The sequence below is a fragment of the Aggregatibacter valvarum genome (assembly GCF_980468985.1).
In genome coordinates, this window is sequence record NZ_OZ413141.1 from 461371 (window position 1) to 519041 (window position 57671).

Consider the following 57671-nt stretch of genomic DNA (forward strand, 5'->3'; position numbering starts at 1 on the left):
CATCTTCGCAAGAAAATTCCACATCGTCAGTGTAGTTACGCGCGCGTTTCACTGCCGCCACCGCCATTTCAACCACATCGTCAAAGGTGCGTTTTAATTTGGCTTCAACGTGTAATGCGGAGCTGGCAATGAAGGTGTGAATACGGAAAGCTTCCGCCACTTTTAAGGCTTCATACGCCGCGTCAATGTCTTTTTCTACCGCACGGGAAAGTGCTGCGACACGACTATTTTTGATATGGCGTGCGATAGTTTGTACGGATTCAAAATCCCCTTGCGAAGAAACCGGGAAACCGACCTCCATCACATCCACACCTAAACGTTCAAGCGCCAAAGCAATCTGTAATTTCTCTTTAACGGTTAAGCTTGCTTTTAACGCTTGTTCCCCATCACGCAAGGTGGTATCAAAAATAATAACGCGATCTGTCATAACATTTTCCTTCTTTCAATCACTCAAAGTGCGGTCATTTTTTACGGCATTTTTTAAAACGAAAAAACCCGCAAAGTAGAGTGCGGGTTTAAATTTTGAGGGTTTTACATTTGACTGTTTTTCATCCACAACTTAGCCGCACAAAGCATGTGAGAGCAGCAGGTTGAGGGAGAAAGAAACAGTGTGAAACATGAAAAATCCTAGTGTATAAAAATCTGTAAACGTGCGTCACATATTACGGATTTAAGCTAGTCTGTCAAATGATAAATCAGCATATTCTCTCTGTTTTTGCCGATTTTATGAAATTTAGTTAGAGATAAACTTTGTATTAAGCATATAACTTAGAAAAATATTCTAATTTTGCTGTTTGAAGCCAGTTTTTATTCTGATAGAAGTTTATTTACTGAAAAAATCGACTTTTTTTAGTTTAAATCTAAAAAAAGTGCGGTGTGTTTTTTCAATGTTTTTAAAGACATCGAAAAATCACCGCACTTTAGAGGCGAACCTTGTAGCCACTAATGGGGATTAAATGCCCAACTTCCATCCGTGTGCAATTCTAATTGCTGCTGATGTAATGGCACGAGGGTAGAACGATGTCCCACACTGATAATGGTGGTATTTGGCAATTCTTCACGAATTAAGCGATACATGGCGTGTTCCATGCCTTCGTCTAAGCTGGCGCTGGCTTCATCAAGGAAAGCAACTTTCGGTTTGTGTAATAACAAACGGGCAAATGCCAAGCGTTGTTGTTCACCAAGAGAGAGAATGCGGCTCCAGTCTTGTTCCTGTTCTAAACGATCCTGTAAATGGGCTAATTGAACCTGTTCCAATACCCGCGTGATCTTAGCCAAATCCACGTTTTCAGTGGTATCCGGATAATAGAGCGCGGTGAGCAAATTGCCTTGTGGCAAATAAGGGCGTTGCGACAAGAACAGGGTATTGTGTTGCGGGCAGAATATTTTGCCTTCTGCATAAGACCATAAACCGGCAATGGTGCGTAATAAGGTAGTTTTCCCGACACCGGATTGACCTTGAATTAATAATGAATTCCCTTGTGTTAAGGTGAGATTTAAATCTTTAATTAAGATTTTGCCCATAGGCGATTTCACGCTAAGGTGTTGGAAAATCACATCCGTAGGGTGATCAGTAATATCGGTTTTACTTTGTTTTTGCGCGGCTTCGACGCTGTAGTGAAAGCCGGTTAAACGGTCTAACGTGGCTTTGTATTCGGCAAAACTATCGTAGGTGTTACGGAAGAAAGAAAGATTGGAATGCAACTTGCCAAAGACTTGCAAGGTTTGCATCAGATCGCCCAATTTAATTTGTTTTTCAAAATAGCGGCCCACTTGAATGAGTAGAGGGAATACCACGGAAATTTGACTGACCACCAAGTTGAATCCGGAGAATTTTAGGGCTCGGAAGACGATATCCCACATGTTATCGATAACGGCGCGGAATTGTTTGTATAACCGACTTTTTTCCACTTTTTCACCGGCGTAGAATGCAATGCTTTCCGCATATTCTTTAACACGGATTAAGGAATAACGGTAATTCGCGTTTAATTTTTCGTTCGCGAAGTTAAGGCGAATTAACGGTTTACCAAGCCAGAAAGCAATCAGCGTGGTGAAAATCACATAAGCGAATACTAAATAGACCATAGCGCGCGGAATTTCTATACCTAGCAAGGTCATTGGTCCGGCTAAGCCCCACAATAAAATCGTGTAAGAAATCATGGAGGTCACGGCATCAATCACACCAGTGCTGAGGGAAAGTGTGGTTTTTACATAAGATTGTATGTCTTGTTGAATCCGTTGATCCGGGTTATCGAGATTGTTGCCGATGTATTGGCTTTTATAATAAGCCCGCTTATCCATCCATTTTTCTAAGAGTTCTGTATTTAGCCATTCAATCCAGTTAATGGAAAAGCGCTGGTTTAAATAATAGCTGATAAGTGCGGCTGCCACAGAAAAGCCGGCAATAAAACAGAACAAAATCATCTGCTCCCAAAAGACGGTTTGGTTAAATTCCTGCAATGCGGTGTACATATTGTTATACCACGTGGAATGCACCAAGCTCAGACGTACACTAAAGAGGGTGAGGGTCACGATCAAGACGAAGAATAATAATGGTTTAATGCTGCGTTTTGGCGAAAGATAACCGCCGGCAAACATCCAAAATTGTTTGCCCCAATGGGTCAGGCGAACTAATAGAAAAATGCCGAGACTGAAGAAAATAACCGTGAGCGCCAGTGTGCGGGCGATCCAAAGTGAAGAGGTAATGATCTCTTGAGTATAATCCATAACGTATTCCCATAGACAAAAGTGCGGTAAGTTTACACGGTGTTTTGATCAAATCAAGAAGATGATGAAGATATGAACAACACCGCAAGCGTATTCTTTCAATGCGAAGATTTTTGTGTGATTAGGCTAAAATTTTCTGTTATCAACGCTCATTTTTTGGTAAATTTAGCCCAATTTTTTTAACGCTCAAAAGAGCCATGATTAATACAAATTAGTGGAACACATATGTTATTTAAAAAAATTCGCGGTTTATTTTCTAACGATCTTTCTATTGACCTCGGTACAGCAAATACGTTGATTTACGTCAAAGGGCAAGGCATCGTGTTGGATGAACCTTCTGTGGTGGCGATTCGCCGAGATCGCAGTGGCTCGCTGAAAAGTATTGCGGCAGTGGGTCGTGAGGCTAAACAAATGTTAGGCCGTACCCCAAAAAGCATTGAAGCGATTCGTCCGATGAAAGACGGTGTCATTGCCGATTTCTTCGTGACCGAAAAAATGTTGCAATATTTCATTAAACAGGTGCATAGCGGCAATTTCATGCGTCCAAGCCCGCGTGTGTTAATTTGCGTGCCGGCAGGCGCAACGCAAGTAGAACGTCGTGCCATCAGAGAATCCGCTATTGGTGCCGGTGCACGCGAGGTCTATTTAATCGAAGAACCGATGGCTGCGGCTATCGGGGCAAAATTGCCGGTTTCCACCGCTATCGGTTCCATGGTGATTGATATCGGCGGCGGTACGACCGAAGTTGCGGTGATTTCCTTGAACGGTATCGTGTATTCTTCTTCCGTGCGTATTGGTGGTGACCGCTTTGATGAAGCGATTGTGACCTATGTGCGCAAAAATTTTGGTTCGATTATCGGGGAGCCGACCGCAGAACGCATTAAACAGGAAATCGGTACTGCCTACATTCAAGACGGCGACGAAATTAAAGAAATGGAAGTGCACGGCTCCAACATTGCGGAAGGTGCGCCACGCTCCTTTACGTTAACGTCAAAAGACGTTTTAGAAGCTATTCAACAACCGTTAAGTGGCATTGTGGCGGCAGTACGAACTGCCTTGGAAGAATGTCAACCGGAACACGCTGCGGACATTTTTGAACGTGGCATGGTCTTAACCGGTGGTGGTGCGTTATTACGTAACATTGATGTGTTACTTTCCAAAGAATCCGGTGTGCCGACCATTGTTGCTGATGAGCCACTTACATGTGTTGCACGCGGTGGTGGTGAGGCATTGGATATGATTGATATGCACGGCGGCGACATTTTTAGTGAAGAAATCTAATCATGTTTAAAAAGTGCGGTGAATCATTTTGATGTTTTTACCCAGACAATGTTAATCACCGGGTAAATCGTTTCATACGATAAAACATAATTATCTCTTAATGCCGGCCTGTTGCTTAACTGACCGGCATTGCCGTTGATATTGACCGCACTTTTGTTTTGAGGAATGCTCTTATCATGAAGCCTATTTTTGGAAAAACCCCGCCTTTAGGACTCAAGCTTTTTCTCGCTGTCATTGCCTCATTAGGGTTAATTGCCTCAGACAGACAAACGACAACGATGATTCAAGCCCGTTCATTGTTAGAAACGGCTGTTGGCGGATTGTATTATTTAGCCAATACGCCACGCACGGTGTTGGATGGGGTTTCCGATAATTTGGTCGATACCAATAAATTGCAAATCGAAAATAAAGCATTAAAAGATCAATTACGAGAAAAAAACGCGGATCTTTTATTGCTGGATCAATTAAAAGTCGAAAACCAACGTTTGCGACTGCTCCTAAATTCGCCACTACGGATTGATGAATATAAGAAAATTGCTGAAGTTCTGACGGCGGAAACCGATATTTATCGCCAACAAGTGGTGATTAATCAAGGTGAAAAAGATGGCGCTTATATTGGTCAGCCGGTGATTGATGAAAAAGGCGTGGTCGGGCAAATTATTGCGGTGGGCGAGCATACCAGCCGAGTGTTATTAATTACGGATATCGCCCATTCTATTCCAGTTCAAGTGTTGCGCAATGACGTGCGCATGATTGCCAGTGGCACCGGGCATAATGACGAATTGGTTTTAGATAACGTTCCACGATCAGTGGATATTGAAAAAGGCGATTTACTGGTGACCTCCGGGCTGGGAGGGCGTTTTTTAGAGGGCTATCCGGTTGCGATTGTCGAATCGGTATCGCGTGATGGGCAAAATTATTTTGCCACCGTTACAGCAAAACCCTTAGCCTTTATTGATAAATTACGCTACGTCTTATTGCTGTGGCCGACAAATGAAGATACGCGAAAAGCCAATCCTATTACACCGGCAGATGTGCGTAAAGCGGTTGAGCAACGATTAGCGACACAAGGCAATGAAGCACAAAAAGTGAAAAAAGCCCTTGTTCCTGATGTTCCACCGGCAGAACAGACACCTTCAGAAGCGACATCGGATTTGCCGACAGAGGCACCCCATGAAAATCCTGTAGAAGCCGTGCCAGTAGAGGATAAACCGCCAAGGGAGGAGGATTAATGCAAAGTCGTGTTATTTTTAAATACATTGCGTTAACCGCAATATTTCTACTTGCCTTGGTGATGGAAATAATGCCGTGGCCTAATGGTTTTCAAAGTGTTAAACCGGCGTGGGTCGTGTTGATTTTCATGTATTGGGGATTGTCGATTCCCAACCGTGTAAGTATTGGTTGGGCATTTATGATTGGTATTCTGTGGGATGTGGTATTAGGCACGATCTTGGGCGCGCACGCACTAGTGTTGTCTATCTTTGCCTACTTAATTACCAAAAATCACCTTGTCTTTCGTAATCTTTCACTTTGGATGCAAAGCTTGCTGGTGATTTTCTTTGTCTTTGCGATCCGTTTTAGCATCTTCTTAATTGAATTTTTAGTTCATCGCGCCACCTTCGATTGGCGAGAGATTTTTGGTGCCATGATTAGCGGTCTTTTATGGCCGTGGTTATTTTTACTCCTTAGAAGCCTCCGCCGTCGTCTAGGATTAAGTTAACCTACCTTGACGCTTAACAAGGCAATGTACATCCATCATGATAAACATCATAACGAAAAGGGAGCTTAATCGCTCCCTTTTGTTGTGATTCATAAATCAACTTTCTTTAAACGCATTTATTTTTTGTAAATGATGCGAAATCTGCTTGAATTTGTGCGTTTCTACAGCATCCCAAATCACCTCATAATAAGGCGATAATACCTCTGCGCTACGTTGGGAATCTAAAACACCGTCTTCCACCGACAAGAACACCAAACAGCGACCTTTATTTTTCAAACGGAAATCTTCCACGCACTTGGTGGCAATGTCTTCATATTCTTCCGGGCGATCGATCTTGACTCCCATATTTTCCTGCGGAAATAAATTCGGGTTGAAAATCGCCTGCTTAATGCCACACAAAAAACCAATGCGTTCCGCCCAATACCCGCCAAGCCCGACACCACAAATTAAGGGATTTCTGTCTTTCGATTCGGAGACCAATTTATGCACTTCGTTTAAAAGAAATTGCATATCATGGCGCGGATGCAATGTGCTGTAGTTAATAAAGCGAACGTCATCATCGATGAATTTTAGTTGCAACACTTTTTCGTGATTGCCCGGACTACTGGAATCAAAACCGTGTAAATAAATAATCATTTCATTACTCCAACCTGATGACGATGCTTTTGTTCTAAATGTAAGATCATTTGCAAGGCAATATCAATGCCACTGGTTTTCTCGATCATCTCAAGCCCCGGGCTGGCATTGACTTCCAACACCAACGGACCGTTGGCGGAACGGATTAAATCCACGCCAGCCACATCTAAGCCTAGCACTTTCGTTGCGTTTAAGGCAATGTGTTTTTCCTGTTCGGTTAAGATGACTTTTTCTGCGCTGGCACCACGATGGCAATTTGCGCGAAATTCGCCACCTTGCCCAATGCGTTGCATCGCCGCGACAATGCGTTCTCCTACCACAAAACAGCGTAAATCGGCGCCTTGCGCTTCTGCAATAAATTCCTGGGCTAACGTCGGCACGTTCGCCTGCTTTAATGTTTCTAACATACTGACCGCACTTTGTGGCTGCTCCGCTAACACCACGCCAATCCCTTGCGAACCACTCAAGGTTTTCAAAATAATCGGGGTGCCAATATGCCGTACGGCATCATTCGCCTTGGTTTCCAGCCCACCAAGCAACGAGGTTGGCACGGCAATGCCATTCACCAGTAATAACTGCAAGCTCAACCATTTATCACGCGCTTTCACAAAAGCATCGGCATGATTCAAACAAGGCACATTTAATGCCTGAAAATAATGCAATACGGCACAGCCCATTTGCATACTGGCGGTGCCAAAGCGGGGTAACACCGCGTCATATTGGGGTAACAGATAAGGCGCGCTTTCCACATCCGGCTGATAATAAAGCGCAAAGTGCGGTGGATTTTGTTGGAGTTTTATTAAACAACGATTCGGATCGAGAATATCCATGTGATGGCCGTTTGCTTCCGCCGCCTGTTTTAAACGCCGACAGCTATACAAACGTGGCTCACGGCACAACATTAATAGTTTCATAGGGAGTGTTTTTTTACCGTATTTAATTCTCACCGGCTTTTTCTCCGATGAGAATAAAAGCCTCAATCATATAGCAAATTAGATTCATTTACCTATTGCTAAAATTAACGGCATTCTACCTCAAACACTTGGCGAACTCTTTATTCTTTTGTATATCCGCTATAAAATTGATGCATTTATTGACAAGACAAAAGGAAACATCATGTTTGTAACTATTTATGGTCGCCTAAGCTGCCCGTACTGCGTGCGCGCCAAAGCGTTAGCCGAAAAGCTAAAAAACTCATTCGCGGATTTTGATTATCGTTATATTGATATTATTGAACAAGGCATGAGCAAAGAGGATATTGCCAAAATTATCGGTAAGCCGGTGCAAACCGTCCCGCAAATTTTAGTGGATGAAAAACCAATTGGAGGCTGCACTGACTTTCAAGCTTTCGTGCGTGAACGATTTGGCGTGGAATAAGTGATTTTATCCACATCGATCAAAAAACGGATTAGCCTAATAAGCTAATCCGTTTTTCTTTGGGTTGACTGCCATGCAAGATTAAAAGATTTCTTCCGCGGCAAAGAAATAAGCAATCTCACGCGCCGCACTTTCCGGGCTATCGGAACCATGCACGGAGTTTTCCCGTTGACTTAATGCAAAATCACGACGAATCGTGCCTTCTGCTGCCGTTTCAGGATTGGTTGTTCCCATTAAAGTGCGGTAGTCTTGCACCGCGTTTTCTTTTTCTAACACGCTCACGAATACCGGTGCCGAAGTCATGTATTCCACTAATGGCTCAAAAAAAGGTTTGCCTTGGTGTTCGGCGTAAAAGCCTTCTGCTTGTTCTCTGTTCAACTGAACTATTTTCGCGGCGGCAATATTGAATCCTTGTTGCTCAAAGCGCGCCAAAATCGCGCCGATTAAATGACGCTTTACGGCATCCGGTTTAATAATAGATAACGTTCGTTGTAAGCTCATTTCACATCCTCTTACTGTTGTTTTGCTTTAGCTAATAATAAATTGGCAAGGGTTTGCACACCGATACCGGTCGCACCGGTCGCCCATAAGTCGCTTGGGGTTTTGCGATACGTGGCGGAACAATCAATGTGTAACCAATGTTGTTGATAATTTTTGACGAAATAAGATAAAAATGCGGTTGCGGTGCTCGCACCTGCGCCCACCGGAACCGTGCCGGTATTGGCAATGTCAGCGAACGCCGTTTTAATTTGTCCGCGATGTAATTCCGCGAAAGGCAAGCGCCAAAATGGCTCGTGTTCTTGCTCGGCAGAACGGAATAAATCGGCGACCAACTGATCATCCATGGATAGCACGCTGTGATAATCATTGCCTACCGCCACTTTTGCCGCACCGGTTAAGGTCGCACAATCCACAATAAATTGAGGCTGTTGTGCATCCGCATCAATTAAACCATCCGCCAACACTAAGCGCCCTTCGGCATCCGTATTAAGAATTTCTACGCTGACACCGTTACGATATTGGATAATGTCACCCAATTTAAAGGCGCGGCTACTCACCAAGTTTTCTGCGCAGCAAAGGAATAATTTCACCCGTTGATTTAAACCACGCAAAATCGCCAAGCCTAACGCCCCCGTCAATAACGCGGCGCCGCCCATATCCGTACGCATGGTGCTCATACCATCACTCGGTTTAATGCTGTAGCCACCACTGTCAAACGTAATGCCTTTGCCCACCAAACAGGCCAACACCGGCGCGTCCGGATTGCCGGTTGGATTAAAATCCAACTGCAACATGGCCGGCAGATTTTGCGAGCCTTTCCCCACTTGCCATAAACCATGATAACCTCGTTCCAGCAAGGCTTCTCGAGAAACGATGGAAAAACTGACCGCACTTTGCTTCGCAGCTTGCTCTGCCATCTGCCCGATAAACTTTGCGGCGCGTTGAGCAAGCTCTTCCGGCGTTAAAATGGCTGCCGGCAAATTAATGATTTCTCGCACGAAATCGCCGCATTGAATGCGATAACTTAGCTCTCGTTGTTGCTCGGAAGATAGCGTCGGAAACTGCAGTTTAAACTGCTTTTTCGCATTGTAAAAACCTTGATAAAACGCCCAACAACTTTCCAACTGCCAGCCTTCCCCGCTTAACGCAACATCAGAAATCCCCTGATTTTGTAACTTCCGCGCGGCTTTTTGTATGGAAGTGCGGTCGGAAAAATCGGTTAAATGAAGAGTCGCTTTATCTTCATTAAAACTGATGAGTGCCTTTTCACCCCAAGCCGCCGAAGCCGCTTGGTTTGAAAGCAAAACCTGCATAGACATATTTTCTCCTTTCAATATTGAGAATATAACGGCTTGTAATATAGCAGTTTTTAGCGAGATTCGTTACGTTTTTATGCTAAGCCACGCGACTTAGGCAATTTTTACCTTTTTCAAACGTAACGCATTGCTTAACACGGAAATCGAACTCATCGCCATCGCCGCGCCGGCAACCACCGGGCTGAGCAAACCCAATGCAGCTAACGGAATGCCCAACACGTTATAAATAAACGCAAAAAATAAATTTTGTTTAATATTTTTCAAGGTTGCACGAGAAATCAACAAAGCATCCACCAACTGATTGACCGAATGCTGCATCAGGGTTGCCGACGCACTGTGCTGCGCCACATCCGCACCATCGTGCATAGCGAAGCTCACATTTGCCGCAGTCAGTGCCGGTGCGTCATTTACGCCATCCCCCACCATGGCGACCACGTTGCCATTTTCTTGGAGAAGTTTAACCGCACTTGCTTTATCCCGTGGTGACATATTGCCCTGTGCATGTTGAATGCCAAGCTGATCGGCAATGTATTGCACCACATTTGGATTATCGCCGCTCATGATATAGACGTCGATATTGTCTGCTTTTAAGCGTTCAATCGCCTTTTGACTATCCGCTTTTAAGGTATCTGCTAACGCAAAGGCAGCAATGGGCTGATCGTTTACGGCAACCGCCACAATGCTGGCGATCTGCCATATGGGATCAAGATCGGTCGGTAACGTCAAATTGCAATAGGCAGGTTTCCCCACTTTCACCGTGCCAATATGTTCAATCTCACCTTGAATGCCTTGCCCCACCTCTGCCTGAATATGTTGCACCGCAGGCAACACTACGCCTCTCATCTCTGCCGCTTGCACAAGGGCTTTTGCCAGCGGATGTGTCGCGCTTTGTTCAATGGAGGCGGTTAAGGCATAAATTTCATCTTCAGAATAGACCGCACTTTGCGCCTGCCAAAAAGCGACCACTTGCGGTTTACCTTCTGTAAGCGTGCCGGTTTTATCCAACACCACCGCATTCACATGGGCGGCTTCTTCCATGGCAGCGGCATCTTTAAACCAAATGCCCTGCTTCACGGCTTTACCCATGCCCACCATGATCGCTGCCGGCGTCGCCAAGCCCAACGCACAAGGGCAGGCAATCACCAACACCGCAACGCCATGAATCAATGCTGTCACTACATCTTGTTGAAGCCACCAAGTGAGTAAAAACGTCAGCAAGGCAATGCCGATCACCGTTGGCACAAACACCGCCGCCACTTTGTCGGCAAAACGGGCAATGGGCGCTTTGCTGCCTTGCGCTTCAGAAAGGGCGTTCATCATATCGCCAAGCAACGTTTGGCTGCCAAGCTGTTGCGAACGATAAACCAAACTGCCATCCGTCACCATCGCGCCGGCCAACACGTGGCTGCCCAATTTTTTCATTTCCGGCACGGATTCGCCGGTTAAATGGCTTTCATCACACCAACCCGAACCTTCTTCCACCACGCCATCGGCGGCAATGCGTTCGCCTTGGTTGGCGCGTAACCGTTCGCCCACTTGGATTTGATTTAACGGCACGGTTTGCCATTCGCCGTGGCGTTGCACGTGCACTTGTTTTGGTGTCAGCTGCAACAATAAACCTAGGCTATTTAGGCTGTGCTTTTTGGTACGATCTTCTAAGAATTTTCCCAAACTCACAAACCCTAACACCATGACGGAGGCTTCAAAATAAATATTTGCCGAGCCGTGTGCATGGCTCATATGCGGCAGATAAAACAGCATAAAGACGGAATAAAAATAAATGGTGAGCGTGCCAAGACTGACCAACACATCCATATTCGCCAAACCGCCTTTAATGCTACCCCAAGCGCTTTTATAGAAGGGAATCGCCAAGCCGAATTGCACAATCGTGGCTAACACCATTTGCCACATCGGCGGTAACATCCAATCATGTCGCCCCAGCATCATGCCGAGCATACCGATGAAAAACGGCACGTTAATCAGCCATAACAAGATCAAACGCCACGAGAGTTTACGTTCTTGCGGCAATGCTGCCTGTTCTTGCTTTAATTGGGCGGAGAAACCGGTTTTTTGAATAATTTGGATCAGTTGTTCAACGGAAGTTTGCTTTTCATCAAAAGTAACCTGTGCTTCCTCACTGGCGAAATTGACGCCGGCTTGTTGCACAAAATCCTTTTTATTCAACACCTTTTCAATCCGACTGGCGCACGACTGGCACGTCATACCACCAATTTGAATAGAGACTTTTTGCATAACATCCTCTTTTTTTATGTCCTTTCCCAGAAAAGTGCGGTGGGTTTTGGAAATATTTTTTATCATCGATATTAAAGACGGCTAGCGCAAGCGTCCACGCTTGTACTTGTGTTTGTGCTTATTAGTAATCATAGCGCATCTCAGAAAATGAACGCCGGATAAATGCAAAATCTACACTACTGCCGCGTCAAACCCGGCATCTTCTACCACTTCTACCAACGCGGCAGGTTGCACTTTATTTTCATCAAAACTCACGACCGCTTGCGCTTTTTCCAAACTGACGTCAGCTTGCACCACGCCATCTAATTCACTCAATACGCGAGTCACACTTTTCACACAACCACCACAGGTCATGCCATCAATTTTTAAGGTTACGTTTTGCATCATTTGCTCCTTTGTTAAGTTAAACCTTGCCGATTTTTGTCGTTAAGATTACTATAAACCTTAACGTTAGGTTAAGGTCAAACACTTTTTATGAATATCAGTCAAGCAGCCAAACTCACCGGCTTATCTGCTAAACAAATCCGCGATTATGAAAAACGCGGCTTACTCAAAGCCGGTACACGCACCCTTTCAGGTTATCGCTACTATGAAGAAAACGATCTCGCCCGTTTGCGTTTTATCCGCCACTCACGAGACGTGGGCTTTTCCCTGCAACAAATCGCCCAATTACTTGAATTACAAGACAACCCGCATCGCAACAGCCGTGAAGTAAAACAACTTACGGCACAAGATATCGAAACCCTCAACGCGCAAATTCAGGCACTACAAAAAATGGTGGCTGAACTCCAACGCTGGCATGACAACTGCCAAGGCAACGACTGCCCGGAATGTTCGATTTTAGCAGGACTCAGTGAATAGACATGTGAAAAAAGTGCGGTGAAAATTTAAAATATTTCGCATTAGAAATACACTTCAAGAAGCTCGCAGATTAATCTTCCTGATGATTTATTAAGGTTTCAATTTGCACGATTTCCGCCACATCCACCGTATCCGCTTTAATCCGCCATTTCACATTCAAGTCATACAACGAAATGCCGTAAAGGCGATCGGTGGCTTTGCCTTGTTGATACGCCGGGCGGGGATCTTGTTGGATCACCTCGGTAATAAAACGTTGTAAGTGATCTGCCCCCAAAAGTTGGACAGGTTAGTTAACTTAAATATTGAGCTCGGTATTGCACCGGGCTCAATCCTTTGAAAGCAAGTTTAATTCGTTTTTGGTTGTAATACACTAAATATTCTTCAATTTCAGCCTGTAATTCAGCAATTGAATGATAAGTTCGAGAGTAAAAGCACTCTGATTTTAATATTGCAAAAAAGCTTTCAATCACCGCATTATCGTAGCAATTTCCTCGGCGGCTCATACTTTGCACCGCTTTACCCTCCAACATCTTTACCCATTCCGCCGAGCCATATAATACGCCTTGGTCGCTATGAATAATCGGGCATTCTGTCGGTTTAAGCCTACTAAGCCCTTGTTCTAACATCTTTTTTACCAATGAAAACTTCTGGCGTGTTGCAAAGTTATAGGCAATAATTTCTCGGTTAGCCAAGTCCATCAACGGTGAAAAATAAAGCGTTTCTTGCCCAACCTGAAATTCCGTTACATCCGTTACCCATTTTTGATTGAGTGCCGTTGCTGTAAAGTCACGATTCAGCAAATTCGGGGCAATATGCGATGTTTTTCCTCGTTTTCCATGTCTTTTCTTACGTAAAATGGAATGAATACCTAACTCGTTCATCAGTTTTAACACCGTTTTATGATTCAAATGAAAACCCATTTGGCGTAATTTAAACGTCATGGGGCGATAACCATCTCGTTTTCTGTTCTTTTTGTACAGCGATAAGATAGTCTCTTTTACCTCGTGATAATTTCGCTTAATCTCTTTATAGTAAAAGCTTGAGCGAGGCATTTTAGCCACATGAAGTAAATCATTTAACGCGTGGTCCGGCTTCAATCTTTCAATGATTTTTCTTTTTTCTGTCGTTGTTTTTGACGGTCGAGCTTCTCCAACTCCTTTAGGTAAGCAATCTCCGCACGAGCCAAGGCGAGTTCTCGTTGTAACTTTTTAAACGCTTTAGGTGAAAAGTCTGTGGTTTCCGGGATTTCAATGTCTTTCTTTTTCATTTTTGACTTCACTATTTTCGGTGTTTGAAGGTTTGTATAAGGCGATTTTACGCCATCAATCCCTCTTTCCCGAAATGCTTTTAGCCAATAGATGACGGCAGAATGGGGAATGTTATGAAGTTTAGCCACCTCACGGATACCATAATCCTGTTCGGTGACGAGTTTGATAATTTCTAAACGAAATTGATAAGAGTAAGACATAATCTGCACCTCAAAATAGGTGTCCAGGTTTTGGGGTGCAGATCAAAGTGCGGTCGGTTTTTGCTGTGTTTTTTGACCGCACTTTCCGCTTCTGCAGTAAATTCCACGTGCAGCAACGGTTCCGGTTCGCTTTGGGCAAAACCGGAAATCGCGTCAGGTTCACTGTCGGCGTAGGCCAGATAAGGTTTGATGTCGAAAATAGGCGTGCCGTCCACTAAATCCACGGCGCCGAGATGTAACAACACCTTGCCGTTTTTACATTCTATGTGGCGCAATTCGACTTTGGATAAACCAATCGGATTCGGGCGATGTGTCGAGCGCGAGGCAAACACGCCAACCCGTTGATTGCCGCCTAAACGTGGCGGGCGCACGGTAGGATGCCACTTGCCTTGCGGAATTTGATCAAATTGAAAAATCAGCCAAAGGTGGCTGAATTGCTCTAAACCGCGGATGGCTTCCACTTGGTTATAGGGCGGCAACAATTCGACAATGCCTGTGCCATCCTGCACTAAATTAGGTTGACGCGGTACGGAAAATTTTTCTTTGTAAGGGGTGTGAATCACAGCCACAGGCTGCAAGATGAGAGAATCGGACATATTTTCCTTAAAACAGTTAAAATCTGCAAAATAACCTTGTAGAATGGCGCCTATTTTAGCTAAAAGTGCGGTAAAAAATCGCCTTATTTTTCGTTATTCGAGTAGCCATTATGACAAAAAATACAATAAAAATGTGGATTGAAACAGCGCGTCCAAAAACCCTGCCGTTAGCCTTGGCAACCATTTTAACCGGTTCCGCGCTTGCCTATTGGGCGGGCAGTTTCCATTGGGGAATCACGGTGTTATGTTTACTCACCACGTTATTTCTGCAAATTCTTTCCAACTTCGCCAATGATTACGGTGATCACCAAAAAGGCTCCGACACGGCAGAACGTATCGGGCCATTACGCGGCATTCAGCAAGGCGCCATTTCTGCAACACAACTGAAAAAAGGGCTTTATGTCATGATCGCCTTAAGTTTCCTTTGTGGCGTACTCTTAATCGGCATGGCTTATCAAAATGTAAGCGATTTAATCGCCTTTTCCCTTCTCGGCATACTTGCCATTGTAGCGGCTATCACCTACACCGTGGGCAGTAAGCCTTACGGCTATTTGGGCTTAGGCGATATTTCCGTGTTGATTTTCTTTGGGCTATTGGGCATCGGCGGCACCTATTATCTTCAAGTACATGATATCTCTACTGTCATTTTACTTCCTGCCATTGCCAGTGGTTTACTTGCGACAGCCGTATTAAATATCAATAACTTGCGTGATATTGAACAAGATCGCAAAGCAGGTAAAAACACCCTTGCCGTACGCTTAGGTCCACATAATGGGCGGGTTTATCATTGCTTGCTGCTTTCTATTGCCGCCTTGTTTTATCTTTTGTTTGCCCTCATGAATTTGCGTAATCCGTTGAGTTTCGTCTTTTTGCTCACTTATCCGCTCTTGTTCAAACATGCTTATTTTGTTTTCTCTCATAAAGAGCCGGTAGCCTTACGCCCGATGTTAGCGCAAATGTCGCTGATTGCGTTACTGATCAATGGGCTATTTAGTTTGGGCTTGCTTCTAGGCTGAAACGGACTATACTAGCTCGCAGTATTTATCTTAAAAATAGGGTCTTTTATGTACATTGATACTTCTGAACTTTGCGATATTTATCTCGATCAAGTCGATGTTGTCGAACCTGTTTTCTCAAGTTTCGGCGGATTAAGTTCTTTTTATGGCAAAGTCACCACCGTAAAATGCTTTGAAAATAACGGGTTAATTGCTGAAATTTTAGAAGAAAACGGTGAAGGACGCGTGTTAGTCGTTGATGGCGGCGGTGCAGTACGCCGTGCATTAATTGATGCGGAACTCGCACAATTAGCGGCAGATAATCATTGGGAAGGCATCATCGTTTATGGTGCGGTTCGTCAAATTCAACAACTGGAAAATATCGACATCGGCATTCATGCGTTAGCCCCAATTCCGGTGGGTGCGGATGAAAGCAATCATGGCGAAACCGATGTTCCGGTCAACTTTGGTGGGGTAACCTTCTTCCCGGAAGATTTTGTTTATGCCGATTTAACCGGCATTATTCTGTCGCAAGAGCCGTTAGATTTAGACGATCCGGAACAAGAATAGACGGAAGCATTAAATTCTCCTCAGTGCGGTTGAAATTTTTATTATTTCAACCGCACTTTTTTTTGCGCTACTTCACAAATCCACAAAAAAGGCGTTGCTTTTTATTTATACAATGATAGTTTTCTAACATATTGTTTACATTGTTAGGCAATATGTCGATCTTCTATTTTATTTAAAAGGATGAAACCATGAGCAGCACAACACTAAATAAAAATGGGATCAACAAGCGCGTGATTATCTTGATTTCTGCAGTTATTCTCTTTTTTGTCTTACTCAATACACTGCCTTTTGATAAAAATGCCAATGGTGGGTTGGCATTATTGGCTTTGGTTGCCATTTTGTGGTTAACGGAAGCCTTACACGTCACGATCACGGCGTTAATTGTTCCGCTACTTGCCATTTTCTTAGGATTAGTCAAAACCAGTACGGCACTGGCGACCTTTGCCGATCCGAATATTTTTCTATTCTTCGGAGGCTTTGCTTTAGCCACCGCACTTCATATTCAACAGTTAGATAAAATGATCGCCAACAAAATTATGGCGTTGGCAAAAGGCAATTTATTTGTTGCGGTCATGTATTTATTCTCCGTTACCGCCTTTTTGTCCATGTGGGTCAGTAACACAGCAACAGCGGCCATGATGTTACCCCTTGCCATGGGCGTACTCAGCCGTTTAGATCGTAATTCAGAACATAACACCTATGTGTTCGTGCTGTTAGGGATTGCCTATAGCGCCAGCATCGGCGGCATGGGAACCTTAGTGGGAAGCCCGCCAAACAACATCGTTGCAACGCAATTACACCTCACCTTCGCTGATTGGTTATGGTATGGCTTGCCGATTATGTTAATTCTTATGCCAATGATGATTGGCACGCTTTATATTGTCTTCAAACCAAAACTCAATATTCGTTTTGACCAACAATTTGAAGCCATTCCAATGAATAAACAACGTTGGGTTACCTTAGCGATTTTCGTCTTTATTGCATTGAGCTGGGTTTTCAGTAGCCAAATCAATCCGATTCTTGCAGGCGCATTAGGATTAGAGGGGAAAATTGCCAGCTTCGATAGTGTGATTGCTTTATCTGCCGCGGTTATCCTTTGTGTTGCCGGCGTAACAAACTGGAAGCAAATTCAAGACAACACCGATTGGGGCGTATTAATGCTCTTCGGTGGCGGCTTAACCTTAAGTGCTGTATTAAAAAATTCCGGTGCAAGCAAAATCTTGGCTGACGGCATCGTATTCCTGATTGAAGGTGGCCACTTCTATCTCATCGGTTTATTGGTTGCTGCGTTCATTATTTTCTTAACAGAATTCACCTCCAACACCGCCAGTGCAGCCTTGTTAGTGCCGATCTTCATTTCTATCGCACAATCTCTTGGTATGCCGGAAATTGGTTTAGCCTTAATCATCGGGTTAGGGGCTTCCTGTGCCTTCATGTTGCCGGTGGCAACACCGCCGAATGCCATTGTGTTCGGTACCGGTGAAGTGAAACAAAGTGAAATGGTCAGAGCCGGTATTCTTTTAAATATCGTGTGTATCTTTGTTATCGCGACCTTCGGTTACCTCTTCTGGTTGCAATAGTCAAAAGGACACTTTATCGCATACACGCGCCTATTTTGTCGGAAAAAACGACCGCACTTTATGTGCTTGGATGTTCCCCGTGTTCATTCAAGCGAAATTAGGGTAGAATTCGGCCTTTATTTTTCGTTTATCCTAGGATGTTGTGTATGCGATTGAATCAATCTTCTCTTTATAAACTTCTAGCGCTTTCCGTGGCGGTGATATTAGCCGGGTGTTCACCAACGGAACATCAAAATACTTCAAAACGCAGCGCTCAATCAACGAGCACGGATATTGATCCGCAAAAATTCGGCGCGATATACAAAGGACGCACCTATCAACAAGCAATCTTTAGCCCGGTATCTCGTGTGGAAAATCAAAGTGCGGTCATAAATCAAGGCGATTTTTTGACACAACTTTCTAATGTCAATACGTACTCCGGCAAACTGAGCCGCAATTTTGCGCCGACCTATGAAAAAATCACCGCGTGGGTATTAGCCGGTGCCAATGTGAGCAAACTTACTGATTTCGGCATTAATCCACAAGTGATGAAAGGCTTTGACGGCTATCAAAACGTGTTAATGACGGGCTATTATTCCCCGGTGATTCATGCTCGCCGCACACAGCAAGGTAAATATAACCAACCGATTTATGCGCTTCCGGCACAAAAACGTTTTTCCCGCGCTGAAATTTATGCCGGCGCATTGAAAGGCAAAGGATTAGAACTGGCGTATAGTGATTCCATGATCGATAACTTCTTGCTTGGCGTACAAGGCAGTGGTTATGTCGATTTTGGTGAAGGCAATTTGAATTATTTTGCGTATGCCGGTCAAAATGGTTACCCGTATGCAGCCGTGGGACGTTTGTTGGTGGAAGACGGCGAGATTCCGAAAGAAAAAATGTCTATTCAGGCGATTCGTGATTGGGCGAATGCAAATCCGTCACGGGTTCAAGGTTTGCTCGAACGTAATCCGTCTTATGTTTTCTTTAAAAATGATCCGCATGGCAAAGTGAAGGGCGCGGCAGGTGTGCCGTTAGTGCCAATGGCCTCGGTGGCTTCTGACCGTGGTGTGATTCCGTTAGGCAGTGTATTGCTCGTCGAAGTGCCACAAATTGACAATAGTGGGAACTGGACGGGAGAACATAAACTGCATTTGATGGTGGCATTAGATGTAGGCGGTGCGGTGAACGGACACCATTTCGATTTATATCGTGGTATCGGCGATCAGGCAGGGCATATTGCCGGCTTGTCAAAACATTATGGTCGCGTTTGGGTATTACGTTAATGGCGCGTGTGGATAATTACGAACAACGTTTCGGCGGTATCGGTCGTTTATATGGCACCGAGGCTTTAACCCGTTTACGCCAAGCGCATATTTGTGTTATTGGCATTGGCGGTGTGGGTTCTTGGGCGGTGGAAGCGCTCGCTCGCTCAGGCGTGGGTAAAATTACGATGATTGATATGGATGATATTTGTGTCACGAATATCAATCGCCAAATTCATGCCTTGACAGGCAATATCGGTCAGCTCAAAACAGAGGTCATGCAACAACGGGTGAAATTGATTAACCCCGAATGCGATGTCAATGTCATTGATGATTTTATTTCTGCGGAGAATTTATCCCAATACCTTCGTGCTGAGTATGATTATGTCATTGATGCCATTGATAATGTCAAAACAAAAGCAGCGTTAATTGCCTACTGTAAACGCCATAAAATCAACATTATCACCGTGGGGGGCGCCGGCGGGCAAACGGATCCAAGCCAAATTCAAATTGCCGATTTAAGTCGCACCATTCAAGACCCGCTGTTGGCAAAAGTGCGGTCAGTTTTACGCAAGGATTATCATTTCACGCAAAATCCAAAACGGAAGTTCGCCATTGAGGCGGTATTTTCGACTCAGCCACTGATATTCCCTCAAATGGGCGAAAGCTGTTCTATGTCAGCCACCATGAATTGCGCCAATGGTTTTGGTGCGGCAACGATGATTACGGCGACGTTTGGATTTTTTGCAGTTTCTCGTGTCATTGATAAGTTATTACAGAAAAAAGACTGACTTATTTTTTTTCATAAAAAAAGATAGTCATCTAAACAAAAAAAGAGTAACCTAGTCGCGTTTTGTTCAATTTATCTGTCCCATTATAAAAGGAAATACAATGACTCAATTTGTACAAGGTTTGAAAAAAACGGCAATTGCCGCAGCGATTCTTTCTTTCTCCGCCGTGGCTTCTGCAACCATCGTAACTTCTGTTAAACCCTTAGGTTTTATCGCCTCCTCGATTGCCGACGGCATTACCGACACGGAAGTCTTGGTGCCTGCCGGTGCGTCACCACATGATTACAGCTTAAAACCCTCCGATGTGCAAAAGCTCAAATCTGCCGAAATGGTCGTTTGGATCGGCGAAGATGTGGATGCCTTTTTAGATAAATCCATTGATGATCTTGACTATAAAAAAGTCTTAACCATCAAAGACATTGCTGCCATTGAACCGTTTTTATTAAAAGGCGAACATCATCACCATCATCATGGCGAAGGCGAAGCCCATGAGGATCATGCCCACGAAGGACATTACCACGATCACGAGAAACATGAGCATAAACACGAAGAACAGGAACACAAACATGAACATGCCGGACATGAACATCATCATGATCACGATCATGAAGACTTAGGCGTAAATTGGCACGTTTGGTACTCTCCGGACATCAGTAAATCCGTTGCGCAACGCATTGCGGCAAAACTGATCAAACAATATCCGGAGAAAAAAGAACAGATTGAAAAAAACGTGGCGGAGTTTAACCGCACTTTAGATGAGCAAAGCGCGAAAATCAAAACACAATTGGAAAGCGTAAAAGATAAAGGTTTCTATGTGTTCCACGATGCTTACGGTTATTTCAACCAAGCCTATGGTTTAAATCAAACCGGTTATTTCACCATTAATCCATTGGTGGCACCGGGTGCAAAAACCTTGGCAAAAATTAAAGAAGAAATTGCCGAACACAAAGTCAACTGCTTATTTGCCGAACCACAGTTCACGCCAAAAGTGATTGAAAGTTTAAGCAAAGGGACACAAGTAAATGTCGGCCGCCTTGATCCGATGGGCGATGCGGTTAAACTAGGTGTTAATTCTTATGCCGCGTTCCTTCAATTTACCGCAGACAGCTACACACAATGCTTAGCAAAATAATGCGTACTTTTCTTAACTAAACGGATGCCGCCCTCACATGGTAAACCAGATTGAGTGCGGCGTTTTTGTTTAGGCACGTTCTGAATAACGGCGTTTAGTCAGACTACCCTATTTTCAACTTGATAGAGTCGATAACTCACTTGCCCGCTGTCTTTTTGTTTTAATACATGCCAGTTTTCCGGTACGTTCGGATTTTTGCCTTTTTCCGTTTCCACATAAACCAAGGCTTGCGGACGCAGCCAGTTGTTTTGCGCTAATAAAGCTATGGCTTGCTCGGCTAAATTAAAATGAAAGGGCGGATCGAGAAAGACCAGATCAAAGTGCGGTTGATTTTGTGGCTGATTTAAAAAGTGCAGGCTATTTTGATTTACCACTTGCGCGCGATCGGCACATTTCAAGGTTTGAATATTCTTGCTTAACTGCTGCGCCACGGCTTTTTCCAATTCTAGAAACATCACCTTTGCCGCTTGGCGCGAAAGCGCTTCAAAGCCAAGAGAGCCGCTACCGGCAAAACAGTCTAAGCATTCACTGTCAACAATGTAGGGCATTAGCCAGTTAAATAGCGTTTCTTTTACACGATCTCCGGTAGGGCGCAAGCCTTGGGAGGGTAGCACAGGCAATTTTCGCCCGCGCCATAAACCGGCGATAATGCGCACTTCGCCTTTTGTGCTTTGTTGTGTTGTTGCTTTTTTCATATAAATCGGCAGGAAAATGATGTGTTTTTTTGCTAGAATGAGCGGCATTTTATCAAGTTTAAACAAGAGTGGGCAATTTATGTCAGATGAAAAGAAAAAAGGCGGATTTTGGTCTTGGTTCGGATTAGGCAAAAATAAACAGGAAGCATCAACGGAATCGAAAGAACCGGAATCAAAAGAACAGTTCCCTAATGAATCTGAAGTGCAAGAAACGGTGGAAAAAACAACCGCACTTTCTGCGAGCGAAGCAGAAGTACAAGTCGAAAGTGCGGTGGATATTGAAGATGAATCTGTCGTTGAAACGGAAGAACACGAAGAAGAAAACACATTGATGGCGCAAGCGTCCACGCTTGTGCCTGAACTTCATGAATCGCAATCTGAAAGTACTCAATCGGAAAATGATGGGGCACACGCTGTGAAGCGTGCGCCATCAGTTGAGGGAGAGACCGCTCAAGAGGAAAACTTAACGGCACAAGCGTGGACGCTTGCGCCATCAGATAAGTCAACTCAATCTATTGAAGAAACGCTGGAAAATTCAAGCGCACTTTCTGAGAACGAAGCAGAAGTACAAGTCGAAAGTGCGGTGGATATTGAAGATGAATCTGTCGTGGAAACGGAAGAACACGAAGAAGAAAGCGCGGTTGCCGACATGGTAGAAACACAGGAAAAACCAAGCGAAGGGGGCTTTTTTAGTCGATTACTCAAAGGTTTGGTGAAAACCAAACAAAATATTGGGGCAGGCTTCCGCAGTTTCTTTCTTGGTAAAAAAATCGATGATGAATTGTTTGAAGAATTGGAAGAACAACTGCTTATTGCCGACATCGGTGTGCCGACAACCACAAAAATTATCAACAACTTAACGCAACATGCGACCCGTCAGCAGTTACAAAACGCGGATACCTTATACCAACAACTTAAACTGGAAATGGGCGAGATCTTAAAACCGGTAGCGCAACCATTACGTATTGATAGCAGCAAAAAGCCTTATGTGATTTTAATGGTGGGCGTGAATGGTGTGGGGAAAACCACTACCATCGGCAAACTGGCGCGTAAATTCCAAATGGAAGGCAAATCTGTCATGTTGGCAGCGGGCGATACTTTCCGTGCGGCAGCCGTAGAGCAGTTGCAAGCGTGGGGCGAACGTAATCACATTCCGGTGGTGGCGCAAAGTACCGGTTCCGATTCGGCATCGGTAATTTTTGATGCGATGCAATCAGCGGCGGCGCGCAATATTGATGTGCTTATTGCCGATACCGCCGGTCGTTTACAAAATAAAAATAACTTGATGGACGAGCTGAAGAAAATCGTGCGCGTGATGAAAAAATACGATGAAAGTGCACCGCATGAAATTATGCTCACCCTGGATGCGGGCACCGGTCAAAATGCCATTAGCCAAGCCAAGTTATTTAACGAAGCCGTTGGGCTTACCGGCATCAGCTTAACTAAATTGGATGGCACAGCCAAAGGCGGCGTGATTTTTGCCATTGCCGACCAGTTTAATTTGCCGATCCGCTATATCGGCGTAGGTGAAAAAATTGAAGATTTACGCGAATTTAACGCAGAAGAATTTATTGACGCTTTATTTGCTCATGAAGAGGAATAAAGTGCGGTTCAAAAATGACGTGTTTTTTTTAGAGAAGAAAAATGATTCGATTTGCAAATGTGAGTAAAGCGTATTTGGGCGGGAAACCGGCGCTGCAAGGGTTAAGCTTTCATTTACCGGTTGGGAGTATGACCTACTTGGTGGGGCATTCCGGTGCGGGGAAAAGTACGCTGCTGAAATTAATTATGGGCATGGAGCGTGCCAATGGCGGGCAAATTTGGTTTAACGGGCACGACATTACCCGTTTATCTCGCCATGAAGTGCCGTTTTTACGCCGTCAAATCGGCATGGTGCATCAAGATTATCGCTTATTGTCGGATCGTTCCGTCTTGGATAACGTGGCACTGCCGTTAATTATTGCCGGACAACATCCGAAAGATGCCAATAGCCGTGCGTTGGCGGCATTGGATCGTGTGGGATTGCGTGATCGCGCGCATCATTCCACGGCGCATTTGTCGGGCGGTGAGCAACAACGGGTGGATATTGCCCGCGCTATCGTGCATAAACCGCAATTATTGTTAGCCGATGAACCGACCGGCAATTTAGACAGCGCACTGTCTTTTGAGATTTTCAATTTATTTGAAGAGTTTAATCGTCTTGGCATGACCGTCTTAATTGCCACGCACGACATTAGCATTGTTCAACAAAAACCGAAGCCTTGCCTTGTGCTTGAGCAAGGTTATTTGCGTTAGGAGGTAACATGAATTCTCGTCGTTTTAGTTTGCCTTTTGGCGCCCAAGCCCTGTATTCCCTGCGTGCCGTGTTTGCCGATTTATATCAACGTAAATTTGCCACGCTCATCACCGTGTTAGTGATCGCTGTATCATTAACGATTCCAACTGTAAGCTACCTGCTTTGGAAAAATATTCATGACGCCACCACGCAGTTTTATCCAGAAAGCGAACTGACCGTGTATTTACATAAAAACTTGTCGGAAGAGGATGCCAATTTGGTGGTGGAAAAAATCCGTCAGCAAGAGGGCGTAGAATCGCTCAATTACATTTCCCGCAAGGAAAGCTTAAGCGAATTTCGTCAATGGTCGGGTTTTAACGAAGAACTGGACGTGTTAGATGACAATCCATTGCCGGCGGTGGTGATGATTAAACCAACCAAAGCCTTTAACGAGTCGCAAAAGCGCAATGAATTACGGGAAAACTTGGATAAAATCAAAGGTGTTCAAGAGGTCCGTTTGGACAATGATTGGCTGGAAAAACTGACCGCACTAACGTGGTTAGTGGCGCATGTGGCGATTTTCTGTACCCTGTTAATGGCGGTTGCGGTTTTCTTGGTGATTGGCAACAGCATTCGTGCTGACGTTTACAGCAATCAAGCGAACATTGAAGTGATGAAATTGCTCGGTGCGACCGATCAATTTATCCTTCGTCCATTTCTTTATACCGGCATGATTTATGCGGTGTTAGGTGGCATTTTGGCGGCGATTTTTAGTAGCTTGGTGATTGGCTATTTCACCGGTGCGGTGAAATATGTGACGGACATTTTCGCCGTGAGTTTTCATTTAAACGGCCTCAGTTTTGCCGAATTTCTTTTCTTGCTGATTGTTTGCATGATGATGGGCTATATCGGCGCATGGTTATCGGCAACACGTTATATTCGTTTGTTAGATAAGAAAGGTTAGACGATAAAAGCACCAAAGAAAAAGACCTCACTTGATAAAAAGTGCGGTCTTTTTTATGGCTATTTTCTCTGCGTGTCTCGCCGAATTTCTAGGGGAGGATGTCGCATTAACAAATCACAAGATTGACGTTTTTATTTTTTAATAATTCATCGATGCCTGACGGCACATCTGCGTCGGTGAAAACGTATTCGACATCCGTAATTGAACCCAGTTTCACCATCGCGCGGCGACTAAATTTAGAATGATCGGTGACTAATAAGGTGTTGCGGGAATTATCAATAATGGCACGTTTCACTTGCACTTCGTGATAATCATAGTCCAATAAGGTGCCGTCTAAATCAATGGCGCTAATGCCTAACACGCCAAAATCTAAGCGAAATTGCGATAAAAATTCCACAGTGGATTCGCCGATAATGCCTCCATCTTGGCGTAGGGAGCCACTGGCGATGGTAATATCAAAGGAATCATTTTGCATCAGAATGTGTGCGGCATTAAGATTGTTGGTCACAATGCGTAATCGTTGATGCCCTAATAATGCAAAGGAAACGGCTTCGGAGGTGGTGCCGATGTCAATGAATAACGATGCACCGTTTGGGATGAGCTGTACAACCTGTCTTGCGATACGGTTTTTTTCTTGAGAAAAAAAGTGTTTGCGATCGTGATAATCGCTATTTTCCGCTGTAGAAGGCGAGGCTGCACCACCGTGGTGACGGCGGATAAAGTTGGTTTCCGCCAGTTCATTTAAATCTCGCCGAATGGTTTGCGGACTCACACCAAATAAAGCCACCAATTCCTCTGTGCTCAAATAGCCTTTTTGTTTGACCAGCTCAACAATTTTCTGATGACGAAGAGATTGTTTCATAATCACTTTTCCTTCTTTCGCAAGATTTTGCGTGCCAATGTAGCGTATTTAATGGGGGAAATCACGACTTAATGCGAATTTTTCGATCCATCCAAGCGAGTCCCATGCCCACCAACAATCCTGAAATATGTGCCGTATTGCCGATTTGAATGTCGATTAACGGGCCGGCAAAGCCGATTAAAATCCCGACGAGCAACATATTGAAAAAACCGTCCGGCAATGCAAAAGCAGTTTGTTTATGGATTTTATCCAACACAAACACATAGCCTAACACCGCATAGACAACACCCGATAAGCCGAAAAATGCCGGGCCGCTGACAAGATTTTGCGCTATGCCGCTTATCACGCCGGCAAAGAAGTAAATTTGCAGCAGTTTTAAAGAACCTAATTGACGCTCAATGGCACCACCAAAAATCCACCACCAAGTAAGATTAAACAAAATGTGCATATTGGATAAATGCACTAAGGTGTGCGTGAAATAACGCCAAATTTCACTTTCTTGCGTCGTCTCTTCGGGGAAATGCGTTGCCAACAAAATGGGTTCGGCAAAACCGAAAAGCATAAAAAGATAAATGACGACACAAAGTGCGGTGATGATCACGGTGATTTTTTGTTGTTGAAGATAAGAAAAAACGGAAGCCTTATTTAAGTGAGAGGAGGGGTGTGATGCCGCATGAACGTGAGTGTTGTCGCTGCTTTGTTGCCATGCACGGGCGTTTTGTTGCGCCAACCATGCCTGTAAGAAGTTTTCGCTTTCCGCAATGATGGCGTCAAAGTGCGGTGAATTTTGTGGGAGAAATATATCATAAACCACATTGCCTTGTGCATCTTGCGTTTCTTGAATGACGAGTTCAACGTGATATTTTTTTGCAATTTCATCACGGAAATGCTGTGCTAACGATGGGATTTCACTACCAAACAAATGTTGCATTTGCTATATTCCTGTTCCAAAATTTTACGTATGGAGAAAAAATGAGAAATCAAAATTTGCCATCAGGGTTCAGCCCCTTTACATGGGCAATTGCGGCCTTTTGTTTCCCGATATTCTTGTGGCCGTTAGCGATGCTAATTTCACCGCACTTATTGAATAATAAGCATCTCAGCGACAACCAAATCACCGCCATGTCCGTTTTTCTTTGGGTCTATCCTTTTCTCCTTGGCATCGTGGCGCGTGTTTTCTATAAACTCCATCAACGCCACCCGGCTTTTGCCCGCAGAGGTTTGGCGTTAAGTGCGGTCATTTTTTACGGCGTTTTCTATTACATCGCCTCTGTTGGGTTTAACGCATAACCAGCCTCTAACGGTAGGTTCGCCTTTTCCCACGCGGCGAAACCGCCCTGCAGACTATACACCTTTTCATAGCCGTTACGCAGCAAAAAGGCTGCCACGTTACGGCTACTAATACCATGATAGCAACTGAGAATGATCGGCTGATCGTAATCATACAACGCCTCAAAGTGTGGCCAAGTGGCTTCCGTTAAATTAAACGCGCCTTTGGGATGGGCATAACTAAAGGTTTGCGGATCACGCACATCGGCTAATACAGCCGCATCGTCATGTTGAAGCATTTCCCAAGCTTGTTGTGGCGTAATTTCAATACATTCAGTCATTCGTTTTACCGTTTTTTTTTTGATTTATTAATGTGATTTGTGGCTTGTACTATAAAGAATTTTATCCGTATATGCCATGGCAATCGCTGACGCCAAGAAACCTAAATGCAACAATAACTGCCACATCATCGTTTTTTCCGGCATATTCGTTGCGTTAACGAAGGTTTGTAACATATGAATAGATGAAATACTGATGATCGACATGGCTAATTTAACTTTCAACACGGAGGCATTGACATGGCTCAACCATTCCGGCTGATCCGGGTGCCCGCGTGTGCGGAGTTTGGAAACAAAGATTTCATAACCGCCGATAATCACCATGACTAATAAATTCGCAATCATCACCACATCAATCAGGTTTAACACCGCCAGCATGATGGTATTGGAATCCATTTCGTTCAGGTTGACAATTAACTCCCATAACGATTTCATGAATTTATACGCATAAATCCCCTGCACGATAATTAAGCCGAGGTAAATTGGCAGTTGTAACCAACGGCTGGCAAAAATACTTTTGCTGATTGCGGTTGGCTCATAATGCGATTTGGTTTGTTGTGTATCTGTTTGTTTTATCGTGGTTTGTTGCATGATTTTTCCCCTAAAATAGAAATAAATTCAAAAGGGCGCAAAATTAACCGTTTTTTGCTAAGTTTTCAATATTTTTTGCGTTTTAAAATAAAAAAAGAACCGCACTTTAAATTCAATTAACGTGCGGTTCTTTCGCGATTTTCTTTTAGCGAGAATAAATTAATTCTTCGCGTTTGCTGCGGCTTTTACGATTGCGGCAAAGGCAGGGGCTTTTAAGGACGCGCCACCCACTAATGCGCCGTCAATATCCGGTTGGGTAAACAATTCTGCCGCATTCGCATCGTTTACAGAACCGCCGTATTGAATGATCACTTGATCAGCAACCGCTTGGGATTTTTTCGCAATATGACCACGAATGAAGGCATGCACGGCTTGTGCTTGTGCCGGAGTCGCAGATTTTCCGGTACCGATTGCCCAAATTGGCTCATAGGCAATCACCGCACCATTGAAGGCTTCTACTCCCAAGAGATTGATGACGGCATCAATTTGACGCGCGCAGACTTCTTCGGTTTTACCCGCTTCGTTTTCCGCTTCGGATTCCCCGATACATAACACCGGCACTAAGCCTGCTTCTTTTAACGCACCGAATTTTTTCGCCACAAATTCATCACCTTCTTTGTGATAAGTACGGCGCTCGGAGTGACCGATAATGATGTATTTTGCACCGAAATCTTTTAACATTTCAGTGGAAATATCACCGGTGAAAGCGCCTTTTACATTCACATCCACGTTTTGTGCGCCTAATTGGATGATATTTTGACCACCGCAACTGCAGCCACAGTTAGATAATAATTTTTCTGCTTCCGCTAAATACATGACCGGTGGGGCAATTGCCACATCACAGCCGGTCACACCGTGTAATGCTTCTTTTAAGCCGGTGATCAATTCACGAGTGAAGGCTTTGCTACCGTTTAATTTCCAGTTACCCATAACGAGAGGACGACGAGCCATTTTGTTTCTCCTTAATCTGATTGAATAAAAACTGTGGCTACTATAGCAAAAAAATCCCTCTTTTTCGGTAAAAAAGAGCGTCGTTCTAAAAAATTTTCTTGGTAACAGATGATTCTTTTGCACTAAAAAGATACAATCTACTGTATAAATTTAACAAAAAATGACCGATTTTCTCATGATTAAAATTTTTAAAGCTGAACAATGGAACCTAGAAATTCTGCTGCCGTTATTTGAAGAATATCGTCTGGCTCATGGCATGGCAGAAAACCCTGAGCGCACATTGGCTTTCTTAACCAATCGCATTCGTTTTAGTGAAAGCATCTTTTTCTTGGCTTTAGATCAAAATGAGCATGCGGTCGGTTTTATCCAGTTATATCCCCGCCTATCTTCTTTGCAATTACAACGTTATTGGCAATTAACGGATATTTTTGTTCGTCAGAGTGAGAAAACGAATGAAATTTATACCGCACTTATCGCCAAAGCCAAAGAATTCGTCAGTTATACACAGTCCACAAGGCTTACCGTAGAACAGGATATTCAACAACATCATTTGCTGGAAGATGAAGGGTTTAGGGCGATTCCACACAAAATGGTGTTTGAGTTAGAGGTTGCGTTAGCATAAAGCATTTATTGATATTCAATGCCGTCACGCCATATTGAGATGATGCACGTTGTGCAATTTTAAGAAAATAATTCTCGTGCTACGTTTTGCAGACGTAGCACGATTTTTTTATCCATTATCGACGATTTAGCCACGCCATATATTCTGCCACACCTTCAGCCACGGTTTTAAACGGTTTGTCGTAGCCGGTAGCGCGGAGTTTGGTTAAATCCGCTTGGGTGTATTCTTGATAGCGAGATTTTAAATGTTCCGGGAATGGAATGGTTTCCACTTCGCCTTTGCCGTGGAATTTAATCACCGCTTTCGCTACTTCAGCAAAAGATTCTGCGTTGCCGGAGCCACAGTTGAAAATACCGGAAATGCCGTTTTGCCAGCACCAAATGTTCACTGCAGCAACATCGCCTACATACACGAAATCACGGCGGAAGTGTTCGCTACCGGCGAAGAGTTTCGGGTTTTCACCTTTGAGAATTTGATTATTTAAGTGGAACGCGACACTTGCCATGGAACCTTTGTGGCCTTCACGTGGGCCGTACACGTTGAAATAACGGAAGCCGCACACCGGTGATTGCGCTTCAGGTAAAATGGCGCGCACATATTGGTCGAATAAGAATTTGGAATAGCCGTACACGTTCAATGGGCCCTCAAATTCGCGTTCTTCGCGGAATTCGGTTTTGTCGCCGTAAGTGGCGGCACTGGAGGCATAGAAGAATGGAATTTGGCGATCTAAGCAATAATGCAACAACTCTTTGGAGTATTCGTAGTTGTTGTGCATGATGTATTTGCCGTCCCATTCGGTAGTGGCAGAACAGGCGCCTTCATGGAAAACGGCATCGATATCGCCTAAATCATCGCCGGCGATAATGGAGGCGATGAAGTCTTCTTTGTCGCAATAATCAGCGATGTCTAAATCCACCAAATTAATAAATTTTGTGCCGTCTTTTAAGTTATCTACCACTAAAATGTCTTTACGACCCATGTCATTTAATGCTTTGACGATATTGCTGCCGATAAAGCCTGCGCCGCCGGTTACGATAATCATAGTTGTATCCTTTTATGAAATAAAAATGGAACGAAACGCAAAGGAATCATTCCTCTCACTGAAATGAAAGTGCGGTAAAAATTTACCGTATTTTTTAACCGCACTTTTAAATTAAATATAGAAGCAATTTAGCCGATTTGCGATATCAATGGCAATACGCTGCTCACCATATCTTCGCGTGTTCATGCCTCATACGCTGATGTACATAAAACGGTAACCTATTGTAACGAAAAAGGGAAAGGCGCTCAATGTGCTGACAAAAGCCGCCGATAGCCTCCCCTCAGCATACGCAACAAAGTCTAAAACATGAGGTTTAACGTGCTAAGCCCAATAATATCTCACCACATGGAAGAAAATCGGCGCAGCAAAGCAAAGGGAATCCATACGATCTAGCATACCGCCGTGACCACTAATCATATTCCCCCAGTCTTTTACGCCCATACTGCGTTTCATGGCAGACATCACCAACCCACCTAAAAAGCCCATCAGGCAGATTAATAAGCTCATTAACACCGCTTGTACCGGGTTAAACGGGGTAAGCCAATAGAGCAATCCGCCCAGCACACTGGCGCTGATGACACCGCCCACAAAACCTTCTACGGTTTTGGAGGGTGAAAGTTTAGGCGCAATTTTGTGTTTGCCGAACAACTTGCCCCATACATATTGTAATACATCACTGGATTGCACCACTAAAATCAAGAAAATCATCAATAGCAGTTTTTTACCTTCAAAACCTTCAATGTCTAATGTCAGGATTGCCGGGATATGGGAAATGCAGAAGACGCTGATCATCAATGCCCATTGCACTTTGGTGGAACGATCTAAGAAATGCGCCGTGTCGCCCAACAAGGCGGAGAGGATTGGCAAAAACAGGAAGCCATACACCGGAATGAAGATGGTGAACATACTGAACCAGTCGATTGCCACTAAAAAATATTGAAGAGGCAGTATGACGTAGAAACAAGCGGCAAGTGCGAGATGATCGCCACGACGAATATAAAGCAACGATAAAAATTCACGCAATGCCATGAAAGAAATGACAAAAAATAACCCGATCACGCCATAAAAACCCAATGCCGCGGCGGCAAAGATGATCAGAATCATGACCCACCAGGCATTAATGCGTGCGTTAAGATTATCAATTACCGCATGAGGGGTGGAAAAGCCGACTTTGAATTTCAATCCATAACCGATTGATGACGCAATAATTAAGGTGATGATTAACCCACCAAACAGTTGCCATATTTCCATTATGCTTTCCCTTTTTCGGTTAAATTTAGGCTTAATAACGCCTGTTCGGCACGGTTCAAGAAATCGGTTTTGTCTTCCGCCTCACTGTAGAAGAGCGGCTCTCCCATGTATAAATCACACAACAGTGGAATTGGCACCACAAACCCCTTCGGCAAAACATTATGCATATTACTAATCCATACCGGCACAAGTTCTAATTGCGGGTTTTGCTTTGCGATGTAATACAAACCACTTTTGAAAGGTTGTAGCGCCACATCATCGTCCATTTTACGGGTGCCTTCAGGGAAAATAATCAGAGAATGATGTTGCAGGGCATCGCTAATTTGTTGGGTAATGGCTTGTGGATTGTCGCCTCCCCGCTCAATCAGCAACATATTGAACACGTTGTACGCCAAGAAACGACGAATCGGCCCTTTTGTCCAATAATCCGCGCCGGCAACCGGGCAGGTGTTTTTGCGCACTTGATAAGGCAAAGAGACCCACAACAAAATAAAATCACCGTGGCTGTTATGGTTGGCAAAATACAAACGATGTTTATCCGCCGATTGCTGTTCCACATTTTTTTGCGGGCGGACACCAGTGATGAAGGAGGTAAAACGGCACAAAAGAAAATCAATCAATTTGGCTAACATAATCACGCTCCTATTCGTTACCCACTTCGGCTAAACCGGACTTCACGCGTTTGACACAAGTGACAATTAACAGAATGATGTCAACCCAAAGCACCCAATAGAGAAAATCAAGTAACGTTGGGGCAAAAACATAAACTAAGCCCAACACGCCGAACAAAAACGCCCGATCGCTTTTGCCCAATGGACCGTCATAACGGCGGGTTTTGCCTTTAACTTGCCCGAGCACACCACAAAATTCCGTTAACGCCGATAACCAAATGATCAAGCCGATTTGCAAACCATCAAAAGGATAGACAAAAGCAAAAGGTAGGTATAACGCGGCATCGGATACTACATCGGTAATTTCATTTAGGTATCCGCCCAAACGAGATTTTTGGTTAAATTCACGCGCTAACATACCATCAATGGCATTAAGTGCCATACGCACGAACAACCAAATAGGAATCAAAATAAAAAGCCAGTTGTAGTCAGAAAGTGCGGTCAAAATTAGCCCTAAAACGATAGAAATGGCACACGCAGTTAAAGTCACCTGATTGGCGGTCACACCACGTTGTTCCAGCTTTATCACGAGTGGACGTAACAAATTTTGGAACTTAGGTTTCAGATCATAAATACTCATCACATTCTCCTTAAACCTTAAAAAGGAAAGAGTAAAGGAATAAGAAACACGCTCACTAACATTACTAAAAGAGTGAACGGCACGCCAATTTTGACAAAATCAGCAAATTTATAACCGCCGGGGCCAAAAACCATGGTATTCACCGGCGATGACACCGGCGTCATAAACGCGGCAGAAGCAGCGATAGCCACCACCATCGCAAATGGCATCGGGGATAAATTGAGTTGATGTGCCATGGTAATGGCGATTGGCGCAATCAAAATGGCAGTCGCTGTGTTAGAAATGAATAAACCGACAATGGCAGTGAGAATAAACAGGCTAATTAAAATCCAATGTTTGCCCATGCCACCTACGAAATTCAGCATTAACTCGACAATCACCGACACCCCGCCGGTTTTCTGTAAAGCCAACGAAAATGGCATCATGCCTACAATCAATACAAGACTTGACCAGTGAATCGAATCATAGGCACTTTTGCTATCCACACAACGGAAGTAACCTAGCATTAAACAGGCAATTAAAGCAGCAACAACGTTTGGCACAACGCGGGTCACCATTAACAGCACCATCACTAAAATACTCAACAAAGCATAAGGGGCTTGGCTTTGCGCCGGCACGGCACGGGTAATTTCACTTGGGTAATTCAACACAAAGAAATCTTTACTGTGACTACGCATTTGCTGGATGAGTTTCCAATCGCCAATCACCAGCAATAAATCCCCGGCTTTATATGGCGTTTCGACAAAATGTCCGCCAAGCACTTCTCCGTCACGCTTAATGCCCACCACGTTCAAACCGTATTTGGAACGGAAAGCAAGTTCTTCAGTCGATTTCCCGATACAGTCAGAATCCGGCACTAAAATCAATTCCGCCATACCAATCGAACTGGCTTGTTCCGAAAAAAACTGCGCACGAATTTCCGCCCGCTCTAAATGATATTCCTGACAAAAGGCTTTTAAATTAAATTCAGGATCACTGCTATCCATCAATAAAATGTCTTTCTCACGGACGTCTGAGGAACCAAGCGCCGCAATAAATATCGGGCGAAAACGCTTCCAACGCTCAATTGCTAACACATTCAAACCAAATTTAGAACGTAAATGTAATTCATCCAGATTTTTACCAATAAGCGGAGAGCCTTTTTTCACCACAAAACGCTGCGTGCGTTGTTGCAAACCATACTCATGAATCAAATCACTCATGGAACGTTTATCCATGCTATTAGTTTCATTTTCTTTATCGGACTTTAACCAACGACGGGCAACCAGCATATAGCCGATCCCCATAAACAAAATCACCAAGCCAATAGGCGTAAAATCGAAGAATTTCAAGCGCATATCGGTTTCGCGTACCAATTCGGCATTCACCACCAGGTTGGGCGCTGTCGCAATCAACGTCAACATGCCACTGATAAGCCCAGCAACGCTTAGTGGCATCATCAAACGTTTCGGCGAGATATTCATTTGGCGACAAATCATCAACACCACAGGAATGAAAATGGCCACGACACCGGTAGAACTCATAAAGGCCCCCAGCCCTGCCACGGCTAACATCATGAAAACTAAGACTCGGGCTTCACTGTTATGAGAAGCTTTTAACAGCCATTCACTCACTTGATATGCCACGCCGGTGCGTACCAAGCCTTCCCCAACAATGAACAATAAGGCAATCAGAATAATATTGGGGTCACTAAAACCGGCAAACACTTCTTGTACGGTTAAAATGCCACTGAGGCTGAACGCCAGCATCACCAAAATAGCGACGACGTCCATGCGAATGCGGTTACGAATGAAGAGAATCACGGAAGCAATGAGCAACAACAGCACCCACACCCAAGGTTCTGGACGGAAAGAATCAAATAAGCTGGTGAATTGGTTCATGGCGCCCTCCGTGCTAAAAATGTTCAAATGCAGGTTAAATTATAGCGATTCTAATAATTTTTTAACAGGCGCAAAACTACGGCGATACTGTGGTAAAAGGCCAAATTCGGAGATTTTTTCCAAATGCAATTTCGTTGGGTAGCCTTTGTGTTGCGCAAAGGCATATTGTGGATATTGTTGATCCAATTCCAACATTTCTTGGTCTCGTGCGACTTTTGCCAAAATAGACGCCGCGCTAATTTCCGCGACTAAAGCATCCCCTTTAACAACCGCTTGGGCCGGTATCGACAAATTCGGTGGAATCCGATTGCCATCCACCAACACAAAGTGCGGTTGAATTTTCAAATGTTTTATCGCCCGTTCCATAGCAAGCATGGAGGCATGCAAAATATTTAACTCGTCAATCTCATGTGGTTCCGCTCGCCCAAGCGCCCACGCCAAGGCTTTTTGCTTAATTTCTTCCGCTAACAATAAACGTTTTTTTTCCGACAGTTTTTTAGAATCGGCAAGCCCCTCAATAGGATTGTTCGGGTCCAAAATCACCGCTGCCGTCACCACCGCACCGACTAAAGGCCCGCGTCCCACTTCATCCACGCCGGCAATCAGTGCATAGCCCTGTGGGTACACAAACTTATCCATGGGATGGCTCCAATAAATCAATCACTGCTTGGGCGGCTTGTTGATCGGCATTGCATTGGATCATTTGGTGCAATTCGGCAAAACGTTGTAATAAAACATGGCGATTTTGCACCGCACTTTTGTCCTCACTTAAATAGTGGGACAATTTTTCTGCCAAATTCGCCGGATTACAGTCTTCTTGAATTAATTCCGGCACTAACATTTCATCTGCCAGCAAATTAGGTAAAGAAATATATTGGGTTTTCACCAACCGTTTTGCTAAGAAATAGGTGAAAGGCTTCATGCGATACCCGACTACCATCGGGGATTTACATAACATGGCTTCTAATGCGGCTGTGCCGGAAGCGAGCAAGGTTGCCTCGGCGGCGATCATGGCGGCACGCGCATTGCCATCCAATAAAATCATGTCCAATTCCGGCGCGACGCGTTGTTTGATTTGTTCAAATTGCTGACGACGTTTTTGATTAATTAACGGCACAAGAAATTTAACATCCGGATAGCGTTGATGTAGCAGTTGCGCAGTTTGTAAGAAAGGTTCACTCAGAAACTCCACCTCTGAACCACGACTGCCCACCAGCATCGCCACATAACGCTGCGCAGGATCTAAATTCAATAATTGGCAGGCGTCATCACGATTCGGTTTCAACGGAATGGCATCCGCCATAGTGTGACCAATAAAACGACAAGGCACATTGAAACGATCATAAAAGGCTTTTTCAAAAGGCAAAAAGGCAAGGACTAAATTGGTGGCCGCTGCGATTTTATACACGCGTTTTTGACGCCACGCCCACACGGACGGACTCACATAATGAATGGTCTTAATGCCCCGCTGTTTGAGTTTCAGTTCTACGTCCAAATTGAAATCTGGTGCATCAATGCCAATGAAAATATCCGGTTTTAAGGCCGATAATTGCTCAATGATACTGCGGCGAATTTTGAGTAAGCGTGGTAGATGTTTCAGCACTTCCACCAATCCCATCACGGATAGCTCTTCCATATCAAACAGCGTTTCAAATCCTTCGGCAATCATGCGTTCACCGCCAATACCGATAAATTTGGCGTTCGGGTAACGCGCTTTCAGGGCGTGAATTAAACCCGCACCGAGAATGTCACCGGAGACTTCGCCTGCGATGATTGCAATGGTTGGGGAATGATTGAGGAATATTGAATTTGGCATAGTCAAAACTCTGAAAAAAACGACCGCTCTTTTAGTCATAGAAAAGAGCGGTCGGCAATAGATGAATGATTTAAAGGATTAACGGATAATGCCGCGAGTGGAACGTTTAAAGAAATCCAAGAAGAAACTGATCGCCGATTCCGTTGCGGCAATTTGTTCAATTTCCGGCATCACTTCATCTAATGTTTTACCGCTGCGATAAATCATTTTGTAAACGTTACGAATCGCATGCATTGTCGGTTTATCAAAACCGCGACGTTTTAATCCTTCGATGTTGACACCAAACGGTTGAGCATGGTTGCCTTGCGCCATGACATAGGGCGGCACATCTTGGCTGACCATGGAACCGCCGCCCAACATCACATGAGCACCTACGACAACGAATTGGTGAATTGCAGACATTCCGCCGACAATCACAAAATCGTCCAATTCCACGTGTCCGGCAAGGGTGGCGTTATTGGCTAAAATACAACGGTTTTTAATCACGCAGTCATGAGCGATATGGACGTTAATCATGAATAAGTTGTCATCACCGATTTTCGTCACACCGCCACCTTGTACAGTACCACGGTGAATAGTCACACTTTCACGAATACGGTTACGATTACCGATCACAACACGTGTTGGCTCGCCTTGATATTTAAGATCTTGGTTCACCTCACCGATACTGGCAAATTGATAAATTTCATTATCTTCACCGATTCGTGTATGCCCATTAATCACAACATGGGAGTGGACGACAGTGCCTTTGCCGATTTCAACGTCTTTACCGATGATGGTAAACGGGCCGATAACCACGTTTTCACCAATTTTTGCACCTTCTTCAACAATGGCCTGCGGATGAACTTTGGCGGTTGGGTGAATCATATTTATCCCCTTGTCTGAATTATGCTACGCGACGAGCACACATTAGTTTCGCTTCACAGGCCACTTCGCCGTCAACGGTTGCTGTAGCGGTAAAGGCAGTAATACCACGGCGTTCTTTAATCACTTCAACATGTAATACCATTTGATCGCCCGGAACAATCGGACGCTTAAAGCGGGCTTCATCAACACCGGCGAAATAGAAGATTTCACCACCGGCCAACTCATGGGTTTTAAACGCTAAGATGCCCATAGCCTGCGCCATGGCTTCAAGAATTAACACGCCCGGTAAAATAGGATTTCCCGGGAAATGACCGGTAAAACAAGGCTCATTCACACTGATATTTTTAATCGCAGTCAACCATTTGCCTTCTTCAAAATTAAGCACTCGATCCACTAACAAAAAAGGATAGCGGTGTGGCAATAATTGCATGATTTCATGAGATTCGATAATTCTTGAAGTTTGTTCAGTCACGGGATTACCTTTTAATATTAAATAAGAGACAAAAAATACGCGTTAAATTATACGTGATTTAACGCATCAACACAAAATGAACGAAACGTCACTCATCTGATTTCAGTTTTTTCTCAAGGGCTTTAATGCGTTTATTTAAACCATCAATGCCAAGCGTCAATGCCGCTGTTTTGCGCCATTCTTTATTGGTTTGGAGCGGAATACCGGAAGAATACACGCCCGGTTCGGTAATCGGACGCATGACCATTCCCATGCCGGTAACCGTCACTTGATCACAGATTTCCATATGCCCGTTAATCACGCTCGCGCCGCCAATTAAACAATAACGTCCTACGGTTAAACTGCCTGCCATAATCACCCCACCGGCAACCGCGGTCCCCGTGCCGATATACACGTTATGGGCAATCTGACAAAGGTTATCGATAATCACGTTATCTTCAATTACGGTTGCATCTAATGCGCCACGGTCAATACAGGTACAAGCACCAATTTCCACGTGATTGCCGATAATCACTTGTCCGACTTGCGGGATTTTAATCCATTTACCGCGTTCATTGGCATAACCAAACCCATCACTACCAATGACTGCGCCGGATTGAATCAAGCAATGCTGGCCAATTTCCACCTCATGATATACGGATACATTCGCCCAAAGTTGGGTGTGTGCGCCAATTTTGGTGTTCTTACCAATAAAACAATTTGCGCCAATCACCACGTTATCACCTAGCACAACGCCGGATTCAATCACACTGTTTGCACCGATAGAGACATTTTCACCTAACAAAACGTCGTCAGAAATGACCGCACTTTTTGCAATTCCGCTTGCTGCTTTTGGGGTGGTATCCATATATTGTGCTAATTTTGCATAGGCAACATAAGGATCTTTCACGATAAGCAAATTACTTTCCGCTGAACAAAATTCCACATCTGCTTCGGACACCACCAAAATACCGGCTTGTGAATGTGCCAGTTTTTCACGGAATTTTGCATTAGAAATAAATGTTAGCTGATGTTCATTCGCTTTATCTAAAGGAGCGATATTACTTACAACAACATCGGCGTTACCACGAATGGTAGCGCCGATTTGTTGTGCTAATTCTGAAAGAGAATAGGATCTCATTATTTAGCCTTCGCAGCTGCTGCGGAAATCGCTTTTAGAACATCATCACTGATATTTTTACCGTCTGCCGCAAAGACAACAGAACGATCATCTAACACGATAGTGTAGTGTTTTTCTTTTGCCACGGCATTAGTTGCGGCTTGAATGCTTTCAACCAATTTAGAGGTTTCTTGGTTTTCGCGTTTTGCATAGTTATCTTGATAGATACGAACTTGTTGATCGTGTTCTGCCACTAACTTATTGATTGTCGCTTGTTCGGTGCTGGCGAATTTATTAATTTCATCTTCACGTTTTTTGATGTCGGCAGCACGCAATTTCGGTGCATCTTTTTGTAATGCCGCGACTTTTGCTTCCACTTTTTTCTGTACATCCGCAATTCTTGCATCGACCTTTTTCTTGTTTTCTGTCAATTTTTCCACAGTCGCTTTGAATTCTGTTTCTAATTTTGCTGCGATTGCTTTACGTTCAGGATGATTTTGGAAGAGATAATCTGCACTCACAAATGCAATATTTTCTTCTGTCATGGCTAAACGAGAAGTGAAAATTAAGATGGCTGAAATAAGAACAAGTTTGATGACTTTTTTCATGAGTAAAATTTCCTTTTTATAGATTAAAAAATTAATTTGTGCCAATGCAACATTGGCACAAACAAGTGATTAGAGTTTATTAATTAACTTAAGTTCATTAAATTAGAATGAACCACCGACATTAAATTGGAATTGTTCAATGTCATCATTTTCGTATTTCTTAATCGGTTTAGCATAAGAGAAGATCAGCGGACCGATTGGTGATTGCCATTGGAAGGCAATACCGGCAGAAGAACGAATACGTGACGGATCGCCATAGTCAGGTAGCTTGGTGCTTAAGTGAGCAAATTGATTTTTCTCAGCTTTCCAATGCGTATCCCATACACTTGCGGCATCAATAAATAATGATGTGCGCACGGAGTTTTGGCTTTTTTCCGAAACAAAAGGTGTTGGCATGATCAATTCTACACTGGCAGATGTCATTGCATTACCTCCAACGATATCGCCGTTAAGTAGGCTATAACACTCGGATTTGGTGGTTACGCTAGCTGGGTTACAAGCGCGTGGATTGATATAAATCGCTTGTGGACCTACCGCACCGTAAGCAAAACCACGTAAACTACCGATACCACCTGCCGTATAGGTTTGATAGAACGGTAAACGTTTACCGCTTAAGCCATTAGCATAGGATGCCCCTAAACGACCGGATAATACCCAAGTTTGATCGCGATTTAGCGGATAGAATCCTTGAACATCTGCATTGAGTTTATAGTATTTATTGTCAGCACCAGGAATGGTCACTCTTCCACCAAAGGTGGCTTTGACCCCTTCGGTCGGTAAGAAACCACGATTTAAGCTGTTGTAGTTCCAACCGAAAGAAAAATCATAGTCATGGGAGCGGAATGCCCAGTTATCATAATTCATTGAGGCTAGGTAGAGCGCGCGGCTATATTCCGGCGTAATGTTTTTCAATTTATTATAAACATAGCCTAAACCCACATAATAGGAGTTATTTTCATTCACTGGGAAACCTAAAGTAACATTGCCACCGTAAGTTGTTCTTGTATAAGCAGCGGAATTACTATTTTTTGAGTTGTCATAGTTTTCAAAGAAGATATTTCCACCCAAGCTCACACCGTCTTTCGTGAAATACGGTTCGGTATAACCTAAGTTAACACTGGTTCCGTAGTCATTGCGGGAACCGGCAAGACTTAAGGATGATCCCATACCAAGGAAGTTCTCTTGTTTGATGCTGGCTTGATAGCTTAAACCGCTTTCCGTACCATAACCAACCCCGAAGTTAATGCTACCGGTGTTACGCTCTTTGACTTTGTACACCACATCCACTTCATCACTGCTGCCTTCAACCGGTTCGGTACGGCTTTCTACGGTTTCAAAAAATCCGGTACGATCTAACCGCACTTTACCGAGTTCGATTAAGTCGGTGGATAACCAACTGCCTTCTTGTTGACGCATTTCTTGGCGTAATGTGCTATCGGCAGTGACAGTATTTCCTTCAAAACGGATTTGGCGCACAGAATAACGTTTGCCGGCATCAACAACGAAACTTAAATTAACGCTTTTATCTTGATCGTCAAAATCCGGCTGTACACTCACTTGGGCACTACCATAGCCTTTTTCACCTAAAATAGATTTAATGCTGTCTTCAACAGCGTGTACATCACTGCCACGGAAATATTGATCAAGGTGAATTTGATTTAATGTTGGTGCCAACTGATCTTTCATACCGCCTAAATCACCGAGAATACGTGCGTTTTTCACCGTGTATTTATCACCTTCAGAAATATTAATGGTGACGCGGGCTTCTGTTTTCTTATCATTTAACTGCACGTCGGTGCCGGTGACTTTCGCTTTGGCATAGCCATGGTCAAAATAATAGTTTTGAATGGCTTCGAGATCTTTGTTGAATTGGCTCGGATCAAATTTATTACCGAAAAGTTTCCACCACGCATCCGGTTGTAATTCCATTTGATCTTGCAGTTTGCTTTTACTAAAAACGTGGTTGCCGACAAAATTGAGCTCTTTAAGCAACGCCACATCGTTTTCTTTAATTTGCAATTTAATTTCGGAACGATGATTCGGTAGCGGATTGACAATCGTATTTACTTGCGCATTATAACGACCAACACTGTGATAGTGATCTTCTAATGTTGCACGAAATGTTTCTAATTTTTCACGATTTAATATCTCCCCTTTTTGGAAGCCGTTAGCATCTAAATTTTGTTTTAGTGCTTCATCCGGAATGGTTTTATTTCCTTCTAAAATTACATCGGAAATAATGGATTTCGGTATGACTGAAATGACAAGCGTATTGCCTTGTTGAGAAGCGCGAACATCATCATATTGACCACTTAAGAAAAGCGTACGTACGACATCGGCAATATTGGCGTCGTTGATTTTTTGCCCAACCTGTACCGGTAAACTGGCGATAATACTGTTTTCAGTAGTGGACTGAACGCCATCAACACGAATATCTTGTACGACAAAGGTGCCGGCTAAAACACTCGTCGAACCAAATAAGAGGCTTGCAATTAAGAGTTTTTTCATCGTAAATTTTATCCTGTATAAGATACGTAATTAGTTATAAACGTAAAAAATCATTAATCAGTCCAAGTCCCATTAACATCAATAACAAGACAGCACCAATTCGATAACTCACATTCTGCACATGCTCGGAAACTGGTTTTCCTTTCAACGCTTCCATCACCAAAAAGACAAGATGTCCCCCATCCAGTACTGGTAATGGAAATAAATTCATAACGCCCAAATTAACACTAATTAATGCCATAAAACTCAGGTAATAAATCAGACCAATTTCAGAAGAGGCACCTGCCCCTTTGGCAATGGAAATTGGACCGCCTAAGTTATTCAAAGACAAATTGCCGGTGATTAATTTCCCGATGACTTTAATCGTTAACCAAGAGAGTTGAAAGGTCTTTTCTACCCCTTTTTGTAAGGCTTCAAGCATATCATACTTTAATTCAGTACGATATTCATTAGCCAAGGGATAAAAAGTCGGGGAAATTCCCACAAACCAGCGTTTTTTTTCATTCAGTTCTGGTGTAAGTGTTTTATCAAACCACACACCATCACGTTCTACTTTTAGGGTTAATGGCTTGCCTTCTTGAACCTTTTCTAGAAACGTATGCCACTCAATTTTACTGTTATCCGACCAGTAGAGTTTATCGCCTTTTCGTAATCCTTCTTTTTCTGCCGGTGAATTTTCAGTAATCTTAGAGAGTATCATATCCACTTTACTTCTCACCGGTACAATACCGAGGGATCCGAATGCACTTTGTTTCTCAGGATCAAACGTCCATTTGGATAAATCTAAAGTTTTATGCTGTTCAATGTTAGAACCAAATTCCACTAATGTCAGATCAACTTTGCTTTCCCCTAACTTGGTGGCTAACAACATATTAATGGTTTCCCAATCAGCGGTTGAAACGCCATCAATTTCCGTAATTTGGGTGTTCGGCTGTATTTGTGCCATTGCAGCAATCGATTGGGGACGAACCTCATCGATTACCGGCTTAATACTCGGAATGCCAATGGAATAAACGAGAAAATAAGCAAAAATGGCAAACAAGAAATTCGCAAGCGGACCGGCGGCAATAATAAATGCGCGCTGAGCGACCGTTTTATGATCAAAGGCCTGCGATTTTAAGGTATCAGGCACCTCTTCATTGCGTCCATCCAGCATTTTGACATAGCCCCCAAGAGGAATGGCCGACACGGCAAATTCTGTCCCTTGTTTATCGGTACGCGACCAAATGACTTTGCCAAAACCAATAGAAAAACGATGGACTTTCACACCGCACTTTCGTGCCGCCCAGAAATGACCATATTCATGTACCGTCACTAAAACGGCAATCACAATCAGAAATGAAACGGTTGACCACAAAAATGACATATCGCCAATCCTATAATACAAAGAAATAGAAGTAGGCAAAGAATGGAACCGCCGCCGTTAAGCTGTCAATGCGATCCAAAATACCGCCATGCCCCGGAATTAAATGACTGCTATCTTTAATACCGCTTTGGCGTTTAAACATACTTTCCGTTAAATCGCCTAAAATAGAGATGGCAACCGTTGCCACCGACAGACCAATAAAGGCTCCGGATGAGACATTCGCGGTCAAACTTTGTTGCGCCACATTCACAAAAATGGCTGCAACAATACCTGCCATCACCAAACCGCCAATCGCCCCCTGCCAAGATTTTCCCGGAGACACTTTCGGTGCCAATTTGTGTTTACCCAATTTACGACCGACAAAATATGCACCGGAATCCGCCACCCAAACCAAAATAAACACATACAACAACAGCATAATGCCGTGGTAAGGTTCTGTCACATAATGATCTAAACGTAACAATAATACGCCGATTAAAAATGGAATAAAGGTAAAGAAACAGAAAAAGAATTGTAAGACAGAATGTTTGCCCCAAATGACACTAGTTTTCGGGTAAGTCACCACAAAAAATAAGGCCACCAGCCACCAAATAACCGCACCCAATAAAATCGGCTGAGCATACAGTTCAAATACACGGCCGGCATCTAAATAATTGCCTTCCCCATAGATCCAGAGGAATAAAAAGGCAGCACTTAAACCGGTGATGGCATAGCGCCAAAACGTGGGTTGCTTGAAATTAAAAAACTGCGTCCATTCCCAAACGCCTAACACCACAACCACCCCCAAGGCAAGGGCAAAATAATAAGGTGAAAATAAAAATAATGCGGTAAAGACAAGGGCAATTAACACAATTGCCGAAATAACTCGTTGTTTAAGCACAATATATTCCTCTATTATTCAGTCCCACCAAAACGGCGATGACGTTGTTGATAAGATAAAATCGCCTGATGAAACTCGGCTTCATTAAAATCCGGCCACAGTACATCAGAAAAATACAATTCCGCGTAGGCTGTTTGCCACAATAAGAAATTGCTAATGCGTTGTTCACCACTGGTACGAATCAATAAATCCACTTCAGGCTCGTCTTTCGTCACCAAATGTTGTTGCAATAAAGCTTCGTTAATATCTGCAACAGTGATTTGTTGCGTTTGAACCCGCTCTGCCAACTGCTGTGCCGCCTGAACGATATCCCAGCGCCCGCCATAATTCGCGGCAATATTTAACGTAAGTGCGGTGTTATTTTCCGTTAATTTTTCCGCTTTTTTGATTTTTTCCTGCAAGCCTGCACTAAAGCGGGAAATGTCGCCTAAAATTTTCAAACGAATGTCATTTTTATGCAGCTTTTTCACTTCAAAATCAAGCGCTTGCATAAATAAATTCATTAATGCGCTCACTTCCTGCTCGGGGCGGTTCCAGTTTTCGCTACTAAACGCATATAAGGTTAAATATCTCACCCCGATTTTACGAGCATAAGACACGGCTTCACGTACTGCCGCCACGCCGTTTTTATGTCCAAAAACGCGCATTTTCCCTTGCAGCTTCGCCCAACGCCCGTTGCCGTCCATGATAATCGCAACGTGTTGCGGAATATTATTCCGATCTAATTCTGTCATTATCCCTTCTCAATGCAAAATATCAGTGTGACCAGTGTGCCAATTGTTGTCGTGCATATTCACGAGCAGCACGATCCACCTCCAGTACATCATCAATCTGTTTGATTTGTTGCGACGGCATTTGTTCCACGACAGCCTGATTCAGTTTGGCAATATCCGTAAATTTAATTTGGCGATCTAAAAAGGCTTGTACGGCCACTTCATTCGCCGCATTCATGGCAGTGGTCGCATACTGTCCTGCCGCAAAAGCCTCTATCGCCAGTTTCAAACAAGGATAACGTTGATAATCCGGTGCTAAAAAAGTCAACCCATTTAATTGGTAAAAATCTAACGGCGCTACGCCGGAAAAAGTGCGGTGCGGATACGCCATAGTTTCTGCAATCGGTGTGCGCATATCAGGATTCCCCATTTGCGCAATAACGCTGCCATCAATGTAGCGTACCATGGAGTGAATAATGGATTGCGGGTGAATAATGACTTCCATTTCATCGGCTGTCGCATTAAACAACCAACGGGCCTCAATATACTCCAACCCCTTGTTCATCATCGTTGCGGAATCCACAGAGATCTTCTTGCCCATAGACCAGTTAGGATGTGCCACCGCCTGTTCCGGTGTAATACCGTCAAATTCGCTTAAATCCGTGTAACGGAAAGGCCCACCCGAACCGGTCAGCACAATTTTGCTGATGCCCAAATCTGCCAACGGGCAAAATCCGATGTGTTGTTGAGCCTGCGGAGGCAACGATTGGAAAATCGCATTATGTTCGCTATCTACCGGCAATAACTGCGCGCCATAGCGTTTTACCGCATCAATAAAAATCTGGCCGCAAGTAACCAATGCCTCTTTATTTGCCAACAGAACTTTTTTGCCGGCTTTCACTGCTGACAACGTTGGCAACAATCCGGCTGCACCAACGATCGCTGCCATGACAATGTCTGCATCAGGATACGCGCTTAATTCACAAATCGCTTGTTGACCGGCAAATACTTGCGTCGGGAGCTGATGCGTAGCTACTTTCTCACGCAAATGTCTTGCTGCATGTTCATCAGCCAAGGCAACAAAGTGCGGTCGAAATTTCACGCATTTTTCAAACATCGCATCCACATTGGCCCCCCCGACTAAAGCAAACGCTTCATACTTTTCCGGATTGTGTTCAATTACCGAAAGGGTGCTATTACCGATGGAACCTGTCGCGCCAAGAATCACGACCTTTTGTTTTTTTTGCATAAAATTTCGACCGCACTTTGTCAATTTTTCGGGCAGTATGAAAACCTCATCCGCCCATATAAGAAAAGACGCAGTAAGGCACTGCGTCTGATGTTAACCTGTTCTTATGATTAGAAATCGAGTAATTCTTTTTCTTTTTCCGCTAACACTTCATCGACTTTTTTGATGAATTTATCGGTAATTTGTTGAATTTCGGCTTCAGCTTTATGCTGATCGTTTTCACTGATTTCTTTATCTTTTAACAAGGCCTTGATTTTATCATTAGCATCACGGCGAACGTTACGAATCGCGACTTTGCCTTGCTCGCCTTCTGATTTCACAATTTTAATCAAATCACGGCGACGTTCTTCTGTTAATGGTGGAAGTGGTACGCGAATTGTTGTACCGGCAGAAGACGGATTCAAGCCTAAATCAGAGGTTAAAATGGCTTTTTCTACCGCTTGAATCAATGAACGATCAAACACAGTTACCGCTAAAGTACGGGCATCTTCTGCCACCACGTTGGCTAATTGACGTAATGGTGTCGCAGAGCCGTAATAATCCACTTGAATCGCATCCAACAAACTTGGTTGTGCACGGCCGGTACGAATTTTTGCAATATGGCCTTTTAACGCTTCAAGGCTTTTTTCCATGCGGTCTTGCGCATCTTTTTTAATGTCGTTAATCACGATAATTCCTTCTCTACTAAATAAATCAAACCGTTAAACTAATCTTTTGCACAAATCAATGTGCCTTCTTGTTCACCGATAACCACGCGACGTAGCGCGCCCGGTTTCCCCATATTGAACACGCGGATCGGCATACCGTGATCACGAGCTAGGGTAAAGGCCGCTAAGTCCATCACTTGTAATTCTTTATCAATCACTTCGGCATAAGTAAGGTGCGGATAAAGCATGGCATTTGGATTTTTTGCCGGATCGCAATCATATACACCATCCACTTTCGTTGCTTTTAACACAACATCCGCTTCAATTTCGATACCACGTAAGCATGCGGCGGAATCTGTGGTAAAAAACGGGCTGCCTGTACCGCCGGAGAAAATGACAACGCGTTTTTCACGCAACATTTTGATGGCTTCAGACCAGTTGTAAGTGTCACAAATGCCGTTTAATTGAAATGCCGACATTAATTTTGCATTCACATCCGCACGGAAAAGCGAATCACGCATTGCCAAACCGTTCATGACGGTAGCAAGCATTCCCATATGGTCGCCGACCACACGGTTCATTCCTGCTTTAGCCAATTTAGCACCGCGGAATAAGTTGCCACCACCTAAGACGACACCCACTTCCACACCCATTTCAACCAGTTCTTTGATTTCTAGCGCCACTCTATCAAGAATAGACGCATCAATGCCGAAACCTTCATCGCCTTGTAAGGCTTCTCCGCTGAGTTTTAACAAAATTCTTTTATAAATAGGTAGGCTCATCTTTTTTCCTTTTGTATTAGCAAAAAATCGGCTCATTTTACTGGATCTTCCCTGTTCTGTGAAGTGAACGACCCAAAATCACCTAAAAAACAACCGCACTTTTGCCTCCATAAAATCTGGTGAAACAAAGTGCGGTCATAAAAATGCGCGTTTCTCGTTATGTGAAACTCCACAGTAACAAGGCCAATAACTGCGGCGAAATGATCCGCAAGAACATCGCCAGCGGATACACGGTGGCATAAGATAACGCTGCGGCACCGCTGTCTTCTTTAATCGCATTCGCGAACGCTAATGCCGGAGGATCAGTCATGGCGCCGGCAAGCACGCCGCACAAAGAAAGGTAGTTCAATTTACTGTATAAACGGGCAATAACTGCAGTCATGAGTAATGGCGCTAACGTAATAATGATGCCGTAGCCCATCCATTCCAACCCGCTACCGTTTAATAAGGTGTCCATAAAACTGCCGCCGGATTTTAACCCAACCACGGCCAAGAACAAGACAATCCCCAACTCACGTAATGCCAAGTTAGCGCTTGGCGGCATAAACCAATATAGCTTACCAATCGTCCCGATACGCGCCAAAATCAGGGCAATCACTAATGGCCCACCGGCTAAGCCCAATTTTAACGCCACCGGAAAACCGGGAATATAAAAAGGAATAGAGCCGAAAAGCACACCCAAGCCAATACCGATAAATACTGGTAGCATTTGGACTTGTTGTAATTTTTGTGCCGCATTGCCGATCACCGAAATGGCATTGTTCATCACATCGGTGCGCCCGACCATGTGTAATACGTCACCGAACTGCAAAGTCGTATTGGCGGTCGGCACCAATTCCACACCGGCACGGTTTAAACGGGAAATCACGACACCGTATTTTTGGTGAATACCAAGGGATTTGATTTTTTTCCCTAAGACTTTCTCGCTGGTCACTACCACCCGCTCGGAACGAATATCGCCACCGGCGGTCGTCATTTTAACCGAAAGCTCATCGCCAATAATTAATCGCATTTTTTGTAAGGCTTCATTTTCCCCCACTAAATGCAATACGTCATCCAAATAAATTTCCGTATCCGCTTTCGGGACACACATACTGTCCCCGCGCTTTAAACGGGAACAAACCACATCGCCGGCGCCAAATCCCGGTACGGCAATTAAACGCAAGCCATCCAAATTTTTATTTGTGACTTTAATGTCCATTGTGGTCAAGGTTTCTTTGTCTTGTCCACTTTCACGTTGAAAATGTTGTTCTTCTTCATCAATTTTTACATGGAAACACAAACGCACTAACCACATGGTCAGCAAAATGCCGCAAATACCGAAAGGGTACGCCATGGCATATGCCATCCCCATGGTTGCCGTGGTGCTGTTGACCCCAAGTTCTGACAAAATTTGCTGCCCTGCGCCAAGAGAAGGCGTGTTAGTCACCGCACCGGAGTAAATTCCCAAAATAATGTCTAAAGGCACGTTGGCTAATTTGTGGATACAAACCACAGTCAGCCCACCTAGCAAGACAATCAAAAATGCAAAACCGTTCAGTTTTAATCCAGAACGGCGCAACGAGGAAAAAAATCCGGGACCGACTTGAATCCCGATGGTATAAACAAACAGGATCAAGCCGAATTCTTGCACGAAATGTAATGTGTGCGTATCTAATGCCAATCCATATTGATTGGTAAAATGCGCCACAATAATGCCGCCGAATAACACGCCGCCTACCCCAAAACCGACGCCTCTGATCTTCCAATGACCTATCCATAAACCGATCACGGCAACCAAAGCGAGTAGGCTAATGGTAATCGCAATATCGCTCATAACGACCTCAACTTAATATTAACTAAAAAGGATTATAGCAAGTCAGTTTTAGGGTTGCTGAGAAAAAGCTAAAAAATGTCGCCTCAATCACATTTTTCCTTGCCTAATAAGAAAATCTTTTTAAAATGAACCGCACTTTCATTTCGATAAATTAAAATACCATGGCCAAAAAATCCCCTCCTCAAGATCCGAATTATGCAAAAGAATTAGCCAAATACGACAACCCCATTCCCAGTCGAGAGTTTATTTTGCAGATTATCCGCACGCATAATGCGCCCATGACGAAAGAAGAAATTTTTGTTGCGCTGGGCATCACTGACGAGACACGACAAGAAGCCATGCGCCGTCGTTTACGCGCCATGGAAAATGACGGTCAGTTAGTGTTCACCAAACGCAAATGTTATGCCCTGCCGGAAAAACTGGATTTGCTTAAAGGCATGGTGATTGGCCATCGAGAAGGCTTCGGTTTTTTACAAGTGGAAGGAAAAAAAGAAGACTTTTTTATTCCCAACGTGCAAATGCAGAAAGTCATGCACGGCGATTATGTGTTGGCGCAACCTAATGGATTTGACCGTAAAGGTCGTCCGGAAGTCCGCATTGTGCGCGTATTAGAAGCCAATAAAAAGCAAATTGTCGGTCGTTTTTTTATCGAACAAGGCATTGGCTATGTGATGCCGGACGACAGCCGTATTACACGCGATATTTTAATCCCCGATAACGCCCGTCTTGGTGCGCGTATGGGGCAAGTTGTTGTGGTGGAACTCCATCCGCGCACAGCGCCGTTTTTCCAACCTATCGGCAAAATCACCGAAGTACTTGGGGACAACATGGCGAAAGGCATGGAAGTGGAAATTGCCATTCGTAAGCATGATATTCCCCACAGTTTCCCAAGTGCGGTGGAAAAACAACTTAAAAAATGGGTTGAAGACGTGCCTGAGGAAGCTAAGCGTGGTCGTGTAGATTTGCGTGACTTGCCGTTAGTGACTATTGACGGCGAAGATGCACGCGATTTTGACGATGCGGTATTTTGCCAAAAACAAGGCAAAGGCTGGAAGCTTTGGGTGGCCATTGCCGATGTGAGCTATTACGTTAGACCGAAAAGCGCGTTGGACACGGAAGCCTATAATCGAGGCAATTCCGTCTATTTCCCGAATCGCGTCGTGCCGATGTTGCCGGAAAAACTCTCCAACGGTTTATGTTCGTTAAATCCACAAGTAGATCGCTTATGCATGGTATGTGAAATCACGATCTCTGCCAAAGGTAAGATGACAGACTATCAATTTTACGAAGCAGTGATGAATTCCCACGCCCGTTTAACTTATAACAAAGTGGCAAAAATATTGGAAAAAGACACCGCACTTTGTGAACGTTATGCCTCGTTAGTGCCTCATTTGCAAGATCTGCACGACATGTATCAGGCATTGGTGAAAGCACGGCAACAGCGCGGTGCCATCGAATTTGAAACCATTGAAAGCAAATTTATTTTCAATGCATTAGGTCGCATTGAACGGATTGAGCCGGTCGTGCGTAACGATGCCCATAAAATCATTGAAGAATGCATGATTTTGGCAAACATTGCGTCTGCCAACTTCATGGAAAAACATCAAGAACCGGCGCTATACCGCATTCATGCCGTACCAAGTGAAGAAAAACTCACGGCATTTCGCAGTTTCTTGGCTGAATGTGGCTTGAGCCTATCCGGTGGGAATAAACCGACACCGATGGATTACGCACAGTTACTTGAACAGATTAAACCACGTCCGGATCACGAATTAATTCAAACCATGTTGCTACGTTCTATGAGCCAAGCGGTTTATAGCGCCGACAACATCGGGCACTTTGGTTTGGCACTAGAAGAATACGCCCATTTCACCTCGCCGATTCGCCGTTATCCCGATTTGACGTTACATCGTGGCATCAAATATTTATTGGCGAAACAAAAGGGTTCTAAACGTAAAACGACCGACACCGGCGGATATCATTATCAACTTGAAGAAATGGATCTCTTTGGCGCGCATTGTTCTTCGACGGAGCGCCGTGCCGATGATGCCACCCGTGAAGTCGCCGATTGGCTAAAATGCGAATACATGCAAGATCATGTGGGCGAAGAATTTGACGGTGTTATTTCTTCCGTGACCGGTTTCGGCTTCTTTGTCCGTTTGAATGATCTGTTTATCGATGGCTTAGTGCATATTTCCGGTTTGGCGAATGACTACTACTTATTCGACATGCCGAAACAACGCCTTATTGGTGAAAATAGCGGCGTGATTTTCCGTATCGGTGATGCGGTGAAAGTGCGTGTAGAAGCGGTGAGTTTGGAGCAAAAACAAATTGATTTTTCTTTAATTTCAAGTGAACGTAAGCCAAGACGTAGTGGCAAAACGGCACGAACGAAAGCCAAGAAAGCGGAAGTTAAAGCGCCCAAGAAAACAACAAACAAAAAGGCAAAAATAAACAAAAGTGCGGTCAAAAAAAGTCACGTTTCTAAAATGAACCCCAAAGCCGCCAAAACGAAAAAGGTAAAGAAAAAACATGAGTGAAACAATTTATGGTATCCACGCAGTCAAAGCGTTTGTCTCCAATCACCCGGAACGTTTAATTGAAGTGTTAGCATTAAAAGGCAGAGACGACCAACGTTTACAGTCTTTGATTAATGAAATTCAACGACTTGGCATTTCCGTTCAATTTTTAAATCGCCAAACCTTGGATAAAAAAGCGGAAGGCGAAGTGCACCAAGGCATTATTGCGCGAGTGCACCCGTTACCTGAATTAAATGAGCATGATTTGGATCGTTTATTAGAAACTCAAAACGCGCCTTTATTATTAGTTTTGGATGGTGTGACAGATCCACATAACTTAGGCGCTTGTTTGCGAACGGCAGATGCAGCGGGCGTAAGTGCGGTGATTGTACCAAAAGATAAATCTGCCCAACTTAATTCTACCGCGCGAAAAGTGGCGTGTGGCGCAGCAGAAAATGTACCGCTTATTCGAGTGACTAACCTTGCCCGCACGTTACGTGATCTACAAGAGCGACACAATGTATGGGTTGTTGGCACCGCCGGTGAAGCCACCGAAACCCTCTATCAAACCAAGCTCACCGGTGCCTTGGCATTGGTCATGGGAGCAGAAGGCGAAGGCATGCGTCGCTTAACCCGTGAGCATTGCGATCAACTCATCAGCATTCCAATGGCCGGTTCGGTTTCTTCTCTCAATGTCTCCGTGGCGACCGGTGTTTGTTTGTTTGAAATCGTCCGCCAACGGTTAGTAGTGTGAACAAGCGGAAGAGATTAATCGCCTCAATTTTGAGTTAGTCTTCCCAGTATCGAGGCGTTTCATGCCGACTAAGTGCCTGTCAAGGTAAAGCGCGAAAAGTGCGGTCATTTTGACGGGCGTTTTTCAGATTGTCTCAGCAACGTTTCGTAGCGTTCATCTGTTAAGGTTTTCAAAAAGGCTTCAAGGTCGTCTAGTTGTTCATCGCTTAACGCTGGCGCCTTAAGATCGTCCTGATTCATTGTCGCAGCATATTCTGGTGCGTCCCAAGGTTGCTGGGTTTCAGGGTTGAGTTTACGTGCCGGGTTGTTGAAATGATCGAAATATTCCAACACGGTGCGCAAATGTTTAAACACGCCGTTGTGCATATACGGTGCGGTGACGGCAATGTTGCGCAGGGTCGGCACTTTGAATTTGCCTTTTTGGCGTTGATCGCCTTTGACCATTGGGTTATCCAACAAGCCGTTATCGATAAAATCCTGGCTGAGCTGATTATGCGCGATTAAACGCTGATTTTTCGGTACACCCATGTTGTAGTAGCGATAGTTGGTGAAGGTTTCCTCTTTGTGTTCGGCATGCTGCGCTTGGTGGCAGTTGCTGCAGTTGGTTTTGGTGTTATCAAAGAATAACTGCTGACCGCGCTTTTCTTGCGCAGTCATCGCATATTTGCCCTGCAACGATTTGTCGTATTTGCTATCAAAAGGGTGTAATAAGCGTTTTTCTTTTTGGAATACGGCAAGAGCATCTTCCATCGCAGCATAAACGCTATCTACGCTATCCCACGTGGCTTCGCCATAATGTTGGGTTAAGAGCATGAAATACATCGGTGTATTGTAGATCCGTTTAGCCACAGAAAGTTTGTCCGGCATCCCCATTTCCACCGGATTGATTGGGGGGCCACCGGCTTGTTCGGCGACGTTCTTGGCACGCCCGTCCCAGAATTGACCTCCTACATAATCTTGAATTTTTTCATCATAATGAAATTCGGGCGCGTAGCTGGCATAAAGCATGGTTGGTGCATTGCGTGTGCCGAACAGTTTTGGATCATCGCCTTGGGAGACCATTTTGTCTGCACTGTTTTCCCGTAAGTCAACAAAAGCGGTATCCGGGCTGTGACAACTGGAGCAGCTTTGATTACCATGAAAAGAAAGGTTATTGTCAAAAAATAAAATTTGTCCCAATAGGGCTTTATCAATTCCGCCTTTCGGCATTTCACGAGCTTCTTTTTCTAAGGCAAGGGTTGAAAGAGGTAGCCAGACGGCAAATAGCGTGGTCAATAAACGGTTCATGGTGTTTCCTTGTAAAGTGATGCTATTTAGGATACCGCTTTTCGACTTTTCCCGTCTTCCCATTTTAAGGTATGACCTTTGACCTGAATCATATAAAACAAATTTTTTTAAAAAAGCCCTTTATCTTTTTAGAGGATAGTTTACTATTTTACTAGGTTTTTTGTTATTAACACATTATGGGGGAAATTAGAATGTCTTTTGCCGATAAAAAATTAAGTGAAATTGCGATTTCAATTCCGGGATCTACCGCACTTTTACGTGAATATGATTTAGATTTTTGTTGTGGTGGTGCGGATACCTTGGGTGCTGCGGTTGCCGAGAAAAATTTAAATTTAGCAGAAATCGAAGCGCGTTTAACCGAACTACAAGAGAGCAAACAGCAAGATGATGAGCAACGTTGGTTGACTGCACCTTATGCCGAGATCATCGATCATATTATTCATCGTTATCATGAGCGTCATCGTGCTCAGCTACAAGAGCTTATTGTACTGGCTGAACGCGTAGAATCTGTACATGGTGATCGTGATGATTGCCCGGTCGGTGTGGCAGCTGAATTACACAATGTTTATGCCGATTTAAGTAGCCATATGATGAAAGAAGAGCAAATTTTATTTCCAATGATCAAAATGGGCAATTACGCCATGGCAAGAATGCCGATTCAGGTGATGGAACATGAACATGCTGAACATGGCGAACATTTAGAGGTGCTAAAAGCCTTGACCAATAACTTAACGCCACCGGCAGATGCTTGCAATACTTGGCGCGCACTCTATAGCGGCATTAAAGAATTTATGGATGATTTAATGATGCACATTCATACGGAAAATAATATTCTGTTTCCACGTGTGATTGAAGAAGGCAGCCGATAAGCGCAAACTCAAAAATTCAACATTAATAAGCCATTAATACTGTATTAATGGCTTTTTTATTATAGCCAGCCAAAGTCTGGCTATAAAAACCATACGCTATGCGTATGGAGTTAAATAGCTTAAGCGATGAACAGAAAAAATCCTCGCGATATAATGAACAAGGCTGACAACCAAAATTCAGCATATAGGAGGATTATTTACCCCTCGTAGCGTGCAACTTGTTGCACGAATGATTAAAAGATTAACCTTGATGCGTAATTCACGATTTCGTGCAACAAGTTGCACGCTACAATTCACTTTTTATTATAGCCAGCCAAAGTCTGGCTATAAAAGCCATACGCTATGCGTATGGATCCAAATAGCTTAAGCGATGAACAGAAAAAATCCTCGCTATATAATGAACAAGACTGACAACCAAAATTCAACATATAGGACGATTATTTAACCCCTAGTAGCGTGCATCTTGATGCACGACCAAAGTACGCACGGAACGTTATTTAACGCTTTCGGGCATTCATGATTTCGTGCAACAAGTTGCACGCTACGATTCACTAAAATAGTGATATGAAAATAAACACAGTTACCGGTTTTCACAATCCCCTTGAGAGGCTTGTGAAGTATAGACCCTTATAGGGAGCCTAAAAACCGCACGTTTTACGTGCGGATTGTTATTGTTCCTTGACTTGGCGTAAAATACGTCAGAAATCGACCGCACTTTTTCCTTTTCCTTGTTCCCTTTTCCCAAAAAAGAAAAAACCGCTATCCAATTTCTGAATAGCGGGGAGGTCTTAAATATAAGAAAACGTTAAAAGACGACTGCATTTGCAGCGCACTAGCATTTGTTAAGACTGAATATCTGAAAAATAGTTCAACGAAAAGCGAAAATTTCTTTGCTTTTTTTAATAGCGACCAAAAAGAAAAACGACAGAGGGTTGAATCCTCTGTCGTTTTTGATTGGGAGTGCTATTTCTCAGCCAGAAAATCCACGATTTGCTGTTCAATCCCAGCAGCGTCTAATTTTAAATCGGTGAGCGTTTCTGCTTGCGATCCTTGAGGGATAAAGAAATCCGGTAAGCCTAATTGCAACAATTTCACTTGGTGTTGCTGCTGATTCAATACTTCCGCTACCGCACTTCCGGCACCGCCTTGAATCGCATTTTCTTCTAATGTCACCATGAGTTCATGGCTGTTGGCAATCTCGTTAATACGGGCGACATCCAACGGTTTCACAAACCGCATATCAATCACGGTGGCATCCAGTTTTTCCGCGGCAATCAAGGCATTTGGTAAAAGCGTACCAAAATTTAAAATGGCAATTTTTTTACCTTCACGAACACGCTTTGATTTCCCCAATTCCAAGGGGTGTAACGGTTCTAGGGTAACGCCTACGGCATTTCCGCGTGGATAACGCACGGCAGCAGGTTTGCCACAATGATAGCCGGTATAAAGCATTTGGCGGCATTCATTTTCATCGCTTGGTGTCATGATGATAAGATTTGGAATACAGCGCATGAAACTGATATCAAATGCACCTTGGTGAGTTTGACCATCGGCACCGACAATGCCGGCACGGTCAATAGCGAAGAGAATCGGCAGATCTTGAATGGCGACATCATGAATCAGTTGGTCATAAGCGCGTTGCAAGAAAGTTGAATAAATCGCGACCACAGGCTTGTAGCCACCAATCGCTAAACCGGCAGCAAAGGTTACTGCGTGTTGTTCAGCAATCGCCACATCAAAATACTGTTGTGGGAAACGTTGAGAAAATTCCACCATGCCGGAACCTTCGCGCATTGCCGGGGTGATCCCGATAAGTTTTGGATCTCGTTCTGCCATTTCACACAACCAATCGCCGAAAATTTTGGAATAGGTTGGGGTGGCATTCGATTTAGGTAACTGACCGCTTAAATGGTCGAATTTTGGCACGCCATGGAAACCGATAGGATCGTTTTCTGCCGGTGTATAGCCTTTGCCTTTCTTGGTTTTTATGTGGAGTAATTGAGGGCCTTTTAGATCTCGCATATTGCTCAATGTCGCGATTAATTCATCAATATTGTGTCCGTCGATAGGGCCAATATAGTTGAAACCCAATTCTTCGAATAAGGTACTTTCCGGTGAGAACATCACGCCTTTCATGTGTTCTTCGGTTTTTTTCATAAAGTTTTTCACCGTCGGCACTTTATCGAGAATTTTTTTGCTACCGTCACGCACGGTAGAGTAGAACGAACCGGAGAAAATTCGGGCAAGGTGGTTGTTTAACGCGCCGACATTTTCCGAAATAGACATTTCGTTATCATTTAAAATCACCAACATATTGGTGTGCAATGCACCGGCATGATTTAATGCCTCAAATGCCATACCTGCCGTAATGGCGCCATCAC

56 protein-coding genes and 2 pseudogenes (2 of these 58 only partly in view) are annotated in these 57671 nt (G+C 43.9%); 19 read left to right on the forward strand and 39 right to left on the reverse strand.

Features of this window, described 5'->3' with window-relative positions:
• Together leuA and AC30SF_RS02140 are read right to left on the reverse strand one after the other, a co-directional pair.
• Positions 1 to 427, reverse strand: the 5' end (the start) of a protein-coding gene (gene leuA, locus AC30SF_RS02135; RefSeq protein WP_489607412.1) for a 2-isopropylmalate synthase. Its footprint begins 1121 nt before the window's first position; only the first 427 of its 1548 coding nucleotides appear in the window; it begins with the start codon at positions 425 to 427; the stop codon falls past the left edge of the window.
• Between the two features lie 515 nt (positions 428 to 942).
• Positions 943 to 2727: an ABC transporter ATP-binding protein/permease gene (locus AC30SF_RS02140; RefSeq protein WP_489607413.1), complete on the reverse strand. Its 1785-nt coding sequence runs from the start codon at positions 2725 to 2727 to the stop codon at positions 943 to 945.
• 225 nt (positions 2728 to 2952) lie between these two features.
• On the opposite strand from AC30SF_RS02140, the gene AC30SF_RS02145 reads away from it, so the two are divergent.
• The 3 genes from AC30SF_RS02145 to mreD all read left to right on the forward strand — a co-directional run bounded on the left by AC30SF_RS02145 (position 2953) and on the right by mreD (position 5728).
• Positions 2953 to 4008 carry a rod shape-determining protein gene (locus AC30SF_RS02145; RefSeq protein ID WP_021615733.1) on the forward strand — a complete coding sequence of 352 codons (1056 nt, stop codon included), beginning with the start codon at positions 2953 to 2955 and terminating at the stop codon, positions 4006 to 4008.
• A gap of 176 nt (positions 4009 to 4184) precedes the next feature.
• Positions 4185 to 5240, forward strand: a complete 1056-nt coding sequence (gene mreC / locus AC30SF_RS02150; protein ID WP_489607414.1) for a rod shape-determining protein MreC — start codon at positions 4185 to 4187, stop codon at positions 5238 to 5240.
• Positions 5240 to 5728 (forward strand): rod shape-determining protein MreD, encoded by a 489-nt coding sequence (mreD, locus tag AC30SF_RS02155; RefSeq protein ID WP_021615731.1) that lies wholly within the window; start codon positions 5240 to 5242, stop codon positions 5726 to 5728. Before mreC ends, mreD begins: the two co-directional genes overlap by 1 nt.
• Positions 5729 to 5824: 96 nt before the next feature.
• On the opposite strand, the gene ycfP is transcribed toward mreD, so the two are convergent.
• Both ycfP and AC30SF_RS02165 read right to left on the reverse strand, forming a co-directional pair.
• Positions 5825 to 6364: an alpha/beta hydrolase YcfP gene (gene ycfP, locus AC30SF_RS02160; protein ID WP_489607415.1), complete on the reverse strand. Its 540-nt coding sequence runs from the start codon at positions 6362 to 6364 to the stop codon at positions 5825 to 5827.
• On the reverse strand, positions 6361 to 7278 hold the full coding sequence (locus tag AC30SF_RS02165; RefSeq protein ID WP_489607416.1) for an ATP-grasp domain-containing protein: 918 nt from the start codon (positions 7276 to 7278) through the stop codon (positions 6361 to 6363). Before AC30SF_RS02165 ends, ycfP begins: the two co-directional genes overlap by 4 nt.
• A gap of 202 nt (positions 7279 to 7480) precedes the next feature.
• On the opposite strand from AC30SF_RS02165, the gene AC30SF_RS02170 reads away from it, so the two are divergent.
• On the forward strand, positions 7481 to 7741 hold the full coding sequence (locus tag AC30SF_RS02170; RefSeq protein WP_295975287.1) for a GrxA family glutaredoxin: 261 nt from the start codon (positions 7481 to 7483) through the stop codon (positions 7739 to 7741).
• A gap of 81 nt (positions 7742 to 7822) precedes the next feature.
• Here AC30SF_RS02170 and ndk read toward each other — a convergent pair whose 3' ends face one another.
• The 4 genes from ndk to AC30SF_RS02190 form a co-directional block, all read right to left on the reverse strand.
• Positions 7823 to 8242: a nucleoside-diphosphate kinase gene (ndk, locus tag AC30SF_RS02175; RefSeq protein ID WP_489607417.1), complete on the reverse strand. Its 420-nt coding sequence runs from the start codon at positions 8240 to 8242 to the stop codon at positions 7823 to 7825.
• Between the two features lie 11 nt (positions 8243 to 8253).
• Positions 8254 to 9555 carry an aminopeptidase PepB gene (gene pepB, locus AC30SF_RS02180; RefSeq protein ID WP_489608300.1) on the reverse strand — a complete coding sequence of 434 codons (1302 nt, stop codon included), beginning with the start codon at positions 9553 to 9555 and terminating at the stop codon, positions 8254 to 8256.
• 96 nt (positions 9556 to 9651) lie between these two features.
• A complete protein-coding gene (locus AC30SF_RS02185; protein ID WP_489607418.1) occupies positions 9652 to 11811 on the reverse strand; it encodes a heavy metal translocating P-type ATPase in 2160 nt (719 codons plus the stop codon).
• A gap of 171 nt (positions 11812 to 11982) precedes the next feature.
• Positions 11983 to 12195, reverse strand: a complete 213-nt coding sequence (locus tag AC30SF_RS02190; protein ID WP_489607419.1) for a heavy-metal-associated domain-containing protein — start codon at positions 12193 to 12195, stop codon at positions 11983 to 11985.
• A 90-nt stretch (positions 12196 to 12285) separates the two neighbouring features.
• Here AC30SF_RS02190 and AC30SF_RS02195 point away from each other — a divergent pair, with 90 nt between their 5' ends.
• A complete protein-coding gene (locus AC30SF_RS02195) occupies positions 12286 to 12672 on the forward strand; it encodes a MerR family transcriptional regulator (RefSeq protein WP_489607420.1) in 387 nt (128 codons plus the stop codon).
• A 70-nt stretch (positions 12673 to 12742) separates the two neighbouring features.
• Here the strand turns inward: AC30SF_RS02195 and AC30SF_RS02200 are convergent.
• From AC30SF_RS02200 to tsaA, 4 genes and pseudogenes are all read right to left on the reverse strand, one after another.
• Positions 12743 to 12934 (reverse strand): annotated as a pseudogene (locus AC30SF_RS02200) (tRNA (N6-threonylcarbamoyladenosine(37)-N6)-methyltransferase TrmO); the annotation flags it as partial.
• 28 nt (positions 12935 to 12962) lie between these two features.
• On the reverse strand, positions 12963 to 13769 hold the full coding sequence (locus AC30SF_RS02205) for an IS3 family transposase (RefSeq protein ID WP_489607421.1): 807 nt from the start codon (positions 13767 to 13769) through the stop codon (positions 12963 to 12965).
• The gene (locus AC30SF_RS02210) at positions 13766 to 14140 is read right to left on the reverse strand and encodes a transposase (RefSeq protein ID WP_489607422.1); all 375 of its coding nucleotides are present in this window, start codon (positions 14138 to 14140) and stop codon (positions 13766 to 13768) included. The genes AC30SF_RS02205 and AC30SF_RS02210 overlap by 4 nt, the downstream gene beginning before the upstream one ends.
• A 47-nt stretch (positions 14141 to 14187) precedes the next feature.
• A pseudogene (tsaA, locus tag AC30SF_RS02215) lies at positions 14188 to 14736 on the reverse strand (tRNA (N6-threonylcarbamoyladenosine(37)-N6)-methyltransferase TrmO); the annotation flags it as partial.
• A gap of 110 nt (positions 14737 to 14846) precedes the next feature.
• Here tsaA and AC30SF_RS02220 point away from each other — a divergent pair.
• The 6 genes from AC30SF_RS02220 to znuA all read left to right on the forward strand — a co-directional run bounded on the left by AC30SF_RS02220 (position 14847) and on the right by znuA (position 21048).
• On the forward strand, positions 14847 to 15752 hold the full coding sequence (locus AC30SF_RS02220) for a 1,4-dihydroxy-2-naphthoate polyprenyltransferase (protein ID WP_489607423.1): 906 nt from the start codon (positions 14847 to 14849) through the stop codon (positions 15750 to 15752).
• A 48-nt stretch (positions 15753 to 15800) separates the two neighbouring features.
• A complete protein-coding gene (rraA, locus tag AC30SF_RS02225) occupies positions 15801 to 16301 on the forward strand; it encodes a ribonuclease E activity regulator RraA (RefSeq protein WP_209363166.1) in 501 nt (166 codons plus the stop codon).
• 188 nt (positions 16302 to 16489) lie between these two features.
• A complete protein-coding gene (locus tag AC30SF_RS02230) occupies positions 16490 to 17881 on the forward strand; it encodes a DASS family sodium-coupled anion symporter (RefSeq protein WP_489607424.1) in 1392 nt (463 codons plus the stop codon).
• Between the two features lie 146 nt (positions 17882 to 18027).
• Entirely contained in the window at positions 18028 to 19146 is a 1119-nt protein-coding gene (gene mltA, locus AC30SF_RS02235) for a murein transglycosylase A (RefSeq protein WP_489607425.1), read from the forward strand.
• Positions 19146 to 19916 (forward strand): tRNA cyclic N6-threonylcarbamoyladenosine(37) synthase TcdA, encoded by a 771-nt coding sequence (gene tcdA / locus AC30SF_RS02240; protein ID WP_489607426.1) that lies wholly within the window; start codon positions 19146 to 19148, stop codon positions 19914 to 19916. Before mltA ends, tcdA begins: the two co-directional genes overlap by 1 nt.
• A 100-nt stretch (positions 19917 to 20016) precedes the next feature.
• Positions 20017 to 21048 carry a zinc ABC transporter substrate-binding protein ZnuA gene (znuA, locus tag AC30SF_RS02245; RefSeq protein ID WP_489607427.1) on the forward strand — a complete coding sequence of 344 codons (1032 nt, stop codon included), beginning with the start codon at positions 20017 to 20019 and terminating at the stop codon, positions 21046 to 21048.
• Between the two features lie 98 nt (positions 21049 to 21146).
• On the opposite strand, the gene rsmD is transcribed toward znuA, so the two are convergent.
• Complete coding sequence (gene rsmD, locus AC30SF_RS02250; protein WP_489608301.1) at positions 21147 to 21743, reverse strand: 16S rRNA (guanine(966)-N(2))-methyltransferase RsmD; 597 nt, start codon at positions 21741 to 21743, stop codon at positions 21147 to 21149.
• Positions 21744 to 21822: 79 nt separating this feature from the next.
• Here rsmD and ftsY point away from each other — a divergent pair, with 79 nt between their 5' ends.
• The 3 genes from ftsY to ftsX are packed head-to-tail and all read left to right on the forward strand — an operon-like array spanning position 21823 to position 24982.
• Positions 21823 to 23346, forward strand: a complete 1524-nt coding sequence (ftsY, locus tag AC30SF_RS02255) for a signal recognition particle-docking protein FtsY (RefSeq protein WP_489607428.1) — start codon at positions 21823 to 21825, stop codon at positions 23344 to 23346.
• Between the two features lie 41 nt (positions 23347 to 23387).
• On the forward strand, positions 23388 to 24038 hold the full coding sequence (gene ftsE / locus AC30SF_RS02260) for a cell division ATP-binding protein FtsE (protein ID WP_021615710.1): 651 nt from the start codon (positions 23388 to 23390) through the stop codon (positions 24036 to 24038).
• Between the two features lie 8 nt (positions 24039 to 24046).
• Positions 24047 to 24982, forward strand: coding sequence for a permease-like cell division protein FtsX (gene ftsX, locus AC30SF_RS02265; protein WP_311461068.1), 936 nt, complete (start codon positions 24047 to 24049; stop codon positions 24980 to 24982).
• A 106-nt stretch (positions 24983 to 25088) separates the two neighbouring features.
• Here the strand turns inward: ftsX and AC30SF_RS02270 are convergent, their stop codons facing one another.
• Both AC30SF_RS02270 and AC30SF_RS02275 read right to left on the reverse strand, forming a co-directional pair.
• Positions 25089 to 25844, reverse strand: coding sequence for a DeoR/GlpR family transcriptional regulator (locus AC30SF_RS02270; RefSeq protein ID WP_209363155.1), 756 nt, complete (start codon positions 25842 to 25844; stop codon positions 25089 to 25091).
• Positions 25845 to 25905: 61 nt separating this feature from the next.
• Positions 25906 to 26775, reverse strand: coding sequence for a rhomboid family intramembrane serine protease (locus AC30SF_RS02275; RefSeq protein ID WP_489607429.1), 870 nt, complete (start codon positions 26773 to 26775; stop codon positions 25906 to 25908).
• A 41-nt stretch (positions 26776 to 26816) separates the two neighbouring features.
• Here AC30SF_RS02275 and AC30SF_RS02280 point away from each other — a divergent pair, with 41 nt between their 5' ends.
• Positions 26817 to 27134, forward strand: coding sequence for a DUF5389 domain-containing protein (locus AC30SF_RS02280; protein WP_489607430.1), 318 nt, complete (start codon positions 26817 to 26819; stop codon positions 27132 to 27134).
• Here the strand turns inward: AC30SF_RS02280 and glpE are convergent.
• The 3 genes from glpE to tpiA all read right to left on the reverse strand — a co-directional run bounded on the left by glpE (position 27104) and on the right by tpiA (position 28993).
• Positions 27104 to 27454 carry a thiosulfate sulfurtransferase GlpE gene (gene glpE, locus AC30SF_RS02285; RefSeq protein WP_489607431.1) on the reverse strand — a complete coding sequence of 117 codons (351 nt, stop codon included), beginning with the start codon at positions 27452 to 27454 and terminating at the stop codon, positions 27104 to 27106. The genes AC30SF_RS02280 and glpE overlap by 31 nt on opposite strands.
• Positions 27455 to 27481: 27 nt before the next feature.
• The gene (locus AC30SF_RS02290; protein WP_489607432.1) at positions 27482 to 28042 is read right to left on the reverse strand and encodes a TIGR00645 family protein; all 561 of its coding nucleotides are present in this window, start codon (positions 28040 to 28042) and stop codon (positions 27482 to 27484) included.
• Between the two features lie 159 nt (positions 28043 to 28201).
• Positions 28202 to 28993: a triose-phosphate isomerase gene (tpiA, locus tag AC30SF_RS02295; RefSeq protein WP_489607433.1), complete on the reverse strand. Its 792-nt coding sequence runs from the start codon at positions 28991 to 28993 to the stop codon at positions 28202 to 28204.
• A gap of 175 nt (positions 28994 to 29168) precedes the next feature.
• On the opposite strand from tpiA, the gene AC30SF_RS02300 reads away from it, so the two are divergent.
• Complete coding sequence (locus AC30SF_RS02300; protein ID WP_033002467.1) at positions 29169 to 29615, forward strand: GNAT family N-acetyltransferase; 447 nt, start codon at positions 29169 to 29171, stop codon at positions 29613 to 29615.
• A 115-nt stretch (positions 29616 to 29730) separates the two neighbouring features.
• Here AC30SF_RS02300 and rfaD read toward each other — a convergent pair whose 3' ends face one another.
• The 19 genes from rfaD to AC30SF_RS02395 all read right to left on the reverse strand — a co-directional run bounded on the left by rfaD (position 29731) and on the right by AC30SF_RS02395 (position 49862).
• Positions 29731 to 30657 carry an ADP-glyceromanno-heptose 6-epimerase gene (gene rfaD / locus AC30SF_RS02305; protein WP_296026979.1) on the reverse strand — a complete coding sequence of 309 codons (927 nt, stop codon included), beginning with the start codon at positions 30655 to 30657 and terminating at the stop codon, positions 29731 to 29733.
• 321 nt (positions 30658 to 30978) lie between these two features.
• Positions 30979 to 31908 carry a phosphatidate cytidylyltransferase gene (locus AC30SF_RS02310; protein WP_489607434.1) on the reverse strand — a complete coding sequence of 310 codons (930 nt, stop codon included), beginning with the start codon at positions 31906 to 31908 and terminating at the stop codon, positions 30979 to 30981.
• Positions 31908 to 32540, reverse strand: coding sequence for a lysophospholipid acyltransferase family protein (locus tag AC30SF_RS02315; protein ID WP_489607435.1), 633 nt, complete (start codon positions 32538 to 32540; stop codon positions 31908 to 31910). The genes AC30SF_RS02310 and AC30SF_RS02315 overlap by 1 nt, the downstream gene beginning before the upstream one ends.
• Positions 32541 to 32550: 10 nt before the next feature.
• Positions 32551 to 33159 (reverse strand): CDP-alcohol phosphatidyltransferase family protein, encoded by a 609-nt coding sequence (locus AC30SF_RS02320; RefSeq protein ID WP_489607436.1) that lies wholly within the window; start codon positions 33157 to 33159, stop codon positions 32551 to 32553.
• Between the two features lie 17 nt (positions 33160 to 33176).
• Entirely contained in the window at positions 33177 to 35039 is a 1863-nt protein-coding gene (locus AC30SF_RS02325) for an SLC13 family permease (RefSeq protein WP_489607437.1), read from the reverse strand.
• A 39-nt stretch (positions 35040 to 35078) separates the two neighbouring features.
• Positions 35079 to 35678 (reverse strand): ribonuclease HII, encoded by a 600-nt coding sequence (gene rnhB / locus AC30SF_RS02330; protein WP_489607438.1) that lies wholly within the window; start codon positions 35676 to 35678, stop codon positions 35079 to 35081.
• Positions 35671 to 36855, reverse strand: a complete 1185-nt coding sequence (gene lpxB, locus AC30SF_RS02335) for a lipid-A-disaccharide synthase (protein ID WP_489607439.1) — start codon at positions 36853 to 36855, stop codon at positions 35671 to 35673. Before lpxB ends, rnhB begins: the two co-directional genes overlap by 8 nt.
• Positions 36856 to 36933: 78 nt before the next feature.
• Positions 36934 to 37722: an acyl-ACP--UDP-N-acetylglucosamine O-acyltransferase gene (lpxA, locus tag AC30SF_RS02340; protein WP_006716881.1), complete on the reverse strand. Its 789-nt coding sequence runs from the start codon at positions 37720 to 37722 to the stop codon at positions 36934 to 36936.
• 19 nt (positions 37723 to 37741) lie between these two features.
• Complete coding sequence (fabZ, locus tag AC30SF_RS02345) at positions 37742 to 38152, reverse strand: 3-hydroxyacyl-ACP dehydratase FabZ (protein WP_021615694.1); 411 nt, start codon at positions 38150 to 38152, stop codon at positions 37742 to 37744.
• A gap of 130 nt (positions 38153 to 38282) precedes the next feature.
• On the reverse strand, positions 38283 to 39314 hold the full coding sequence (lpxD, locus tag AC30SF_RS02350; protein ID WP_489607440.1) for a UDP-3-O-(3-hydroxymyristoyl)glucosamine N-acyltransferase: 1032 nt from the start codon (positions 39312 to 39314) through the stop codon (positions 38283 to 38285).
• Complete coding sequence (locus tag AC30SF_RS02355; protein ID WP_295975629.1) at positions 39314 to 39901, reverse strand: OmpH/Skp family outer membrane protein; 588 nt, start codon at positions 39899 to 39901, stop codon at positions 39314 to 39316. The genes lpxD and AC30SF_RS02355 overlap by 1 nt, the downstream gene beginning before the upstream one ends.
• Before the next feature lie 102 nt (positions 39902 to 40003).
• Positions 40004 to 42409, reverse strand: a complete 2406-nt coding sequence (gene bamA, locus AC30SF_RS02360) for an outer membrane protein assembly factor BamA (RefSeq protein ID WP_489607441.1) — start codon at positions 42407 to 42409, stop codon at positions 40004 to 40006.
• A gap of 34 nt (positions 42410 to 42443) precedes the next feature.
• Entirely contained in the window at positions 42444 to 43775 is a 1332-nt protein-coding gene (rseP, locus tag AC30SF_RS02365; protein WP_489607442.1) for a sigma E protease regulator RseP, read from the reverse strand.
• Positions 43776 to 43785: 10 nt separating this feature from the next.
• Positions 43786 to 44655, reverse strand: coding sequence for a phosphatidate cytidylyltransferase (locus AC30SF_RS02370; RefSeq protein WP_489607443.1), 870 nt, complete (start codon positions 44653 to 44655; stop codon positions 43786 to 43788).
• A 14-nt stretch (positions 44656 to 44669) separates the two neighbouring features.
• Positions 44670 to 45389, reverse strand: a complete 720-nt coding sequence (uppS, locus tag AC30SF_RS02375; protein WP_489607444.1) for a polyprenyl diphosphate synthase — start codon at positions 45387 to 45389, stop codon at positions 44670 to 44672.
• Between the two features lie 22 nt (positions 45390 to 45411).
• Complete coding sequence (ispC, locus tag AC30SF_RS02380; RefSeq protein WP_489607445.1) at positions 45412 to 46617, reverse strand: 1-deoxy-D-xylulose-5-phosphate reductoisomerase; 1206 nt, start codon at positions 46615 to 46617, stop codon at positions 45412 to 45414.
• A 110-nt stretch (positions 46618 to 46727) separates the two neighbouring features.
• Positions 46728 to 47285 (reverse strand): ribosome recycling factor, encoded by a 558-nt coding sequence (gene frr, locus AC30SF_RS02385; RefSeq protein ID WP_489607446.1) that lies wholly within the window; start codon positions 47283 to 47285, stop codon positions 46728 to 46730.
• 38 nt (positions 47286 to 47323) lie between these two features.
• Entirely contained in the window at positions 47324 to 48046 is a 723-nt protein-coding gene (gene pyrH, locus AC30SF_RS02390) for a UMP kinase (protein ID WP_489607447.1), read from the reverse strand.
• Positions 48047 to 48203: 157 nt separating this feature from the next.
• Entirely contained in the window at positions 48204 to 49862 is a 1659-nt protein-coding gene (locus AC30SF_RS02395) for a putative transporter (RefSeq protein ID WP_489607448.1), read from the reverse strand.
• Positions 49863 to 50023: 161 nt separating this feature from the next.
• Here AC30SF_RS02395 and rnr point away from each other — a divergent pair, with 161 nt between their 5' ends.
• Together rnr and rlmB are read left to right on the forward strand one after the other, a co-directional pair.
• Entirely contained in the window at positions 50024 to 52402 is a 2379-nt protein-coding gene (gene rnr / locus AC30SF_RS02400) for a ribonuclease R (protein ID WP_489607449.1), read from the forward strand.
• Positions 52395 to 53135 carry a 23S rRNA (guanosine(2251)-2'-O)-methyltransferase RlmB gene (gene rlmB, locus AC30SF_RS02405; RefSeq protein WP_489607450.1) on the forward strand — a complete coding sequence of 247 codons (741 nt, stop codon included), beginning with the start codon at positions 52395 to 52397 and terminating at the stop codon, positions 53133 to 53135. The genes rnr and rlmB overlap by 8 nt, the downstream gene beginning before the upstream one ends.
• Positions 53136 to 53239: 104 nt before the next feature.
• Here rlmB and AC30SF_RS02410 read toward each other — a convergent pair whose 3' ends face one another.
• Positions 53240 to 54421, reverse strand: a complete 1182-nt coding sequence (locus tag AC30SF_RS02410; RefSeq protein ID WP_297929765.1) for a cytochrome-c peroxidase — start codon at positions 54419 to 54421, stop codon at positions 53240 to 53242.
• Between the two features lie 191 nt (positions 54422 to 54612).
• Between AC30SF_RS02410 and ytfE the strand changes: the two genes are divergently transcribed.
• Entirely contained in the window at positions 54613 to 55290 is a 678-nt protein-coding gene (ytfE, locus tag AC30SF_RS02415) for an iron-sulfur cluster repair protein YtfE (RefSeq protein WP_209363092.1), read from the forward strand.
• Positions 55291 to 56253: 963 nt separating this feature from the next.
• Here the strand turns inward: ytfE and dxs are convergent.
• A protein-coding gene (gene dxs / locus AC30SF_RS02420) for a 1-deoxy-D-xylulose-5-phosphate synthase (protein WP_489607451.1) crosses the window boundary here: on the reverse strand, positions 56254 to 57671 show its 3' portion. Its footprint extends 439 nt past the window's final position; the window shows 1418 of its 1857 coding nt (coding positions 440-1857); the start codon falls outside the window, past its right edge — the gene reads right to left on this strand; its stop codon occupies positions 56254 to 56256.

Bases quoted from the DNA above. Each gene is read 5' to 3' on its own strand.
- AC30SF_RS02325 (WP_489607437.1), bottom strand. From the start codon at position 35,039: ATGAACCAATTCACCAGCTTATTTGATTCTTTCCGTCCAGAACCTTGG.
- fabZ (WP_021615694.1), bottom strand. From the start codon at position 38,152: ATGCAATTATTGCCACACCGCTATCCTTTTTTGTTAGTGGATCGAGTG.
- ycfP (WP_489607415.1), bottom strand. From the start codon at position 6,364: ATGATTATTTATTTACACGGTTTTGATTCCAGTAGTCCGGGCAATCAC.
- rseP (WP_489607442.1), bottom strand. From the start codon at position 43,775: ATGTCATTTTTGTGGTCAACCGTTTCATTTCTGATTGTGATTGCCGTT.
- AC30SF_RS02210 (WP_489607422.1), bottom strand. From the start codon at position 14,140: ATGTCTTACTCTTATCAATTTCGTTTAGAAATTATCAAACTCGTCACC.
- rnhB (WP_489607438.1), bottom strand. From the start codon at position 35,678: ATGGATAAGTTTGTGTACCCACAGGGCTATGCACTGATTGCCGGCGTG.
- AC30SF_RS02195 (WP_489607420.1), top strand. From the start codon at position 12,286: ATGAATATCAGTCAAGCAGCCAAACTCACCGGCTTATCTGCTAAACAA.
- ftsY (WP_489607428.1), top strand. From the start codon at position 21,823: ATGTCAGATGAAAAGAAAAAAGGCGGATTTTGGTCTTGGTTCGGATTA.
- AC30SF_RS02320 (WP_489607436.1), bottom strand. From the start codon at position 33,159: ATGAGTATTTATGATCTGAAACCTAAGTTCCAAAATTTGTTACGTCCA.
- mltA (WP_489607425.1), top strand. From the start codon at position 18,028: ATGCGATTGAATCAATCTTCTCTTTATAAACTTCTAGCGCTTTCCGTG.
- AC30SF_RS02315 (WP_489607435.1), bottom strand. From the start codon at position 32,540: ATGTTAGCCAAATTGATTGATTTTCTTTTGTGCCGTTTTACCTCCTTC.
- rnr (WP_489607449.1), top strand. From the start codon at position 50,024: ATGGCCAAAAAATCCCCTCCTCAAGATCCGAATTATGCAAAAGAATTA.
- AC30SF_RS02145 (WP_021615733.1), top strand. From the start codon at position 2,953: ATGTTATTTAAAAAAATTCGCGGTTTATTTTCTAACGATCTTTCTATT.
- AC30SF_RS02170 (WP_295975287.1), top strand. From the start codon at position 7,481: ATGTTTGTAACTATTTATGGTCGCCTAAGCTGCCCGTACTGCGTGCGC.
- AC30SF_RS02310 (WP_489607434.1), bottom strand. From the start codon at position 31,908: ATGGAAATATGGCAACTGTTTGGTGGGTTAATCATCACCTTAATTATT.
- bamA (WP_489607441.1), bottom strand. From the start codon at position 42,409: ATGAAAAAACTCTTAATTGCAAGCCTCTTATTTGGTTCGACGAGTGTT.
- glpE (WP_489607431.1), bottom strand. From the start codon at position 27,454: ATGACTGAATGTATTGAAATTACGCCACAACAAGCTTGGGAAATGCTT.
- AC30SF_RS02165 (WP_489607416.1), bottom strand. From the start codon at position 7,278: ATGAAACTATTAATGTTGTGCCGTGAGCCACGTTTGTATAGCTGTCGG.
- AC30SF_RS02230 (WP_489607424.1), top strand. From the start codon at position 16,490: ATGAGCAGCACAACACTAAATAAAAATGGGATCAACAAGCGCGTGATT.
- pyrH (WP_489607447.1), bottom strand. From the start codon at position 48,046: ATGAGCCTACCTATTTATAAAAGAATTTTGTTAAAACTCAGCGGAGAA.
- AC30SF_RS02185 (WP_489607418.1), bottom strand. From the start codon at position 11,811: ATGCAAAAAGTCTCTATTCAAATTGGTGGTATGACGTGCCAGTCGTGC.
- lpxA (WP_006716881.1), bottom strand. From the start codon at position 37,722: ATGATTCACCCAACCGCCAAAGTTCATCCGCAGGCCATTGTTGAAGAA.
- znuA (WP_489607427.1), top strand. From the start codon at position 20,017: ATGACTCAATTTGTACAAGGTTTGAAAAAAACGGCAATTGCCGCAGCG.
- lpxB (WP_489607439.1), bottom strand. From the start codon at position 36,855: ATGCCAAATTCAATATTCCTCAATCATTCCCCAACCATTGCAATCATC.
- mreC (WP_489607414.1), top strand. From the start codon at position 4,185: ATGAAGCCTATTTTTGGAAAAACCCCGCCTTTAGGACTCAAGCTTTTT.
- rraA (WP_209363166.1), top strand. From the start codon at position 15,801: ATGTACATTGATACTTCTGAACTTTGCGATATTTATCTCGATCAAGTC.
- AC30SF_RS02275 (WP_489607429.1), bottom strand. From the start codon at position 26,775: ATGCAACATTTGTTTGGTAGTGAAATCCCATCGTTAGCACAGCATTTC.
- AC30SF_RS02270 (WP_209363155.1), bottom strand. From the start codon at position 25,844: ATGAAACAATCTCTTCGTCATCAGAAAATTGTTGAGCTGGTCAAACAA.
- AC30SF_RS02300 (WP_033002467.1), top strand. From the start codon at position 29,169: ATGATTAAAATTTTTAAAGCTGAACAATGGAACCTAGAAATTCTGCTG.
- tcdA (WP_489607426.1), top strand. From the start codon at position 19,146: ATGGCGCGTGTGGATAATTACGAACAACGTTTCGGCGGTATCGGTCGT.
- rfaD (WP_296026979.1), bottom strand. From the start codon at position 30,657: ATGATTATCGTAACCGGCGGCGCAGGCTTTATCGGCAGCAATATCGTC.
- rsmD (WP_489608301.1), bottom strand. From the start codon at position 21,743: ATGAAAAAAGCAACAACACAACAAAGCACAAAAGGCGAAGTGCGCATT.
- rlmB (WP_489607450.1), top strand. From the start codon at position 52,395: ATGAGTGAAACAATTTATGGTATCCACGCAGTCAAAGCGTTTGTCTCC.
- lpxD (WP_489607440.1), bottom strand. From the start codon at position 39,314: ATGAGATCCTATTCTCTTTCAGAATTAGCACAACAAATCGGCGCTACC.
- mreD (WP_021615731.1), top strand. From the start codon at position 5,240: ATGCAAAGTCGTGTTATTTTTAAATACATTGCGTTAACCGCAATATTT.
- uppS (WP_489607444.1), bottom strand. From the start codon at position 45,389: ATGACAGAATTAGATCGGAATAATATTCCGCAACACGTTGCGATTATC.
- AC30SF_RS02190 (WP_489607419.1), bottom strand. From the start codon at position 12,195: ATGCAAAACGTAACCTTAAAAATTGATGGCATGACCTGTGGTGGTTGT.
- ndk (WP_489607417.1), bottom strand. From the start codon at position 8,242: ATGAGCTTACAACGAACGTTATCTATTATTAAACCGGATGCCGTAAAG.
- pepB (WP_489608300.1), bottom strand. From the start codon at position 9,555: ATGCAGGTTTTGCTTTCAAACCAAGCGGCTTCGGCGGCTTGGGGTGAA.
- ftsE (WP_021615710.1), top strand. From the start codon at position 23,388: ATGATTCGATTTGCAAATGTGAGTAAAGCGTATTTGGGCGGGAAACCG.
- tpiA (WP_489607433.1), bottom strand. From the start codon at position 28,993: ATGGCTCGTCGTCCTCTCGTTATGGGTAACTGGAAATTAAACGGTAGC.
- AC30SF_RS02290 (WP_489607432.1), bottom strand. From the start codon at position 28,042: ATGCAACAAACCACGATAAAACAAACAGATACACAACAAACCAAATCG.
- AC30SF_RS02410 (WP_297929765.1), bottom strand. From the start codon at position 54,421: ATGAACCGTTTATTGACCACGCTATTTGCCGTCTGGCTACCTCTTTCA.
- ftsX (WP_311461068.1), top strand. From the start codon at position 24,047: ATGAATTCTCGTCGTTTTAGTTTGCCTTTTGGCGCCCAAGCCCTGTAT.
- ytfE (WP_209363092.1), top strand. From the start codon at position 54,613: ATGTCTTTTGCCGATAAAAAATTAAGTGAAATTGCGATTTCAATTCCG.
- AC30SF_RS02280 (WP_489607430.1), top strand. From the start codon at position 26,817: ATGAGAAATCAAAATTTGCCATCAGGGTTCAGCCCCTTTACATGGGCA.
- AC30SF_RS02355 (WP_295975629.1), bottom strand. From the start codon at position 39,901: ATGAAAAAAGTCATCAAACTTGTTCTTATTTCAGCCATCTTAATTTTC.
- AC30SF_RS02140 (WP_489607413.1), bottom strand. From the start codon at position 2,727: ATGGATTATACTCAAGAGATCATTACCTCTTCACTTTGGATCGCCCGC.
- AC30SF_RS02395 (WP_489607448.1), bottom strand. From the start codon at position 49,862: ATGAGCGATATTGCGATTACCATTAGCCTACTCGCTTTGGTTGCCGTG.
- ispC (WP_489607445.1), bottom strand. From the start codon at position 46,617: ATGCAAAAAAAACAAAAGGTCGTGATTCTTGGCGCGACAGGTTCCATC.
- AC30SF_RS02220 (WP_489607423.1), top strand. From the start codon at position 14,847: ATGACAAAAAATACAATAAAAATGTGGATTGAAACAGCGCGTCCAAAA.